At 72.5% G+C, this 56,497-nt stretch carries 55 protein-coding genes and 1 pseudogene (1 of these 56 cut by a window edge); 42 read left to right on the forward strand and 14 right to left on the reverse strand.

The genetic code is table 11. From position 1 onward, the window contains the following. Together ABD340_RS35810 and ABD340_RS35815 are read left to right on the forward strand one after the other, a co-directional pair. Positions 1–227, forward strand: partial view of an SDR family oxidoreductase gene (locus tag ABD340_RS35810; protein WP_344595146.1) — the 3' end only. The gene continues 520 nt to the left of window position 1, outside the view; only the last 227 of its 747 coding nucleotides appear in the window; the start codon falls outside the window, past its left edge; its stop codon occupies positions 225–227. A gap of 27 nt (positions 228–254) precedes the next feature. After that, on the forward strand, positions 255–1,211 hold the full coding sequence (locus tag ABD340_RS35815) for a quinone oxidoreductase family protein (RefSeq protein WP_344595148.1): 957 nt from the start codon (positions 255–257) through the stop codon (positions 1,209–1,211). On the opposite strand, the gene ABD340_RS35820 is transcribed toward ABD340_RS35815, so the two are convergent. Both ABD340_RS35820 and ABD340_RS35825 read right to left on the reverse strand, forming a co-directional pair. Further along, positions 1,208–1,885: a response regulator gene (locus ABD340_RS35820; protein ID WP_344595149.1), complete on the reverse strand. Its 678-nt coding sequence runs from the start codon at positions 1,883–1,885 to the stop codon at positions 1,208–1,210. The genes ABD340_RS35815 and ABD340_RS35820 overlap by 4 nt on opposite strands. Positions 1,886–1,906: 21 nt before the next feature. Beyond that, entirely contained in the window at positions 1,907–3,205 is a 1,299-nt protein-coding gene (locus tag ABD340_RS35825) for a sensor histidine kinase (RefSeq protein ID WP_344595151.1), read from the reverse strand. A gap of 168 nt (positions 3,206–3,373) precedes the next feature. Here ABD340_RS35825 and ABD340_RS35830 point away from each other — a divergent pair, with 168 nt between their 5' ends. The 4 genes from ABD340_RS35830 (at position 3,374) to ABD340_RS35845 (ending at position 8,540) form a co-directional block, all read left to right on the forward strand. Further along, on the forward strand, positions 3,374–4,009 hold the full coding sequence (locus ABD340_RS35830; RefSeq protein ID WP_344595152.1) for a class I SAM-dependent methyltransferase: 636 nt from the start codon (positions 3,374–3,376) through the stop codon (positions 4,007–4,009). 40 nt (positions 4,010–4,049) lie between these two features. Then, complete coding sequence (locus ABD340_RS35835) at positions 4,050–5,513, forward strand: sugar porter family MFS transporter (protein WP_344595154.1); 1,464 nt, start codon at positions 4,050–4,052, stop codon at positions 5,511–5,513. Between the two features lie 343 nt (positions 5,514–5,856). After that, a complete protein-coding gene (gene thrS / locus ABD340_RS35840) occupies positions 5,857–7,833 on the forward strand; it encodes a threonine--tRNA ligase (RefSeq protein WP_344595155.1) in 1,977 nt (658 codons plus the stop codon). A gap of 119 nt (positions 7,834–7,952) precedes the next feature. Then, positions 7,953–8,540 carry a hypothetical protein gene (locus ABD340_RS35845; RefSeq protein ID WP_344595156.1) on the forward strand — a complete coding sequence of 196 codons (588 nt, stop codon included), beginning with the start codon at positions 7,953–7,955 and terminating at the stop codon, positions 8,538–8,540. A gap of 131 nt (positions 8,541–8,671) precedes the next feature. Here the strand turns inward: ABD340_RS35845 and ABD340_RS35850 are convergent, their stop codons facing one another. Beyond that, positions 8,672–9,343 (reverse strand): Asp23/Gls24 family envelope stress response protein, encoded by a 672-nt coding sequence (locus tag ABD340_RS35850; RefSeq protein WP_344595157.1) that lies wholly within the window; start codon positions 9,341–9,343, stop codon positions 8,672–8,674. 229 nt (positions 9,344–9,572) lie between these two features. Between ABD340_RS35850 and ABD340_RS35855 the strand changes: the two genes are divergently transcribed. Together ABD340_RS35855 and ABD340_RS35860 are read left to right on the forward strand one after the other, a co-directional pair. Continuing rightward, a complete protein-coding gene (locus ABD340_RS35855) occupies positions 9,573–10,202 on the forward strand; it encodes an HIT family protein (protein ID WP_344595158.1) in 630 nt (209 codons plus the stop codon). A gap of 99 nt (positions 10,203–10,301) precedes the next feature. Continuing rightward, the gene (locus ABD340_RS35860) at positions 10,302–10,712 is read left to right on the forward strand and encodes a thiol-disulfide oxidoreductase DCC family protein (protein WP_344595159.1); all 411 of its coding nucleotides are present in this window, start codon (positions 10,302–10,304) and stop codon (positions 10,710–10,712) included. Between the two features lie 25 nt (positions 10,713–10,737). On the opposite strand, the gene ABD340_RS35865 is transcribed toward ABD340_RS35860, so the two are convergent. Further along, positions 10,738–12,903 carry an elongation factor G-like protein EF-G2 gene (locus ABD340_RS35865; protein WP_344595161.1) on the reverse strand — a complete coding sequence of 722 codons (2,166 nt, stop codon included), beginning with the start codon at positions 12,901–12,903 and terminating at the stop codon, positions 10,738–10,740. A 372-nt stretch (positions 12,904–13,275) separates the two neighbouring features. Between ABD340_RS35865 and pgsA the strand changes: the two are divergent. The 18 genes and pseudogenes from pgsA to ABD340_RS35955 form a co-directional block, all read left to right on the forward strand. After that, positions 13,276–13,887, forward strand: a pseudogene (pgsA, locus tag ABD340_RS35870) (phosphatidylinositol phosphate synthase); the annotation flags it as partial. 254 nt (positions 13,888–14,141) lie between these two features. Continuing rightward, positions 14,142–15,071 (forward strand): phosphatidylinositol mannoside acyltransferase, encoded by a 930-nt coding sequence (locus ABD340_RS35875; protein ID WP_344595164.1) that lies wholly within the window; start codon positions 14,142–14,144, stop codon positions 15,069–15,071. Next, positions 15,068–16,237: a glycosyltransferase family 4 protein gene (locus ABD340_RS35880; RefSeq protein ID WP_344595166.1), complete on the forward strand. Its 1,170-nt coding sequence runs from the start codon at positions 15,068–15,070 to the stop codon at positions 16,235–16,237. Before ABD340_RS35875 ends, ABD340_RS35880 begins: the two co-directional genes overlap by 4 nt. Before the next feature lie 15 nt (positions 16,238–16,252). Next, complete coding sequence (locus ABD340_RS35885; RefSeq protein ID WP_344595168.1) at positions 16,253–16,798, forward strand: LemA family protein; 546 nt, start codon at positions 16,253–16,255, stop codon at positions 16,796–16,798. 82 nt (positions 16,799–16,880) lie between these two features. After that, positions 16,881–17,909: a DUF3048 domain-containing protein gene (locus ABD340_RS35890; protein WP_344595169.1), complete on the forward strand. Its 1,029-nt coding sequence runs from the start codon at positions 16,881–16,883 to the stop codon at positions 17,907–17,909. Between the two features lie 142 nt (positions 17,910–18,051). Further along, on the forward strand, positions 18,052–18,972 hold the full coding sequence (gene pdxS, locus ABD340_RS35895; protein WP_344595170.1) for a pyridoxal 5'-phosphate synthase lyase subunit PdxS: 921 nt from the start codon (positions 18,052–18,054) through the stop codon (positions 18,970–18,972). Between the two features lie 140 nt (positions 18,973–19,112). After that, positions 19,113–19,733: a DUF6928 family protein gene (locus tag ABD340_RS35900; protein ID WP_344595171.1), complete on the forward strand. Its 621-nt coding sequence runs from the start codon at positions 19,113–19,115 to the stop codon at positions 19,731–19,733. A gap of 111 nt (positions 19,734–19,844) precedes the next feature. Continuing rightward, positions 19,845–20,465, forward strand: coding sequence for a pyridoxal 5'-phosphate synthase glutaminase subunit PdxT (gene pdxT, locus ABD340_RS35905; RefSeq protein ID WP_344595173.1), 621 nt, complete (start codon positions 19,845–19,847; stop codon positions 20,463–20,465). Between the two features lie 4 nt (positions 20,466–20,469). Beyond that, positions 20,470–21,219, forward strand: coding sequence for a YebC/PmpR family DNA-binding transcriptional regulator (locus ABD340_RS35910; protein ID WP_344595175.1), 750 nt, complete (start codon positions 20,470–20,472; stop codon positions 21,217–21,219). 16 nt (positions 21,220–21,235) lie between these two features. Further along, positions 21,236–22,390 carry a GNAT family N-acetyltransferase gene (locus ABD340_RS35915; protein WP_344595177.1) on the forward strand — a complete coding sequence of 385 codons (1,155 nt, stop codon included), beginning with the start codon at positions 21,236–21,238 and terminating at the stop codon, positions 22,388–22,390. A gap of 108 nt (positions 22,391–22,498) precedes the next feature. Next, positions 22,499–23,026 (forward strand): crossover junction endodeoxyribonuclease RuvC, encoded by a 528-nt coding sequence (ruvC, locus tag ABD340_RS35920; RefSeq protein ID WP_344595178.1) that lies wholly within the window; start codon positions 22,499–22,501, stop codon positions 23,024–23,026. Next, on the forward strand, positions 23,023–23,622 hold the full coding sequence (gene ruvA / locus ABD340_RS35925; protein WP_344595179.1) for a Holliday junction branch migration protein RuvA: 600 nt from the start codon (positions 23,023–23,025) through the stop codon (positions 23,620–23,622). Before ruvC ends, ruvA begins: the two co-directional genes overlap by 4 nt. 8 nt (positions 23,623–23,630) lie before the next feature. Further along, positions 23,631–24,698 (forward strand): Holliday junction branch migration DNA helicase RuvB, encoded by a 1,068-nt coding sequence (gene ruvB, locus ABD340_RS35930; protein WP_344595248.1) that lies wholly within the window; start codon positions 23,631–23,633, stop codon positions 24,696–24,698. 202 nt (positions 24,699–24,900) lie between these two features. Beyond that, on the forward strand, positions 24,901–25,431 hold the full coding sequence (gene yajC, locus ABD340_RS35935) for a preprotein translocase subunit YajC (protein WP_344595180.1): 531 nt from the start codon (positions 24,901–24,903) through the stop codon (positions 25,429–25,431). A 100-nt stretch (positions 25,432–25,531) separates the two neighbouring features. After that, positions 25,532–27,403: a protein translocase subunit SecD gene (gene secD / locus ABD340_RS35940; RefSeq protein ID WP_344595182.1), complete on the forward strand. Its 1,872-nt coding sequence runs from the start codon at positions 25,532–25,534 to the stop codon at positions 27,401–27,403. After that, positions 27,403–28,572 carry a protein translocase subunit SecF gene (gene secF, locus ABD340_RS35945; protein ID WP_344595183.1) on the forward strand — a complete coding sequence of 390 codons (1,170 nt, stop codon included), beginning with the start codon at positions 27,403–27,405 and terminating at the stop codon, positions 28,570–28,572. The genes secD and secF overlap by 1 nt, the downstream gene beginning before the upstream one ends. A 118-nt stretch (positions 28,573–28,690) precedes the next feature. Further along, positions 28,691–29,215 (forward strand): adenine phosphoribosyltransferase, encoded by a 525-nt coding sequence (locus tag ABD340_RS35950; RefSeq protein WP_344595185.1) that lies wholly within the window; start codon positions 28,691–28,693, stop codon positions 29,213–29,215. 770 nt (positions 29,216–29,985) lie between these two features. Continuing rightward, positions 29,986–32,160: a RelA/SpoT family protein gene (locus ABD340_RS35955; RefSeq protein WP_344595186.1), complete on the forward strand. Its 2,175-nt coding sequence runs from the start codon at positions 29,986–29,988 to the stop codon at positions 32,158–32,160. 63 nt (positions 32,161–32,223) lie between these two features. On the opposite strand, the gene aspS is transcribed toward ABD340_RS35955, so the two are convergent. The 3 genes from aspS to ABD340_RS35970 are packed head-to-tail and all read right to left on the reverse strand — an operon-like array spanning position 32,224 to position 35,997. Further along, on the reverse strand, positions 32,224–33,981 hold the full coding sequence (gene aspS / locus ABD340_RS35960) for an aspartate--tRNA ligase (RefSeq protein WP_344595187.1): 1,758 nt from the start codon (positions 33,979–33,981) through the stop codon (positions 32,224–32,226). After that, positions 33,981–35,246, reverse strand: a complete 1,266-nt coding sequence (gene hisS, locus ABD340_RS35965; RefSeq protein WP_344595188.1) for a histidine--tRNA ligase — start codon at positions 35,244–35,246, stop codon at positions 33,981–33,983. Before hisS ends, aspS begins: the two co-directional genes overlap by 1 nt. 10 nt (positions 35,247–35,256) lie before the next feature. Then, positions 35,257–35,997 (reverse strand): MBL fold metallo-hydrolase, encoded by a 741-nt coding sequence (locus ABD340_RS35970; protein WP_344595190.1) that lies wholly within the window; start codon positions 35,995–35,997, stop codon positions 35,257–35,259. Between the two features lie 329 nt (positions 35,998–36,326). Between ABD340_RS35970 and ABD340_RS35975 the strand changes: the two genes are divergently transcribed. Then, positions 36,327–37,106: a peptidylprolyl isomerase gene (locus tag ABD340_RS35975; protein ID WP_344595192.1), complete on the forward strand. Its 780-nt coding sequence runs from the start codon at positions 36,327–36,329 to the stop codon at positions 37,104–37,106. A gap of 73 nt (positions 37,107–37,179) precedes the next feature. Further along, entirely contained in the window at positions 37,180–38,415 is a 1,236-nt protein-coding gene (locus ABD340_RS35980; protein ID WP_344595193.1) for a DUF349 domain-containing protein, read from the forward strand. Between the two features lie 54 nt (positions 38,416–38,469). Here ABD340_RS35980 and ABD340_RS35985 read toward each other — a convergent pair whose 3' ends face one another. From ABD340_RS35985 to ABD340_RS36000, 4 genes are all read right to left on the reverse strand, one after another. Next, positions 38,470–39,054: a TIGR03086 family metal-binding protein gene (locus ABD340_RS35985; RefSeq protein WP_344595194.1), complete on the reverse strand. Its 585-nt coding sequence runs from the start codon at positions 39,052–39,054 to the stop codon at positions 38,470–38,472. Positions 39,055–39,110: 56 nt separating this feature from the next. Next, positions 39,111–39,770, reverse strand: a complete 660-nt coding sequence (locus ABD340_RS35990) for a DUF305 domain-containing protein (RefSeq protein WP_344595195.1) — start codon at positions 39,768–39,770, stop codon at positions 39,111–39,113. Continuing rightward, complete coding sequence (locus ABD340_RS35995; protein ID WP_344595197.1) at positions 39,767–40,360, reverse strand: thioredoxin-like domain-containing protein; 594 nt, start codon at positions 40,358–40,360, stop codon at positions 39,767–39,769. Before ABD340_RS35995 ends, ABD340_RS35990 begins: the two co-directional genes overlap by 4 nt. A gap of 80 nt (positions 40,361–40,440) precedes the next feature. Next, positions 40,441–40,869 carry a hypothetical protein gene (locus ABD340_RS36000; RefSeq protein ID WP_344595199.1) on the reverse strand — a complete coding sequence of 143 codons (429 nt, stop codon included), beginning with the start codon at positions 40,867–40,869 and terminating at the stop codon, positions 40,441–40,443. Positions 40,870–41,162: 293 nt separating this feature from the next. Here ABD340_RS36000 and ABD340_RS36005 point away from each other — a divergent pair, with 293 nt between their 5' ends. The 7 genes from ABD340_RS36005 to ABD340_RS36035 all read left to right on the forward strand — a co-directional run bounded on the left by ABD340_RS36005 (position 41,163) and on the right by ABD340_RS36035 (position 48,841). Then, entirely contained in the window at positions 41,163–42,431 is a 1,269-nt protein-coding gene (locus tag ABD340_RS36005) for a replication-associated recombination protein A (RefSeq protein WP_344595250.1), read from the forward strand. Positions 42,432–42,717: 286 nt separating this feature from the next. After that, positions 42,718–43,179, forward strand: coding sequence for a DUF948 domain-containing protein (locus ABD340_RS36010; RefSeq protein ID WP_344595200.1), 462 nt, complete (start codon positions 42,718–42,720; stop codon positions 43,177–43,179). A 22-nt stretch (positions 43,180–43,201) separates the two neighbouring features. Then, positions 43,202–43,525 carry a hypothetical protein gene (locus tag ABD340_RS36015; RefSeq protein ID WP_344595201.1) on the forward strand — a complete coding sequence of 108 codons (324 nt, stop codon included), beginning with the start codon at positions 43,202–43,204 and terminating at the stop codon, positions 43,523–43,525. Positions 43,526–43,527: 2 nt separating this feature from the next. Next, on the forward strand, positions 43,528–46,197 hold the full coding sequence (gene alaS / locus ABD340_RS36020; RefSeq protein ID WP_344595202.1) for an alanine--tRNA ligase: 2,670 nt from the start codon (positions 43,528–43,530) through the stop codon (positions 46,195–46,197). Positions 46,198–46,308: 111 nt separating this feature from the next. Beyond that, entirely contained in the window at positions 46,309–46,767 is a 459-nt protein-coding gene (gene ruvX / locus ABD340_RS36025; RefSeq protein ID WP_344595204.1) for a Holliday junction resolvase RuvX, read from the forward strand. After that, entirely contained in the window at positions 46,764–48,017 is a 1,254-nt protein-coding gene (gene mltG / locus ABD340_RS36030) for an endolytic transglycosylase MltG (RefSeq protein WP_344595205.1), read from the forward strand. Before ruvX ends, mltG begins: the two co-directional genes overlap by 4 nt. After that, positions 48,017–48,841, forward strand: a complete 825-nt coding sequence (locus ABD340_RS36035) for a shikimate dehydrogenase (RefSeq protein ID WP_344595206.1) — start codon at positions 48,017–48,019, stop codon at positions 48,839–48,841. Before mltG ends, ABD340_RS36035 begins: the two co-directional genes overlap by 1 nt. A gap of 33 nt (positions 48,842–48,874) precedes the next feature. On the opposite strand, the gene ABD340_RS36040 is transcribed toward ABD340_RS36035, so the two are convergent. Continuing rightward, complete coding sequence (locus tag ABD340_RS36040) at positions 48,875–50,137, reverse strand: prenyltransferase/squalene oxidase repeat-containing protein (protein WP_344595207.1); 1,263 nt, start codon at positions 50,135–50,137, stop codon at positions 48,875–48,877. A gap of 242 nt (positions 50,138–50,379) precedes the next feature. Here ABD340_RS36040 and ABD340_RS36045 point away from each other — a divergent pair, with 242 nt between their 5' ends. Further along, a complete protein-coding gene (locus tag ABD340_RS36045) occupies positions 50,380–51,132 on the forward strand; it encodes an HIT family protein (protein WP_344595208.1) in 753 nt (250 codons plus the stop codon). Here ABD340_RS36045 and ABD340_RS36050 read toward each other — a convergent pair. Both ABD340_RS36050 and ABD340_RS36055 read right to left on the reverse strand, forming a co-directional pair. Next, positions 51,099–52,061, reverse strand: a complete 963-nt coding sequence (locus tag ABD340_RS36050) for a PfkB family carbohydrate kinase (RefSeq protein ID WP_344595210.1) — start codon at positions 52,059–52,061, stop codon at positions 51,099–51,101. The two genes, ABD340_RS36045 and ABD340_RS36050, sit on opposite strands and share 34 nt — an antisense overlap. Before the next feature lie 18 nt (positions 52,062–52,079). Beyond that, the gene (locus ABD340_RS36055; RefSeq protein WP_344595212.1) at positions 52,080–52,739 is read right to left on the reverse strand and encodes an NUDIX domain-containing protein; all 660 of its coding nucleotides are present in this window, start codon (positions 52,737–52,739) and stop codon (positions 52,080–52,082) included. Positions 52,740–52,830: 91 nt separating this feature from the next. Here ABD340_RS36055 and ABD340_RS36060 point away from each other — a divergent pair, with 91 nt between their 5' ends. The 6 genes from ABD340_RS36060 to ABD340_RS36085 all read left to right on the forward strand — a co-directional run bounded on the left by ABD340_RS36060 (position 52,831) and on the right by ABD340_RS36085 (position 56,259). Next, complete coding sequence (locus ABD340_RS36060; protein WP_344595213.1) at positions 52,831–52,971, forward strand: hypothetical protein; 141 nt, start codon at positions 52,831–52,833, stop codon at positions 52,969–52,971. A 298-nt stretch (positions 52,972–53,269) separates the two neighbouring features. After that, positions 53,270–53,827, forward strand: a complete 558-nt coding sequence (gene infC, locus ABD340_RS36065) for a translation initiation factor IF-3 (RefSeq protein WP_344595252.1) — start codon at positions 53,270–53,272, stop codon at positions 53,825–53,827. A gap of 212 nt (positions 53,828–54,039) precedes the next feature. Continuing rightward, positions 54,040–54,234: a 50S ribosomal protein L35 gene (rpmI, locus tag ABD340_RS36070; protein WP_197012720.1), complete on the forward strand. Its 195-nt coding sequence runs from the start codon at positions 54,040–54,042 to the stop codon at positions 54,232–54,234. Positions 54,235–54,303: 69 nt separating this feature from the next. After that, on the forward strand, positions 54,304–54,681 hold the full coding sequence (gene rplT / locus ABD340_RS36075; RefSeq protein ID WP_344595215.1) for a 50S ribosomal protein L20: 378 nt from the start codon (positions 54,304–54,306) through the stop codon (positions 54,679–54,681). A 22-nt stretch (positions 54,682–54,703) separates the two neighbouring features. Further along, positions 54,704–55,516: a TrmH family RNA methyltransferase gene (locus tag ABD340_RS36080; protein WP_344595216.1), complete on the forward strand. Its 813-nt coding sequence runs from the start codon at positions 54,704–54,706 to the stop codon at positions 55,514–55,516. 236 nt (positions 55,517–55,752) lie between these two features. Next, positions 55,753–56,259: an STAS domain-containing protein gene (locus tag ABD340_RS36085; protein WP_344595217.1), complete on the forward strand. Its 507-nt coding sequence runs from the start codon at positions 55,753–55,755 to the stop codon at positions 56,257–56,259. Positions 56,260–56,497 lie beyond the last annotated feature (238 nt).

Below are 56,497 nucleotides of genomic sequence, written 5' to 3' on the forward strand. Positions count from 1 at the left end.
AGGGCATCCGCGTCAACGCGCTGTGCCCCTCGTTCGCCGACACCGCCATCCTCGGCGACATGAAGGGCGACCTGGAGCGCACCGGCTTCCCGATCCTGGAGGTCGACGACGTGGTCCAGGCGTTCGGCGCGATCCTGGACGGGGAGGACACCGGTGAGGCCTGGTTCGTCGTCCCCGGGCGCGAGCCCGGCCCGTTCAAGTTCCGCGGCGTCCCAGGCCCGCGCTGACCGGACCGTCCAACCGAGGGAGAGACAGTGCGCGCGATCCAGATCACCGAGTTCGGCGGCCCCGAGGTGCTGAACGTCGCCGAGGTACCAGAGCCGGTCGCCGGGCCCGGGCAGTTGCTCATCGAGGTGTCCCGGGCAGGCGTCAACTACGCCGACACCCACCAGGCCGAGGACAGCTACCTGTCCAGCCCGGAGTTGCCGCTGGTGCCGGGCGGCGAGGCCGTCGGCCGCACCTCGGACGGCCGCCGCGTCGTCGCCCTCCTCGGGTCCGGCGGCTACGCGGAGAAGGCCGTGGCCGCCGAGGCCATGGCCTGGGACGTGCCCGACGGCATCGACGACGTCACCGCCCTCGGCATGATCCTCCAGGGCGCGACGGCGTGGGTGCTGCTGCGCCGCAGCACCCACCTGGAGCCGGGCGAATCGGTCGTCGTGCACGCCGCGGCCGGCGGGGTCGGCTCGCTGGCCGTCCAGCTCGCCAAGGCGTGGGGCGCCGGCCGGGTCATCGCCACCGCCTCCACCAAGGAGAAGCGCGACCTGGCCCTGGAACTGGGCGCCGACGCGGCCGTCGACACGGCCGAGCCCGACCTGAAGTCCGCGCTGATCGAGGCCAACCGCGGCCGCCGCGTCGACGTCGTCCTGGAGATGACCGGCGGCACCGTCACCGACCAGAGCCTGCGGGCGCTCGCGCCGTTCGGCCGGCTGGCCTTCTACGGGATGGCCTCCCGGCAGGCGCCCTCGCCCGTCCAGCCGGCCGGCCTCATGGCCCACTCCACCACCATCGCCGGGATGTGGCTGGCCCAGGTCTTCCAGCTGCCCGGCGACGTCATGGGCACCGCGCTGCGCGAGCTGTTCGGGCTGGCGGCCGACGGCAGGCTGCGCGTCGTCGCCGGCGGCGAGTACGGCCTCACCGAGGCCCGCCGCGCCCACGAGGACCTGCGCGCCCGCCGCACCACCGGCAAACTCGTCCTCGACCCGTCCCGCTAGCCGACGAGTCCGTTCTCGTAGGCGTACACGACGGCCTGGGTGCGGTCGCGCAGCGCCAGCTTGGTCAGCACGTGGCCGACGTGGGTCTTGACCGTCTGCTCGGCCAGCACCAGCTCGGCCGCGATCTCGGCGTTCGACAGGCCGCGCGCGATGAGCCGCAGCACGTCCAGCTCGCGCGGGGTCAGCGAGGAGGTCGCGCCCGGGCTGGGCCGCTGGTGCCGGCGGCGGCGCGCGAAGTCGCCGATCAGCCGCCGGGTGATGGACGGGGCCAGCAGCGCGTCGCCCGCCGCGACCACCCGCACCCCGTTGACCAGGTCGGCCGCCGAGGCGTCCTTGAGCAGGAACCCGCTGGCCCCGGCGCCCAGCGCCTCGTACACGTACTCGTCCAGGTCGAAGGTGGTCAGCACCAGCACCTTGGGCCTGATCGCGGCGGGGTCGACGTCGTCGGCGGGCGGCTCGCCGACCAGCTCGGCGGTCGCGGCCAGCCCGTCCATCTCCGGCATCCGGATGTCCATCACGATCACGTCCGGGTCCAGCGCGCGGGCCGTCTCCACCGCCTCCCGGCCGTTGCCCGCCTGGCCGATCACCTCGATCTCCGGATCGGAGGACAGCAGCGCGGCCAGCCCGTCGCGGATCATTACCTGGTCGTCGGCGATCAGCACCCGAATCGTCACGAGATGAACCCTAGCCGGGTGCTATGGCTCAGAGTCCCCGTACGGCAGTTCCGCCACCACCGACCAGCCGCCCTCGGCTCGGGGGCCGGCCTCCAGGGTGCCGCCCAGCATCACGACCCGCTCGTGCATGCCCACCAGTCCGTGGCCGCCGCCGTGCGACTCGGCGGGCGGCTCGCGCGGCCCGTCGTCGGTGACGGTGACGCGCAGCAGCTCCGGGCCGTACCGGATCTTGATCAGCACCCGGGAGCCGGGCGCGTACCGGGCGGCGTTGCTCAGCGACTCCTGGACGATCCGGAACGCCGACAGGTCCACCCCCGCGGCCAGCGGCCGGGGGACTCCGACCACGGTCACGCCGGCCGCGAGCCCGGACCGGCGGGCGACGGCGAGCAGGTCGTCCAGCCGGTCCAGGCCGGGCTGCGGGGCGCGCTCGGCGGACTCGTCGTCCGAGCGCAGCAGCCCCACCACCCGGCGGGTCTCGGTGAGCGCCTCGCGGGCGGCGTCGCGGACCAGGCCGAAGGTCTGCCGGGCCGCGTCCGGCAGTTCGGGGATCTTGTACGGGGCGGCCTCCGCCTGCATCGCGATCACCGACATGTGGTGGGCGACCACGTCGTGCAGCTCGCGCGCGATCCGGGCCCGCTCCTCCAGCACCGCCTGCCGGGCCAGGTCCTGGCGGCGCAGTTCCTCCTGTTCGCGCAGGATCGCCTCGGCGGTGCGGCGGCCGCCCACCGCGTCGCCGAAGGCCAGCACGATGAGCACGATCCCGGCCAGGATCGCGCCGAACCAGCCCGGCATCCCGAACAGCACCGCGGGCCCGATGAGCCCGGCGATGACGACCGCCCCGACGCCGACCAGGGTCTCCCGGTCGCAGGAGATCGCCACGAAGAACAGGATCACCAGGTGCGCCAGGAAGGCGGTGACCGGCCAGGGCCAGAAGACCGTGCCGTGCACCATCAGGGCCCCGGCCAGCAGGCCGGTGGCGGCGATCCGCCAGGCGGCCAGCGGCCGCCGGACCGCGAACAGCAGCGGCGCGGCCTGGAGCACGCCCAGCAGGGCGCTCACGCCCGGGGGACGGTCGTCGACCTCGATCGGGATGGCGATGGAGCCCGCCGTGAACCCGATCGTCATGGCCAGCATGAGCAGCAGGACCGGCACCCGCAGCCAGAGCCGCGGCGGCAGCATGATCTCGCGCGGGTCGTGCGGGCCGGGGATCAGGGCGGCCCATACGCCCTGCAGCAGCCGCGCGTGGTCGTGGCGCGGGTCGGGCCTGCCGGGGTCGTGCCACATGGGCTCGTCACGCGGGGGTTGGGGAACATCGCTCATCGCACCAGCGAGCCTACGGCGCGGCGCGGGTCACCCGCGTGCCCCGGCGGAGGGAGATCTTGACCGGGCCCTGGGTAGCACCCGGGCACAGTGGCCCACTTAACCGGTATCGGCTCAATAGGAAATAGCAGCCTCGACGATCCAGGCGGGGTGCCGGAGACTGCGGGAATGACCGATGATCTCAGGCACCCCGTCTTCGCCCGCTTCTACCCGCGGCTGGACGCGGCCACCGCACGGCTCGGCGGCGACGCGCACCGCGACGAGCTCCTGGCCGGCGCGTCCGGGCGCGTGCTGGAGCTCGGCGCGGGCCACGGCGCCAACTTCCCGCACTATCCGGGCGGCGTGAGCGAGGTGGTCGCGGTCGAGCCGGAGCCCGCGTTGCGCGCCCGCGCCGTCGCCGCCGCCGCGCAGGCCCCGGTCCCGGTGGCGGTGCGGGCGGGCGTGGCCGAGCGGCTCGACCTGCCGGACGGCTCCTTCGACGCCGCCGTGGTCTCGCTGGTGCTGTGCTCGGTCCGCAACCCGGTGCGGGCGCTGGCCGAGCTGCGCCGCGTGCTGCGCCCCGGCGGGGAGCTGCGCTACTACGAGCACGTGCGGGGCGTCACGCACGGCATGGTGAGGTACCAGAAGTACGCCGACGTGGTCTGGCCGTATCTGGCGGCGGGCTGCCACGTCTGCCGGCCCACCGACGAGTGGATCGCGAGCTGCGGCTTCACCGTGCGGCGGGAGCGCCGCTTCGACTTCCCGCCCTCGCGCGTCCCCAATCCCGCCGCCCCGCATGTGATCGGACTCGCGGTGCGCGACTGAGTCGTGGCATAACGTCTTATTTGTCGGGAAAGCCTGGTGCATGTCTGATGATGGGGCGTCCGGCAGAGACCCGAAAGGACCCGCCCACCCGCAGGCCCCGTCGCATTCGGCGGCGACGGCGGTGCTGCTGGCCGGCGCCGCCGCGCTCGGCGGCTTCCTGTTCGGCTACGACTCGTCGGTCATCAACGGGACGGTCGACGCGCTGAAGGGCCAGTTCCAGCTCAACTCGGTGGCGGTCGGTTTCGTGGTCTCGGCGGCGCTGCTGGGCTGCGCGGCCGGCGCCTGGCTCGCCGGGCCGCTGGCCGACCGCATCGGCCGGGTCCGGGTGATGCTGGTGGCCGCGGCCCTCTTCGTGGCCAGCTCGCTGGGCTCGGCGCTGGCCTTCTCCGCCCTGGACCTGACGTTCTGGCGGGTGGTGGGCGGGCTGGCGATCGGCGCGGCCTCGGTGATCGCGCCCGCCTACATCGCCGAGATCGCGCCCGCCGAGCTGCGCGGCCGGCTCGGCTCGCTCCAGCAGATGGCGATCGTGCTGGGCATCTTCTCCGCGCTGGTGGCCGACTACGTCATCGCGCGCGCCTCGGAGGGGGGAGCGTCCGGGGAGTTCCCCTGGGGCGGCTCGGCCTGGCGCTGGATGTTCGCCAGCGCCGTGGTGCCCGCCGTGATGTACGGGGTGATCGCCACGACCATCCCCGAGTCGCCGCGCTACCTGGTGAAGAAGCACGAGCTGGCGCGGGCCCGCGAGGTGCTGACCCGGGTCATGGGACGAGGCGACGTCGACGACAAGATCCGCGACATCGTCCGGTCGCTGGCCGTCGACCGGCCGGTGCACCTGCGCGACCTGCGCGGCCACCGGTTCGGGCTGCTGCCGATCGTGTGGGTGGGCATCCTGCTGTCGGTCTTCCAGCAGTTCGTCGGCATCAACGTGATCTTCTACTACTCGTCCTCGCTGTGGCAGGCGGTCGGGTTCAGCGAAGCCGACGCCATGCTCACCTCCGTGATCAACTCGGTGGTGAACGTGCTGTCCACGCTGGTGGCGATCGCGCTGGTCGACAAGATCGGCCGGCGTCCGCTGCTGCTGGCCGGGGCGGCCGGCATGGCCGTCACGCTCGGGATCATGACGGTCTGCTTCGCCACCGCCCCGATCGTGAACGGCGAGCCGGCGCTCGGCGACGTGGCCGGGCCGGTCGCGCTCGTCGCCGCCAACGCCTACGTGCTGTCCTTCGCCGCCACCTGGGGCCCGGTGGTCTGGGTGATGCTCGGCGAGATGTTCAACAACTTCATCCGGGCCTCGGCGCTGGCCGTCGCCGCCGCCGCGCAGTGGGTCGCCAACTGGGTGATCACCACCACCTTCCCCGGGATCTCCTCGCTGTCGCTGGGGCTGGCGTACGGGCTGTACACCGCCTTCTCCCTGCTGGCCTTCGTGTTCGTGCTGCGGGCCGTCCCGGAGACCAAGGGCCGCGAGCTGGAGGACATGGACAAGCTGGCCGCGCCGTCTCACCGCTGACCCCCGGCCGTGTGGGCTACAATGACGGCATGGCAGGCATGTGCGCGCATTATGCGCAGGGGACGACGACGCCGGGAACTCCCGGCGCGACCGCCGCCTGACCAGACGGACCAGCGGCAGGGCCCCGGGAGCGATCCCGGGGCCTTTCGCCTCCTCCAGGGCGGTTCCCGGGGCGCTCCCGACGACACGACGACAGGAGCGAACCATGGGACAGGAAGCGTCCGGCGACCGGCCGGACTCGGTAGCATCGGACCCCGGTCCGGTGTCGGACCCGCGCTACATCCCATCAGCACCGCACAATCCTTCAGCACCGCACATCCCTTCAGCATCGCGAGGAGAACCCGTGTCCACCGTGCCCGAGCTGCGCATCATCCGCGACGGAAGCGAGCGGGTGGTGGCCGCCGGCTCGACCGCGGGGGAGGTGCTGGAGGCCGACGGCCGCACCGTGATCGCCGCCCGGGTGGACGGCGAGCTGCGCGACCTGGCCTACCCGGTGCGCGAGGGCGAGCGCGTGGAGCCGGTCGCGATCGGCTCCGACGACGGCCGGGCGATCATGCGGCACTCCGCCGCGCACGTGCTGGCGCAGGCGGTGCAGGAGCTGTTCCCGGACGCCAGGCTGGGCATCGGCCCGCCGGTGGAGAACGGCTTCTACTACGACTTCGACGTGGCCGAGCCGTTCACCCCCGACGACCTCAAGCGCATCGAGAAGCGGATGCGCGAGATCGTCAAGCAGGGGCAGCGGTTCTCCCGCCGGGCGGTCTCCGACGAGGAGGCCCGGGAGGAACTGGCCCGCGAGCCCTACAAGCTGGAGCTGATCGGCCTGAAGGGCGGCGCCGGCTCCGACGACGGCGCCGACGTCGAGGTGGGCGCCGGCGAGCTGACCATCTACGACAACCTTGACGCCAAGTCCGGCGAACTGCGCTGGAAGGACCTGTGCCGGGGCCCGCACCTGCCCACCACCCGGGTCATCCCGGCGTTCAAGCTGATGCGCTCGGGCGGCGCGTACTGGCGGGGCAGCGAGAAGAACCCGCAGCTCCAGCGGATCTACGGCACCGCCTGGGAGTCGCGGGAGCGGCAGGAGGAGCACCTCAAGCTGCTGGAGGAGGCGGAGAAGCGCGACCACCGCAGGCTGGGCGCCGAGCTCGACCTGTTCTCCTTCCCGCCCGAGATCGGCAGCGGCCTGGCCGTCTTCCACCCCAAGGGCGGCGTCGTCCGCAGGGTGATGGAGGACTACTCGCGGCGGCGGCACGAGGCGGCGGGCTACGAGTTCGTCAACACCCCGCACATCACCAAGCAGAGCCTCTTCGAGGTCTCCGGGCACCTGGGCTGGTACAAGGACGACATGTTCCCGCCCATGGAGGTGGACGGCGGCGACTACTACCTCAAGCCGATGAACTGCCCGATGCACAACCTGATCTTCCGGGCGCGCGGGCGGTCGTACCGTGAGCTGCCGCTGCGGCTGTTCGAGTTCGGCAGCGTCTACCGGTTCGAGAAGTCCGGCGTGGTGCACGGCCTCACCCGGGTGCGCGGGATGACCCAGGACGACGCGCACATCTACTGCACCCGCGAGCAGATGGTCGGCGAGATCAAGAACCTGCTCGGGTTCGTGCTCGACCTGCTGCGCGACTACGGCCTCGACGAGTTCTACCTCGAGCTGTCCACCCGGGACGACTCAGAGAAGTTCATCGGCGTCGCCGAGGACTGGGCGGAGGCCACCGCCGCGCTCAAGGAGGCCGCCGACGACTCCGGCCTCGACCTGGTGGACGACCCGGGCGGCGCCGCCTTCTACGGCCCCAAGATCTCGGTGCAGGCCAAGGACGCGATCGGCCGCACCTGGCAGCTGTCGACCATCCAGGTGGACTTCAACCAGCCCAAGCGGTTCGAGCTGGAGTACCAGGCGGCCGACGGGTCGCGGCAGCAGCCGGTGATGATCCACCGGGCGCTGTTCGGGTCGATCGAGCGGTTCTTCGGGGTGCTGCTGGAGCACTACGCGGGCGCGATGCCGCCGTGGCTGGCGCCGGTCCAGGCGGTCGGCATCCCGATCGGGGACGCGCACGTCCCGCACCTGGAGAAGGTCGCGGCCCGGCTGCGCGAGCGCGGCATCCGGGTGGAGGTCGACGCCTCCGCCGACCGGATGCAGAAGAAGATCCGCAACGCGCAGAAGCAGAAGGTCCCGTACATGCTGCTGGCCGGGGACGACGACGTGGCCAAGGACGCGGTGTCGTTCCGCTACCGCGACGGCTCGCAGCGGAACGGGGTCCCCATCGAGGAGGCGGTCGAGGAGATCGTCCGGGCGGTGGAGAGCCGGATCCAGGTCTGAGGCCCGTTCCGGACGTTGTTACCGTCCGGTAGTGCCGGGCTTGGTAGCCTCGACGCTCATTTGCGGACCGGGCGCGCCGGGCCCGATCCCGGCGGCGCGAGGAGCGGACGGACGGCGGTATGAGGTCCAGGAGGAGGGCGGCGCGCGGCCCGTCGCCCTGGAGCCGGGTCGCCGGGTACGGCGGCGCGCTGGCGCTGGTGGCGGCGGCCGTCGCCGTCCTGCTGATGCCGCTGCTCGGCGGGGACCGGGACGAGCCGTCCGGCGGTGGCCCGGCCGCGGCGGGCACCCCGGGCCCCCCGGCGGCCACCCGGCCCGTCCCGCCCCTGCCCGGCGGCACCGGCGCCGTCGACCCCGAGCCCCGGCAGGGCCGGGGGAACACGCCGGGCCGGGGCGGTGGGCAGGGCGGCCCGCCGATGCCGGGGCAGGGCGGCGGCGGCCTCACCTGGTGCCCGTCCGGGAGCGCGTTCTACCGGGCGGCGGCGGGCGGGCTGGAGGTCACCGTCAACGTGGCCGCCAGCGGGCTGGTCCGCGCCGAGGTGTCGCTGCGCGGGCGGGCGCCGGCGTCCAAGCAGGGCACCGCGACCGGCGGCCGGCCGCACTCGTTCCGGTTCGCGGGCGTGCCGGCGGCGATGGTGGAGCGGGTGAAGGTGACCACGGTGTCGGTGGGCGTCGCGATGCAGACCTGTTACGCGCGTCCCGGGCGGTAACCCGCGAAACCGCTTGGTGCGGATCTTCGCGCTGTCTAGAGTGCGTCTCCTGGTCCGCGGCGGCGGCCTGCCGATCGTCGGGGTCGTTCCCGTGGGCGGGAGGGGGAACGACCCCGATGCGCCGGGCGCGCTCAGTCGCGGGCGCCGGCCGGGGGAGCGCCGGGGCGTCCCGGCGCGGCGGCCGGGGCGACGTCGGCGACGGAGATGTTGACCGCGACCACCCGCATCCCCAGCATCTGGCTGACCACGCGGGCCACGTTGGTCTTGACCTCCTTGGCCACGTCCATGACCACCCGGCCGTACTCGATGGTGAGGGTGAGGTCGAGGGAGATCTCGTTGTCGTGCGGATGGCTCCGTGCCACCGGACGTCCCGCGTCCTCCGGCGGTGGCGCTCCGCCGGGGGGCGCGGGTGCGGTGCCGGGGGAAGCGGTGCGGACGGACGAGCCGGCCACGCCCTCGACCTCCAGCGCGGCCAGCGTCGCGATCTTCTCGATCACCTGATCCTCGATGGTGATGCGGCCCTTGACGACCGCGGCGGAGGTCGCGGTCGGGATGGCGGGCGCCTGGCGTTCCTGGGCGGCGGGAGCGGGCGGCGCCGCCGGCGCGGGGGGCGCCGGCGCGGGGGGCGGCGGCTGCGCGGGCGGCGCGGCCAGCGGAACCCCGCCGGTCGACGAGGGCCCCGACGCCGGTCCCTGGGCCGGCGGCCCCGGGAAGAACGGCATGGGCCTCGACTCGGGGCGGGGCGACTCGGGACGCGGGGACTCCTCGCCGCCGCCCGGGACTTCCTTGTCGAGATCGGTCATCGTTCGGCTCCCCACGGTCGCTTGCCCGTCCCGTTCGTCCCCCTATGGTGTCGAAGTGACGGCCATGGCGCAGGGGACCCGGGTGAACTCTGGTGACGCGAGGTGAAGTCTGCACCTACCGGCCGGTACGACGCGAACCGGGCGGCGCGCCGGGGGATCCCGGCTTCAGACCGTCCCGCCCGGCTCTCTATGCTGCTGGTCAGGCCGTGGACAAAAGGAGACCGCCGTCTTGAGCGTAGAGCCGGATGAGCCTGTGATGCCGGAGGTGCGCGACGATGCGCCCGAGCCGGGTGCGCAGGCCGCTCACCAGCCCCATTTCGAGGAGGAGCGGGGCGGTGCCGGCGTACCCGATGACTTCCAGCGGCTGTGGACGCCGCACCGGATGGCCTACATCAAGGGCGAGGGCAAGCCCAGCGGCGCCGGCTCCGGCGACGGCTGCCCGTTCTGCGAGATCCCCGAGATGACCGACGAGGACGGCCTGATCGTGGCCCGCGGCGAGCGGGTCTATGCGGTGCTCAACCTCTACCCGTACAACTCGGGGCACCTGATGATCGTCCCGTTCCGGCACGTCGCGGACTACGCCGACCTGGACCCGGCCGAGTACGAGGAGCTGGCGAAGCTGACCCGGCGCTCCCTCACGGCGCTGCGCAAGGCCAGCGGCGCGCAGGGGTTCAACGTCGGCATGAACCTCGGCCACGTGGCCGGCGCCGGGATCGCCGCGCACCTGCACCAGCACGTGGTGCCGCGCTGGGGCGGCGACACCAACTTCATGCCGGTCGTCGGGCGTACCAAGGTGCTGCCGCAACTGCTGCGCGACACCCGCCAGATCCTCGCCGACGCCTGGCCCGAGCACGACTAGGGCGTGTCTTATGGGTCTTGTTCGTCGCGCGACAGAACGTGGATCCGCAAGACACGCCCTGGCGGACAGCGGGCCGTCCGCTGTCAGGGAGGCGGAGCGATGACGGGATTCGACCGGCCGGTGCTGCTGTACGACGGCGACTGCGGTTTCTGCACCGCCTCGGTCCGGTTCGCCGAACGCCGGATCCCGTCCTCGGCGGAACCGCTGGCCTACCAGTTCGCCGATCTGGAGGCGCTCGGGACGACCGCCGAGCGCGCCTCCTACGAGGTCGTCTGGGTGGCGCGGGACGGCCGCGTCCACGGCGGGGCGCAGGCCATCGCGATGCTGCTGATCGACGCCGGGGGAGTGTGGCGGCCGCTGGGCCTGCTCGGGCGGGTGTCGCCGTTCCGGTGGGCGGCGCACGGCCTGTACCGCCTGGTCGCCGCCAACCGCGGCCGCCTGCCGGGCGGCACGCCCGCCTGCGCGCTGCCCGCCGACCGCAGGCCGGGCGCGGGACCCGCGTCCCGCTGACCCGGCCCGCCGGGCGGCGGACGCCTCAGCCCGCCGTCGCCTCCGCGGACACCTTGTCGGCCAGGTGGGAGGGCAGCGGCTCGTACCGCAGGAACACGCGGTTGAACGTGCCGGTGCCCTGCGACAGCGACCGCAGGTCGATCGCGTACCGGATGATCTCCAGCTGCGGGACCTCGGCCTTGATCAGGGTGCGGCCGCCCGGGACCGACTCGGTGCCGAGCACCCGTCCGCGCCGCGCGGTGAGGTCGGACATGACCTGGCCGACGTAGTCGTCGCCGATCAGCACCGAGACCTCGTCGACCGGCTCCAGCAGCAGGATCGGGACCTTGGCGGCGGCGTCCTTGATGCCCTGCGCGCCGGCCGCCTGGAAGGCCATGTCGGAGGAGTCGACCGAGTGCGCCTTGCCGTCGTGCAGGGTGACCTTGATGTCGACCAGGGGGTAGCCGGCCGAGACGCCGCGCGCCATCTGCTGCTTGACGCCCTTCTCCACCGACGGGATGAACTGGCGCGGCACGACCCCGCCGACGATCTTGTCGACGAACTCGAAGCCCGCGCCGGAGGGCAGCGGCTCCACGTCGATGTGGCAGATGCCGTACTGGCCGTGCCCGCCGCTCTGCTTGACGTGCCGTCCCAGGCCCTTGGCGGCGGCGCCGAAGGTCTCGCGCAGCGGCACCCGCAGGTCGATCCGCTCCACCTCGACGCCGTAGCGGGTGCGCAGCCGCTCGATCAGCACGTCGGCGTGCGCCTCGCCCATGCACCACAGCACCAGCTGGCGGGTCTCGGAGTTGTTCTCCAGGCGCAGTGTCGGGTCCTCGGCGACCAGGCGGCTCAGCGCCTGGCTCAGCTTGTCCTCGTCGGCCTTGGACTTGGCCTCGATGGCGACCGGGAGCAGCGGGTCGGGCATCGACCAGGGCGCCATCAGCAGCGGGCCGTCCGGATCGGACAGGGTGTCGCCGGTCTCGGCCCGGCTCAGCTTGGCGACCGCGCAGATGTCGCCCGCGGCGCAGGACGAGATGATCCGCTGGGCCTTGCCCAGCGGGGAGGTGAGCGCGCCGACCCGCTCGTCGACGTCGTGGTCCTCGTGGCCGCGGTCCTCGAGGCCGTGCCCGGAGACGTGCACCGTGCTGTCGGGGCGCAGCGTGCCGGAGAACACCCGCACGAGCGAGATCCGTCCGACGTAGGGGTCGGAGGTGGTCTTGACGACCTCGGCGACCAGCGGGCCCTCGGGGTCGCACGCGATGCTCTTGGGCGGGCCGCCGGTCACGCCGGTGACGGGCGGGATGCCGTGCTCGGGCGGGGACGGGAAGGCCTGAGTGACGACCTCCAGCAGCTCCTGCATCCCGATCACCGGGCCGGGATGGTCGCCGTGCGGCACGGAGGTGGCCAGCACGGGGTAGAAGGTGCCGCGCGCCACCGCGGTCTCCAGATCCTCGATGAGCGCCTTGACCGGGATCTCCTCGCCGGCCAGGTACCGGTCCATGAGGGTCTCGTCCTCGCTCTCCTGGATGATCCCCTCGATCAGCGCGGCGCGCTGCTCGGCGATCTGGTCCAGGAACTCCGGTTCCGGCTCGCACTCGACGCGGGCCCCGGTGGAGTAGTCGAGGCAGCGCTGGGTGAGCAGCCCGATCAGCCCCTTGAGGCCGTCGCCCGACCCGACCGGGAAGTAGCAGGGGAGCACGCCCTCGCCGAAGACGTCCTGGCAGCTCAGCACCACGTCGTCGAAGTCGCCGCGCTGCTGGTCGATCTTGGTGATCACGACCGCGCGGGGCATGCCGACCGCCGCGCACTCCTCCCACAGCAGCCGGGTGAGGCCGTCGATGCCGTCCACCGCCGAGATGACGAACAGGGCGGCGTCGGCGGCGCGCAGCCCGGCCCGCAGATCGCCGACGAAGTCGGCGTAGCCGGGGGTGTCGATGAGATTGACCTTGATGTCGCCGTGCACCAGCGGCGCCAGCGCGAGGTTGACCGAGCGCTGCTGGCGCACCTCCACCTCGTCGAAGTCGCTGATCGTGGTGCCGTCCTCGACCCGGCCCCGCCGCTGGACCGTGCCGGTCGCGGCCAGCAGCGCCTCCACCAGCGTGGTCTTGCCCGCACCCGAATGGCCGACCAGCGCGACGTTGCGCACCCTGTCGGGCCGGCCGGCCTCCGGTGCCCTGCCGGGCGTTCCCGGATGTCCTCCCTTGTCCGCCATGACTACCTCCTCGGACGGGCCCCGCGGGGCCGTGTGCGGCTGAGGACCCGGCCCCTGGCGGCGATCCAGGTCCTGTCGTCCGAGTGCGGCGCCAGGCCACCTCCCGACGTGCGTGACCGACGTCACACCCGTGTCAACACCTTTTCCCGTGACGGCGAGGATCACAAGAGGTGAACGGCAAACGTCCGCCATCACTTCTCAGGTGAACATGCCCCCGGCGCGCCGCCTTGACCCCTCTGTGGTGGCGCTCGCACTACGATGGGCGCGCGCTGCGCGGCCCGGGGGCGGACTCCGCCGCGGGCCCGGGGCGGCTGGAGCGGTCCCGGCGGGGACCACGATTTCGACGTCACTCGACCTCACAGGATCGGACGAATGCTCAACAAACTGCGGCCCGCGCTGGGACGCGTTCTGACCCCGATCGGCCAGACCGTCGCGCGGACCGGGGTCTCGCCCAACGCCATCACCGTGATCGGCACGGCCGGTGTGCTCGCCGGGGCGCTGGGGTTCTTCCCGCGCGGGGAGTTCTTCTGGGGCACGATGGTCATCACCGCGTTCGTGCTGTTCGACATGCTGGACGGGGCGGTGGCCCGGGTCACCGGCAAGATCTCCAAGTGGGGCGCGTTCCTGGACTCCACGATGGACCGGGTGGCGGACGCGGCGATCTTCTCCGGGCTGATGATCGGGCTGTACCGGGACGGGCAGGAGAGCCTGGCCGCGGTGGCGCTCTACTGCCTGGTCGCCGGGGCCGTGGTGTCGTACGCCAAGGCCCGCGCCGAAGGGCTCGGCTACACCTGCAACGTGGGCATCGCCGAGCGCGCCGAACGGCTGATCGTGGTGCTGGTGGCGGCCGGGTTCGACGGGATCGGGGTGCCGTTCGTCCTGGCGCTGGCGCTGTGGGTGCTGGCCGCGCTCAGCACGATCACGGTCGGGCAGCGGTTCGCGACCGTGCGGGCCCAGGCCCTGGCCGACCCGGCGCCTTCGCCCCCGTCGGCCGCCGAACCCTCCGGATCGGCGGCCTCGAAATCGGCGCCCGGCTCGGCGCCCGGCTCGGCGCCCGGCTCGGCGCCCGGCTCGGCGTCCGACTCGGCGTCCGAATCGGCGTCCGACTCGGCGTCCGACTCGGCCCCCGCCCCCGCCCCCCGGGCTGAGCCGAAGACCGTTCCCCCGGCCGGCCGCAACGGCACCGGCCGCAAGGGCGGCCGCAGCGGCGGCGCCAAGCGGCGGGCGGAGCGCGGCGCGTGACCGAGGACGCGCGATCGTCGCTGCTCGCGTCCGTCCGCGAGGAGGCGATGGGCACCGCCTACGCGCTCGGCTGGACGGTCGTCCGGAAGATGCCCGAGCGGACCGCCCGGCGGATCTTCACCGGGCTGGCCGACCGCACCTGGCGGGGCCACGGCGCGGGCGTCCGCCAGCTGGAGCGCAACCTGTGCCGGGTGCTGGGCAAGGACGCCGTCGACGACGAGGTCAGGATCCTCAGCAGGAAGGTGCTGCGCTCCTACTTCCGCTACTGGTTCGAGGTCTTCCGGCTGCCGGAGTACGACCGCGACCGCATCGTCGGCCGGTTCCGGGTCACCGGCGAAGAGAAGATCTTTTCCACCCTCGAGTCCGGCCGCGGCGTCGTCCTGGCCCTGCCGCACATGGGCAACTACGAGCAGGCGGGCGCCTGGCTGGCGTACCAGGGGCAGCGGTTCACCACGGTGGCCGAGCGGCTCAAGCCCGAGTCCCTGTTCGACCGCTTCGTCGCATTCCGTGAGAGTCTGGGGATGGAGGTCCTGGCGCACAAGGGCGCCTCGGCGTACGGCCGGCTCGCGCATCGGCTGCGCGCAGGCGGCCTGGTGTGCCTGGTGGTCGACCGAGACCTCACCGAGAACGGGATCGAGGTGGAGTTCTTCGGCGCCACCGCCCGGATGCCCGCGGTGTCGGGCGCGCTGGCGCTCCAGACGGGCGCGGCGCTGATCCCGGTCACCCTGTGGTACGAAGGCGAGTACTGGGCGGCGCGAGTCCACGACGAGGTCCCGGCCCCGGCCGGGGGCGTCAGACAGGAGAAGATCCAGGCCATGACGCAGGAGCTCGCGCGCGTGTTCGAGGAGGGCATCGCCGCGCACCCGGAAGACTGGCACATGCTCCAGAAGGTGTGGGTCGAGGACCTGGAGAGGGCGGGCCGGTGAAAATCGGCATCGTCTGCCCGTACGAGTGGGACGTTCCGGGCGGCGTCCAGCAGCACATCCGCGACCTGGCGGAGGCGTTGATCGGCCTCGGCCACGATGTGTCGGTGATGGCGCCGGTCGACGACGACGCGCCGCTGCCGCCGTTCGTGGTGTCGGCCGGCCGCGCCGTCCCGGTGCCCTACAACGGCTCGGTGGGACGGGTGGCGTTCGGCTTCCTGTCGGCGAGCCGGGTGCGGCGGTGGATCAACGAGGGCGGTTTCGACGTCCTGCACGTGCACGAGCCGGCCGCGCCGTCGCTGGGCATCCTGGCCTGCTGGGCGGCCGACGGGCCGATCGTCGGCACCTTCCACGCCTCGTACCAGAAGTCGCGGCTGGTGTCGGTGACCGCGCCGATCCTGCAGAGCGCGCTGGAGAAGATCACCGGTCGGATCGCGGTGTCGGAGGCGGCCCGCAAGACGCTGGTGGAGCATCTGGGCGGCGACGCGGTGCTGATCCCCAACGGGGTCGCCACCGAGCGGTACGCGATGGCCGAGCCGCTGCCCGGCTGGACGGGCCGGGTCGACGGCGGCGACGGCGACCAGGGCGGCTCCGGTGGCGCGCTGGGCTTTCTGGGCCGCATGGACGAGCAGCGCAAGGGCCTGCCGGTGCTGCTGCGCGCCTTCGAGATCCTCGGCCGCCGCAGGCCCGGGCTGCGGCTGCTGCTGGCCGGTCCCGGCGACACCGGGGACGTGCTCGCCAAGGTCTCCCGCGAGCTGCGCGAGCGGGTGGTGGTGCTGGGCATGGTCAGCGAGGAGGACAAGGTCCGCGCCTACCACTCGGTGGACGTCTTCGTGGCGCCCAACCTGGGCGGGGAGAGCTTCGGGATCGTGCTGGCCGAGGCGATGTCGGCGGGCGCCCCCATCCTGGCCAGCGACATCGAGGCCTTCGACCGGGTGCTGCTGGGCGGCCGCGCCGGTGCGCTGTTCCCCGTCGGCGACCACGAGGCGCTGGCCGCGGCGGCGGGCGAGCTGCTGGACGACCCCGCCCGGCGCAAGCAGCTGTCGGCCGAGGCCCGCGCCGCCGTCCGCCGGTACGACTGGTCGGCGGTGGCCCGCGACGTGCTGCGGGTGTACGAGACGGTGGCCCTGGACGGCGCCGGGGTCGTCGAGTCCGGCCTCGGGGCCTGAGAGGCGTAACGGCACATGTTCCCCGACTGGATCATCGACGTCCTGTTCTGGATCGCGGTCGTCTTCCTCGTCGGCGTGTACGTCTCGTGGCGCGCGACCCGGCTGGACCGGCTGCACGTCCGGGTGGAGACGGCCCGGGCGGCGCTGGACGCGGCGCTGGTGCGGCGCGCGGCGGTGGCGCTTGAGCTGGCGGCCTCGCGGCTGCTGGACCCGGCGACCAGCCTGGTGCTGGCGACCGCGGCGCACGAGGCGCGTACCGCCGACGCCGAGTCCCGCGAGTTCGCCGAGAGCGACCTGTCCCGCGCGCTGCGGGCGGTGGTCGACCAGCCCGACTTCGCCGACACTTTGGAGGCCGAGGGCGACGGCCGGCCGGTGCTGGACGAGTTGGGCGGCGCCGCGGCCAAGGTCGTCTACGCGCGCCGCTTCTACAACGACGCGGTCTCGCAGGCCCGGATCGCCCGCCGCAAGATGCTGATCCGGGTGCTGCCGCTGGCGGGCCGGGCGCCGCTGCCGGGCTTCTTCGAGATCGACGACGATCCGCCGGAGGCGCTGCGCGGCTGACCTTCGCACCCCGGATTGAACCGGACAAAGCGGCCCTACGTATTCGCTACCCTCGGGCAAGTCGCCTTTGGGAGGGTAAATCGTGCGAATCGCATGGGCCGGAGGAGGGCGTGGCCGGGCCGCCGCCGGGATCGGCGCCGTCATGCTCGGCGGAGCCCTGACCGCGTGCTCCGGATCGGACGGGGCCGGGTCCGCCGCCCCGCCCAGCGCGGCCGGCGGCGCGGAGAAGCCGAGCACGCCCGCCTCCCACCCGTTCACCGGCGGCCGCGCCGGGCTGGACAACCCGGTGCTGGCGGTGAAGATCGAGAACACCCGCGCGGCGCTGCCGCAGACCGGCGTGCGCTCGGCCGACATCGTGTACGTGGAGCAGGTCGAGGGCGGCGAGACCCGACTGATGGCGGTCTACTCCTCCCGGCTGCCCGCCCGGGTCGGGCCGGTCCGCAGCGCCCGCATCTCCGACCTGCACATCCTCTCGCAGCTCGGACGGCCGGCGTTCGCGTTCTCCGGGGTCCAGAGCAAGATGAAGAAGTACATCAAGCAGGCGCCGCTGTACGACATCTCGCAGGACAACGGCGGCCGCGCCTACTTCCGTGCCGGGCCCAAGCCCATCCCGTACAACCTCTACGCCAACCCGAAGACGCTGCTGAAGGAGGCCCCCAAGGCCGAGGGGCCGCGCGACATCGGGTTCCGTTTCGGGCCGGCTCCCGAGGGCGGCAAGCCCACCTCGACCTTCACGGCCCGGTGGCCGTCCACGCGGATGTCGTTCACCTGGTCGGCCAAGCAGAAGCGCTGGCTGTCGGCCCACAACGGCCGGACCAACACCGCGGCCGAGGGCGGCGTGCTGGGCGGGCAGACGGTGGTGATCCAGTACGCCGAGACGACCCGCTCGGAGTTCCACGACTTCCTCGGCAACTACACCCCGCTGATCAAGACGACCGGCACCGGGCGCGCCGTGGTGCTGCGCGACGGCAAGGCCTACGACACCACGTGGTCGCGACCGTCGGAGGACAAGGGGACGACCTTCACCACCGCCGACGGCAAGCCGATGACGTTCGCCCAGGGGCAGGTGTGGGTGGTGCTCCTCAACAACGGCAAGCCCCGCATCCCGTAGGGATCCCGGCTACCGGCCCGGCCACTGGCCGACCTGTAAGGGAGGCCCGCGCGATCTTGACACCATGGCGGGTCCTTCGCCCCATCGAGCAGGCAATATCATGGATAGAGATCTGCCGTCCGCTTTCATGTGAGGAATACCCGTGTCGACTGCGAATCCCGCCCCCGAGCCGATCAACGCTCCCGCCACCGGGACCGCCCGGGTCAAGCGCGGCATGGCGGAGATGCTCAAGGGCGGTGTGATCATGGACGTGGTCACGCCCGAGCAGGCGAAGATCGCCGAAGACGCCGGCGCGGTCGCCGTGATGGCGCTGGAGCGGGTGCCCGCCGACATCCGCGCCGAGGGCGGCATCTCCCGGATGAGCGACCCCGACATGATCGAGGGCATCATCGGCACCGTGTCGATCCCGGTCATGGCCAAGGCCCGGATCGGGCACTTCGTCGAGGCCCGGGTGCTGCAGGCGCTCGGCGTCGACTACGTCGACGAGTCCGAGGTCCTCACCCCGGCCGACTACGAGAACCACATCGACAAGTGGGCCTTCACCGTCCCGTTCGTGTGCGGCGCCACCAACCTCGGCGAGGCGCTGCGGCGCATCACCGAGGGCGCGGCGATGATCCGCTCCAAGGGCGAGGCCGGCACCGGCGACGTCTCCAACGCCACCACGCACATGCGGCAGATCCGCGCCGAGATCCGCCGGCTGCAGGGGCTGCCCGCGGACGAGCTGTACGTCGCCGCCAAGGAGCTGCAGGCCCCCTACGAGCTGGTCAAGGAGGTCGCCGAGGCGGGCAGGCTGCCGGTCGTGCTGTTCACCGCCGGCGGCATCGCCACCCCGGCCGACGCGGCCATGATGATGCAGCTGGGCGCCGAGGGCGTGTTCGTCGGCTCGGGCATCTTCAAGTCCGGCGACCCGGCCAAGCGCGCCAAGGCCATCGTCGAGGCCACCACCTTCCACGACGACCCGGACGTGATCGCCAAGGTGTCGCGCGGCCTGGGCGACGCCATGGTCGGCATCAACGTCGCCTCCCTCGGCGAGGACCAGAAGTTCGCCGGCCGCGGCTGGTGAACCCCGGCCCTGGCGGGTAATCGACCGGTTACTTGCGGCGCCCCCTCCCCAACCCGCGCCGCAGGGTTTACGCTGGCCGCGCGGTCGTTGGGGGAGGAACGGGGCCCCCGGGCGGCAGGCGGCCGCGGGGAGGGACGATCATGGGGTGGTCGGTCGCGCTGGCCTGTGCGAGCGCCGGTGATCCCGCCGAGGTGTTCCGGCCGGGGCTGGTCCCCGATCCCGATCCGGAGGCCGCCGCGACGCTGGCCCGCGGGCTCTATCCCGCCGCGACCCTCGCCGCGACCGGCGACACGGTCCTGGACTTCGCGCTGTGGCCGTTCGAGGACGAGCTGTTCGTCGGGGTCTTCGACCGGGCGCTGCTGCTGTGCGACCGGCGGCTGTTCGGCCTCGACGAGGACGCCCGCCGGATCGCCGACAGCATCGCGGCGGCGCTGCCCGGCGCGCACTGCGGCGTCCTCGTCCTGCACAGCGTGATCTCCGGCTGCTGGTTCCGCTGGTACGAGGCGGCCGAGCTGCGCCGCGACGTGTTCGTCACCGCCGAGGACGGCGTGGTGGTCGACCAGGGCGACCGGCTGCCGGTCGAGGCCCCGTTCTGGAAGGCCATCGACGACGGCGCACCGGACGTGCCGCTGCCGTTCGACCCCGAGGAGTTCGGGCTGGCGCTGGCGGGTGCCCACATGTTCGGCCGCGGCATCGCCGACCGCGGCGACGACGGCTTCCTGCCCCTGGAGCTCCCACTGCGCCGTTTCAAGCTCTCCTGACCCCCGCGCTCCCGCGAGGCGCGGGGGCGGGAGGGGGAAGACACGCCCATTCCGGGAACGTTGTAACCAACGTCTAGGGTTGTCCGAGACTGATCTCCCGGAAGGTTCCACGTGACTGCTGCTGTGCCCACCATCGGGGTTCTCGCCTTGCAAGGCGACGTACGCGAACACTCCAGGGCCCTGGAGGGCGCCGGGGCGCGGACGGTGCCCGTGCGCCGCGCCGAGGAGCTGGAGAGCGTGGACGCGCTGGTCGTCCCCGGCGGCGAGTCCACCACGATGTGGCGGCTGGCGCGGACGTTCGAGCTGCTGGAACCGCTGCGCAAGCGGATCGAGGCGGGGATGCCCGCCTACGGCTCCTGCGCCGGCATGATCATGCTGGCCGACCGGATCCGGGACGGCGCGGACGGGCAGGAGACGATCGGCGGCATCGACATGACGGTGCGCCGCAACGCCTTCGGCCGCCAGGTCGACTCGTTCGAGGCCGAGGTGCCGCTGACCGGCGTCGACGGCGCGCCCTTCCACGCGGTCTTCATCCGGGCGCCCTGGGTGGAGTCGGTGGGCGCGGGCGTGGAGATCCTCGGTCGCGCCGAGAGCGGCCCGAACATCGGTAGGATCGTCGCCGTCCGCCAAGGCCGCCTCATGGCGACCGCGTTCCACCCCGAACTGACGGGCGACCACCGCGTGCACCACTACTTCGCCGATCTGGTGCGCCGGGCGATGGAGGAGGAGTAAGAGGATGTCCGGCCATTCCAAATGGGCGACGACCAAGCACAAGAAGGCGGCTCTCGACGCCAAGCGGGGCAAGCTCTTCGCCAAGCTGATCAAGAACGTCGAGGTCGCCGCGCGGACCGGCGGCGGTGACCCCGACGCCAACCCGACGCTGTACGACGCCATCTTCAAGGCGAAGAAGAACTCCGTCCCCAACGACAACATCGAGCGCGCGCGCAAGCGCGGCGCCGGCGAGGAGGCCGGGGGCGCCGACTGGCAGAACATCACCTACGAGGGCTACGCCCCCGGCGGGGTGGCGCTGCTGGTCGAATGTCTGACCGACAACCGCAACCGCGCCGCCTCCGAGGTGCGCGTCGCGCTCACCCGCAACGGCGGCTCGCTGGCCGACCCGGGCTCGGTGTCCTACCTGTTCAACCGGAAGGGCGTGGTGATCGTCCCGAAGGCGGGCACCAGCGAGGACGACATCATGCTGGCCGTCCTGGACGCCGGTGCCGAGGAGGTCAACGACCTCGGCGACAACTTCGAGGTCGTCTCCGAGGCGGGCGACCTGACCGCCGTCCGCACCGCGCTGCAGGAGGCCGGCATCGACTACGAGTCGGCCGACTCCAGCTGGCTGCCCAGCGTGTCGGTGCCGCTGGACGAGGAGAACGCCAAGAAGGTCTTCCGCCTGATCGAGGCGCTGGAGGACTCCGACGACGTCCAGGACGTCTACGCCAACTTCGACGTCAGCGACGAGGTCATGGCCGCCCTCGACTAGCCGTAGGGTCGGGATCATGGAAATCCGGGTGCTGGACGCCGCGGGGCTCGACGCCACCCGCGACCTGCGTTCCCAAGGGTTCGGGGCGCTTCCGGACGGCCAGTGGGCTCAGATCATCCGGCTCGCGGGCCACACGCTGCGCGGGGGCCGCCAGTTCGCCGGCTACGAGGACGGCCGCCCGGTGGCGACCGCGCGGATCCACGACCTGCCGCAGTGGTGGCATGGCCGTCCCGTCTCCATGGGCGGCGTCGGCGGGGTCGTCGTGGCCCCCGAGGCCCGCGGCCGGGGGGTCGGCCGCCGCCTGATGACCGAGGTGCTGGAGCGCTGCACCGCGTTCGGGCACGCCCTGTCGGTCCTCTATCCGGCGACCACGCCGCTTTACCGTTCGCTGGGCTGGGAGCACGCGGGCTCCCTGCACCGGGCCGGGCTCCCGGCCGAGGCGCTGCGCGAGGTCCGGGCGGACGCCTCCGTCGGAGTGCGCCGCGCGGGCCCCGACGACGCCGCCGAGGTGGCCGAGGTCATCCGCCGGGTGCACCGCGACGCGGGCCACTGCGGGCCGATCGACTGGGGCGAGAAGGCCTGGCGGATCTACCTCGCCGACCGGGACGTCTACCACTACCTGGCCGAGGACGGCTTCCTCGCCTACCACTGGGGCGAGGGAAACCGCTCCCTGGAGGTCGAACTGCTGGTCGCGGCCTCGGAGGCGACGCTGCGGGCGCTGTGGGCGCTCGTCGGGACCGGCTCGTCGATCGTGCCAACCGTGTACGCGAACGTGGCGCCGCACGACCCGGTCTTCTGGCTGACCAGGGAACGGACCTCCGAGGAGGTCCAGCGGACCCGCTGGATGCTGCGCGTGCTCGACGCCCCGGCCGCGGTCGAGGCGCGCGGCTTCCCGCCCGGCGTGTCGGCCGAGGCGGCCCTGGAGATCGACGATCCGCAGCTCCCGGCCAACACCGGTTCCTGGCGGCTCGTCGTGAAGGACGGCACGGGGCGCCTGGAACGCGGCGACGCGGCGGGCCGCCCGGCCGTGCGGGTCGGGGCGCGCGGCCTCGCCGCCCTGTACGGCGGGGTGCCGACGTCCACGCTCCGCGCCACCGGGCTCCTGGAGGGCGACGCGCCCGTCCTGGACGCGGTCTTCGCCGCCGCACCGTTCGCGCTCGACCACTTCTGACCCCGCTGCTGAGACGGCGGGGCCGACACAGCCGCCGCGATGCGCGACGATTGTCCGGCGGGTTCGGTAGCGTGGCGCCCGCCGAACAGATGATCGAAGGAGCGGGCGTTGCGGGTGATGGGCGTGGACCCCGGGCTCACCAGATGCGGCGTCGGCGTGGTCGACGGCGCTCCCGGCACCCCCTTGCGGCTGGTGCGCGTGGAGGTCGTCCGCACCGGCGCCGACGAGGAGATAGCCGCCCGCCTGCTGGGCATCGAGACCGGCATCGCGGCCCTGATGGACGAGCTGCGGCCCGACGCCGTCGCGGTCGAGCGGGTGTTCTCCCAGCACAACGTGCGCACCGTCATGGGCACCGCGCAGGCGGCCGGGGTCGCGATGCTGCTCGCGGCGCGGCGCGGGCTGCCGGTGGCGATGCACACGCCCAGCGAGGCCAAGGCCGCGGTCACCGGCAACGGCCGTGCCGACAAGGCGCAGGTCACCAAGATGGTGACGCGGCTGCTGCGGCTGGAGACCGCGCCCAAGCCCGCCGACGCGGCCGACGCGCTGGCGCTGGCGATCTGCCATGTGTGGCGGGGCGGCGCCCAGGCGCGGCTGCAGGCCGCCCGTTCCAGGACCAGAGGGGGAATGAGGCCGTGATCGCCTTCGTCAGCGGCCGGGTGGCCGCCGCCGGGCCCGACGCCGCCGTCATCGACGTGCACGGTGTCGGGCTGTCGGTGCAGTGCACCCCGGCCACGCTCGCCGGGCTGCGGGTGGGCGAGGAGGCCCGGGTACCGACGTCCATGGTCGTCCGGGAGGACTCGCTGACCCTCTTCGGGTTCGCCGACGACGACGAGCGGTCGGTGTTCGAGCTGCTCCAGACGGCCAGCGGCGTCGGCCCCCGGCTGGCGCTGGCGATGCTGGCCGTGCACTCGCCCGACGCGCTGCGCCGCGCGGTCGCGGCCGAGGACGTCGCGTCCCTCACCAAGGTGCCGGGGATCGGCAAGAAGGGTGCGCAGCGGATCGTGCTGGAGCTGAAGGACCGGCTCGGCGGCCCGGTGGGCGCCGCCGGCGACGCGCCCGCCCAGGTCCGCGCCGAGCCCTGGCGCGAGCAGGTCCAGAACGGCCTGATCAACCTGGGCTGGTCGGCCCGGGACGCCGACGCCGCCGTGGACGCGGTCGCCGCCGACCTCGACGGCGAGACGCCGCCGGTGGCCGTCCTGCTGAAGGCCGCGCTGAAGAGGCTCAGCAAGTGACCGAGCCGATGGACGGGCACGACAGGATCGTCTCGGCGGACGCCGACGGCCCGGAGGAGGAGGTCATCGAGGCCGCGCTGCGGCCCAAGAAGCTCGACGACTTCATCGGCCAGGAGCGGGTGCGCGAGCAGCTGTCCCTGGTGCTGCACAGCGCGCTGCGGCGCGGCCGCACGCCCGACCACGTGCTGCTGTCGGGCGGCCCCGGGCTGGGCAAGACGACCCTCGCGATGATCATCGCGGCGGAGCTGGGGCGGCCGCTGCGGATCTCCTCGGGCCCGGCGATCGAGCGGGCCGGCGACCTGGCGGCCGTGCTGTCCACCCTCTCGGAGGGGGAGGTGCTGTTCCTGGACGAGATCCACCGGATGGCGCGTCCCGCCGAGGAGATGCTCTACATGGCGATGGAGGACTTCCGGGTCGACGTCGTCGTGGGCAAGGGCCCGGGGGCGACCGCGATCCCGCTCGACATCGCCCCGTTCACGCTCGTGGGGGCCACCACCCGGGCGGGCATGCTGCCGGGGCCGCTGCGCGACCGGTTCGGCTTCGTCGCGCACATGGACTTCTACGAGCCCGCCGAGCTGGAGGTGATCGTCCAGCGGTCCGCGCGGCTGCTGGACGTCGAGATCAGCGACGCGGGCGCGGCCGAGGTCGCCGGCCGGTCCCGCGGCACGCCCCGGATCGCCAACCGGCTGCTGCGCCGCGTCCGCGACTACGCGGAGGTGCGGGCCGACGGCGCGGTCGACCTCGAGCTGGCCCGCGCCGCGCTGAAGCTGTACGAGGTCGACGAGCGCGGCCTCGACCGCCTCGACCGGGCCGTGCTGGCGTCGCTGATGCGCAAGTTCGGCGGCGGGCCGGTGGGCTTGTCGACGCTGGCGGTGTCGGTCGGCGAGGAGCCGGAGACGGTCGAGGTCGTGGCCGAGCCCTTCCTGGTCAGGCAGGGACTGCTGGCCCGCACGCCGCGCGGCCGGGTGGCCACCCCGGCGGCGTGGGCGCACCTGGGGCTCACACCGCCCCCCTCGGCCCCGATGGCGGGTACGCTGTTCGCATTGGACGACGATGCCGACCGGCCAGAGCAGTGATCGTCAATGGTGATCACAGAGTGGCGTTCAGCCCGTAACGGCTTGGGAACTTCACGCCGTTCCCGATCGTCACGTCGTTGCCGGTGTCTGGCGTACTCTCTAGACTCCGGGACTTGGTCACCCGTGCCCGGCCCACCGCACCGTCGGCGCCGCCGAAACCGGCGGCAGGCTGGGCGAACCACTTCGGAAGGATGCCCCAGTGATGGGCAGCGACATGATTATTGCGGCGAATCAGAGCAGTAGCGGGGCGTTCAACCTCCTGCTGCTCCTGGCCGTGCCCCTGGTCTTCTATTTCCTGCTGATCCGGCCGCAGAGCAAGCGGCGCAAGGAGCAGCTGCAGATGCAGAACGCCCTGCACCCCGGAGCCCGGGTGATGACGACCAACGGGATGTACGCCGACGTGGTGTCGGTGGACGACGACGGCCTCGTGCTGGAGATCGCCCCCGGCGTCGAGGCCCGGTTCGTCAAGCAGGCCGTGATGCAGGTGGTCACGGAGGGCGACAAGCCCGCCGAGGAGGTCGACCTCACCGAGGACGACGACGAGGACCTGTCCGACGACACCGCCGCCAAGACCGACCTGAAGAAGGACGGCAAGGGCGGGGCGGACGCGGAGGAGCCCGAGGAGTCCAAGCCCTCAGGGGACGCCGACGCCGAGGCCGAGGCCGACGAGGACGGCAAGCCCGCCGCGCAGGGAGCCGGCGCGGGCAAGGGCCTGAAGAAGTCCTCCGGCTGATCCCGGCGGCGCGCCGGCACCGACCGGCGCGCCGACAGCGACCGGGGCGCGGGCCGCACCGGTCTTGGACCGACGACGACTACGGGAAGTTAGACGACCAGTGGCTCCGCCTCGCAGCAACATTCCCAATCCAGGGCGCACGCTCCTCGCGCTGTTCGTGGTCATGGCGGCCCTCACCGGCGTGATGTTCCTGCAGGGCCAGCCCACCCCCAAGCTGGGGCTGGACCTGGCCGGCGGGACCACCGTCACGCTGACCGCCGCGACCGCCGACGGGCGCACCCCGCCCGCCACCCAGATGGACCAGGCCGTCAAGATCATGACCCAGCGGGTCAACGGTCTCGGCGTGTCGGACGCCGAGGTGGCCAAGCAGGGCTCCCGCAACATCGTGGTCAACGTGCCGGGTGAGGGGCAGGACCGCGTCGTCCAGCTGATCGGCACCACCGCCAAGCTGCAGTTCCGCCAGGTGTACGCGGTGGCCGACGGCAAGCCGATGGGGGCCGCCCCGCCCGCCCCCTCGCCGACGCCGTCCGCCAAGGACAAGAACTCGGGCAAGCCGAGCCCGTCGTCCAGCCCGTCGCCGTCGGGGTCGCCGAGCGCCTCGCCGACCGCGCGGGGCCGGGCGCTGTCGGAGGCCATGGCGGCGCCGACGCCCACGCCGTCGGGCAGCGCGTCGGCCAAGCCCTCGAGCCCGGCGTCGCCGAACCCGTCGCAGCTGCCGTCGCAGCTGGTCCCGCCGGGCGCCGCGGGCGGCGCGCCGGACTACACCGGCATCGGCGACAAGGCCGTGATCAAGCAGTTCGAGCAGCTCAACTGCTACGTGCCCGACAAGCGGGTGCCGGGGTCCAACGACCCCAACCGCAAGTGGGTGGCCGCCTGCGACCAGAAGGAGGAGCGGGGCCAGGTCGCCAAGTACATCATGGGCCCGGTCCGGGTGCTGGGCGAGCAGGTCTCCGACGCCTCCGCGATGCCCCCGGACTCCACCCAGGGGCAGAGCAGCTGGTGGGTCAGCCTGAAGTTCAAGTCCCAGGGCGCCCGCCAGTTCGGGCAGGCCACCACCGAGGCCTACCAGGCCTACCAGATGGACCAGTCCTCCCCGCGCTCGCAGATCGCGATCGTGCTGGACGGCCAGGTGGTGTCGGCGCCCAGCATCAGCAAGGGCGCGATCACCGGCGGCACCGCGCAGATCGACGGGCCGCCGGAGAGCTTCACCCAGACCTACGCCACCGACCTGGCCAACGTGCTCAAGTACGGCGCGCTGCCGCTGGAGTTCAAGCAGAGCTCGATCGACGAGGTGTCCTCCACGCTGGGCTCCGACCAGCTGCGCGGCGGCATGATCGCCGGCGCGATCGGGCTGGTCCTGGTGGTGCTGTACTGCCTGATGTACTACCGGGGCCTGGGGCTGGTGGCGGTCTCCAGCCTGATGGTGGCCACCGGGATCACCTACGTGTCGGTGGTGATCCTGGGCGAGAACATGGGGTTCCGGCTGTCGCTGCCGCACATCATCGGCCTCATCGTCTCCATCGGCATCACCGCCGACTCGTTCATCGTCTACTTCGAGCGATTGCGCGACGAACTGCGCGCGGGCCGTACGCTGCGGCCCTCGGTCGAGGTGGCGTGGAAGCGGGCGCGGCGCACCATCCTGGTCGCCGACGCGGTGACCTTCCTGGCCGCGCTGGTGCTGTACTTCCTGGCGGTCGGCGGGGTCCGGGGCTTCGCGTTCGCGATGGGCCTGACCACGCTGATCGACGTGATCGTGGTGTTCTTCTTCACCAAGCCGCTGGTGGGCCTGCTGTCGCGGACCAGGTTCTTCGGCCGCGGCCATCCGCTGTCGGGGCTGGACGCCTCGCGGCTGCGCAAGGCGACGACCCGTAACACGACCGGGTCGGCGAGGCCCGCGGCGCCCGGCCGGGCCACCGCGACCGCCGGCGCCGGTTCCGCCCGCTCGAAGAGCCCGAAGAGCCAGGAGGCCTGATGCTGGGGCTGCGCGCAGTCATCTCCCGGATCTACCGGGGCGAGATCAGCGCCGACATCGTCGGCAAGCCCAAGATCTGGTACTCCATCTCGGGGCTGCTGCTGGTGGTGTCCATCGCGGGCCTGCTCATCCAGGGCCTGAACTTCGGCGTGGAGTTCAAGGGCGGCTCGGTGTTCACCTTCAGCGCGCCCAGTTCCTCCATCGAGCAGGTGCGCGGCGCGGTGACCGGCGGCGGGGCGCACCAGGCGATCGTGCAGAAGGCCGGCGGCGACTGGCGGGTCACCACCGAGAGCCTCAGCTCCACCAAGGTGACCGACGTCAAGAAGAACGTCGCCGAGGAACTGAACGTCCCGGAGCAGAAGGTCAGCACCCAGGTGGTGGGGGCATCCTGGGGTGGCGAGATCTCGGAGAAGGCCTGGCAGGCGCTGCTGGTCTTCATGATCTTGATCATCGGCTATCTGTCCGTGGCGTTCGAGTGGCGGATGGCGCTGGCCGCCGTGGTCGCCCTGGTGCACGACCTGGTCATCACCGCGGGCGTGTACGCCTGGTCCGGGTTCGAGGTCACGCCCGCCACGCTGCTGGGCTTCCTGACCATCCTGGGCTATTCGCTGTACGACGCCGTGGTGGTGTTCGACATGATCAAGGAGGTCACCAAGCCGCTCGGCCCGACCTCCAAGATCACCTACAGTGAGGCGGCCAACCAGGCGCTCAGCAGCACCCTGGTGCGCTCGCTGAACACCTCGCTGGTGGCGATCCTGCCGGTCGCGGCGATCCTGTTCATCGGCACCACGCTGTTCGGCGCGGGCACGCTGAAGGACCTGTCGCTGTCGCTGTTCGTCGGCATGATCGTGGGCACCTACTCCTCGATCTGCGTGGCCACCCCGCTGCTGGTCCAGCTCAAGGAGCGCGAGCCCAAGTACCGCGAGCTGCGGGCCAACATCGCGCGCCGGGAGAGCAGCGCCAAGCGGCAGGCCAAGGCGGCCAAGGCCGAGGCCGCGGTCACCGTCGGCCGGGGCGGCGGCGCCAAGGACGAAGACGACGACCCCGAGCCGGTCGACGACGCCCCGGACGAGGACGTCCGGGCCTCGGTGACCGTGCGCAAGGTCGTCCAGCAGGGGCCGCGGCAGCAGCCCAAGCGCGGCAGCCGGCAGCAGCGCCGGGGCAAGTAGCGTTCGAGTAGGCGGCGCCGCGGCGTCGGCGCGGCAGGCAGCGTATCGGCCGTGCCCACCGTCCCTCAGGGGGGCGGGGGCACGGCCGACGCATGACAGAAGTGAACAGGGAGCGCCAGTGGACCTCGACAAGCTGATCCGGGACCGGATCCGGGACGTGCCCGACTACCCCAAGCCGGGTGTGCTCTTCAAGGACATCACCCCGCTGCTGGCCGACCACGTCGCCTTCGCGGGCGTCGTGGACGCCATCGTCAACCACCACGGCCGCGGCACCGTCGACAAGATCGTCGGGATCGAGGCGCGCGGCTTCATCCTGGCCGCCCCGGTCGCCTACCACTTCGGTGCGGGTTTCGTACCGGTGCGGAAAAAGGGAAAGCTGCCCGCGAGGTCGTACGAGGAGACCTATGATCTCGAGTACGGGACCGAGACGATCGAGATGCACGCCGACGCGTTCGGTCCCGGTGACCGGGTACTGATCGTCGACGATGTCCTGGCCACCGGCGGTACCGCCCGCGCGGCCGCGGAGTTGGTCCGCCGGGCAGGCGGCGAAGTCGCCGGAATCTCGGTCCTGCTGGAGCTGTCGTTCTTGCATGGACGGGACAAGCTCGGGAATCTGGACGTTCATGCATTGGTTACGGTCTAGTACGAAATGGGTGGCGGATACACTGACGCCATCCGGTCCGGCGGGGGACGGGCGCATCCCGCGGGGCCAGGAGGGTCGTGCGTCCCGAGGTCCGAGGAGGCTGGGTGCCCGGTGAGGTGGTATCGACCGAAGCGGTGACCGAAACGGTGGCCGAAAGTAAGGCGGGCCCGGCGACGGAGCCGGGGACCAGGCGGGACGCGCGCGCGACCCGGGCCAGGGCCGCCGGTGGGGCCGCCACGCCGTCCGCCGCCGAGTCCGAGCCGGGCGAGGCGGACGAGTCCGACCGGCCCGCACAGGACGCCTCGGCCGCCGAAACCCAGGCCGCCACCAGCGGCTCCGGCCCTTCCGCCTCGGACGCCGCCGGGACGAAAGGGCCGACCGAAACCCCTCCCACCCCCTCCGCTCCGAAGACCCGGCCCGATGCCCAGTCCGAGTCCGAGTCCGAGTCCGAATCCGGGCCCACCGGAGGCTCCGCTTCCACGGGGAGCCCGCGAAGCAAGAGTCCGGGCGGTGAAGGTGCAAAGCCCGCCAAAGGGGCCAGAACGGCCGGAGAAGCCCGGCCGGCCGCGCGTGCGGGTACGGTGGCCAAAGGAACATCCGAACCCGGGCAGCGGGGGTCCGGAGGCACGTCCGGCGGCACCTCCGGTGGCCCGTCCGACGGCACGTCCAGGGCAGGCAGACCCGCAAGCCCCGCACAGCCCACGATTCCGCCGTCCGCCGCGCGGGTGCGCCGCAGGCTCGCCCGCCTTGGCTCGCAGCGCGGTCCCGCTATGAACCCGGTACTCGAACCACTGATCAAGACGGTCCGCAACACCCATCCGAAGGCGGACCTGCGGCTGATCGAGCGCGCCTACGACTGCGCCGCCCACTACCACCGCGACCAGAAGCGCAAGAGCGGCGACCCCTACATCACCCATCCGCTCGCGGTGTCCGCCATCCTCGCCGAACTCGGCATGAACACCGAGACGATCTGCGCCGCGCTGCTGCACGACACCGTCGAGGACACCCCCTACACGCTGGACGGGCTGAGCTCCGACTTCGGCGACGAGATCGCCGCGCTGGTCGACGGGGTGACCAAGCTCGACAAGGTCAAGTACGGCGAGGCGGCCGAGGCGGAGACCGTCCGCAAGATGGTCGTGGCGATGTCCCGCGACATCCGGGTGCTGGTGATCAAGCTCGCCGACCGGCTGCACAACATGCGGACGCTGCGCTACATGCCGCGGCACAAGCAGGAGAAGAAGGCCCGCGAGACGCTGGAGGTCTTCGCGCCGCTGGCCCACCGGCTGGGCATGAACACGCTGAAGTGGGAGCTGGAGGACCTCTCGTTCGCCACGCTGTACCCCAAGCGGTTCGACGAGATCGCCCGGCTGGTCGCCGAGCGCGCCCCGCGCCGCGACGACTTCCTGCAGGACGTGATCGAGAACGTGTCGACCGATCTGCGCGAGGCCAAGATCAAGGCCAGCGTGACCGGCCGGCCCAAGCACTACTACTCGATCTACCAGAAGATGATCGCCCGGGATGTCAGCTTCGACGACATCTACGACCTGGTCGGCATCCGGGTGCTGGTCGACAGCGTCCGCGACTGCTACGCCGCCCTCGGCTCGATCCACGCGCGATGGAACCCGGTCCCCGGCCGGTTCAAGGACTACATCGCGATGCCGAAGTTCAACATGTACCAGTCGCTGCACACGACCGTGATAGGGCCCGAGGGCAAGCCGGTCGAGCTGCAGATCCGCACCTGGGGCATGCACCGGCGGGCCGAGTACGGCGTCGCGGCGCACTGGAAGTACAAGGAGGAGACGGTCGGCGGCCGCAAGGCCGGTGACATGCAGTGGCTGCGGCAGCTGCTGGACTGGCAGAAGGAGACCGCCGACCCGGCCGAGTTCCTGGAGTCGCTGCGGTTCGACCTGTCGGTCTCGGAGGTCTTCGTCTTCACCCCCAAGGGCGATGTGATGGCCCTTCCGCAGGGGGCCACGCCGGTCGACTTCGCCTACGCCATCCACACCGAGGTCGGGCACCGATGTATCGGCGCCCGGGTCAACGGACGCCTCGTGCCGCTGGAGTCCACCCTCGACAACGGCGACACCGTGGAGGTCTTCACCTCCAAGTCCCAGGACGCCGGGCCCAGCCGCGACTGGCTCAACTTCGTCAAGAGCGCCCGCGCCCGCAACAAGATCAAGCACTGGTTCTCCAAGGAGCGGCGGGACACCGCGATCGAGTCCGGCAAGGACTCCATCGCCCGCGCGATGCGCAAGCAGAACATGCCGCTGCAGCGGATGATGTCGGGGGAGGCGCTGCTGGCCCTGGCCCGCGACATGCGCTACCCGGACGTCTCCTCGCTGTACGCCGCCGTCGGCGAGGGCCACATCTCCGCGCAGAACGTCGTCCAGCGGCTGGTGGAGGCCCTGGGCGGGGTGGAGAGCGCAGACGAGGACCTGGCCGAGATCGCGCTGCCCACCAAGCGCAAGCGGACCCGCACCACCGGCGACCCGGGCGTCGTCGTCGCGGGCGACCGCGACGTGTGGGTGCGGCTGTCGCGGTGCTGCACACCGGTGCCCGGCGACGACATCGTCGGCTTCGTGACCCGCGGCCACGGGGTGTCGGTGCACCGCGCCGACTGCGCCAACGTGGCCAGCCTGAAGACCCAGCCCGACCGGCTGATCGACGTCAAGTGGTCGCCCGGGGAGGACTCGGTCTTCCTGGTCGCCATCCAGGTGGAGGCGCTCGACCGCCCCCGGCTGCTGTCGGACGTGACGCGGGTGCTGTCCGACCAGCACGTCAACATCCTGTCCGCCTCGGTCACCACCACGCGCGACCGGGTCGCCGTCAGCCGCTTCACCTTCGAGATGGGCGACCCGAAGCATCTGGGGCACGTCCTGAAGGCGGTCCGGTCGATCGACGGCGTGTACGACGTCTACCGCGTCACCAGCGGCACCCACCGCTGACCCTCCGGGCCGACGGAGAAGGGCCGGCCCCGGCGGGACCGGCCCTTTCTCAGGCGCTCGTGATCATTCCTCGGCGCCGTCCTCGGGAAGCACGTCGACGCCGGCCTCCTTGCGCTGCTCCGCGCTGATGGACGTGGGCGCGCCGGTCAGCGGGTCGTGGCCGGAGGCGGCCTTCGGGAAGGCGATCACATCGCGGATGGTGTCCACCCCGGCCAGCAGCATGACCAGGCGGTCCCAGCCGAACGCGATGCCGCCGTGCGGGGGCGGGCCGTACTTGAACGCCTCCAGCAGGAACCCGAACTTGGACTCGGCCTCCTCCTTCGACAGCCCCAGCGCGTCGAACACCCGCTGCTGCATCTCGGCGCGGTGGATACGGATGGACCCGCCGCCGATCTCGTTGCCGTTGCAGACGATGTCGTAGGCGTCCGCCAGGGCCTCGCCGGGCCGGTCCTGGAAGTCGTCGGCGTACTCGGGCTTGGGCGCGGTGAACGGGTGGTGCACCGGCGTCCAGCCGATCTGCTCGCCGTCGGCGTCCTCGGCGGGCTCGAACACCGGGGCGTCCACCACCCAGCAGAACTCCCACGCCGACTCGTCGATCAGCCCGCGGCGGCGGCCGATCTCGAGCCGGGCGGCGCCCAGCAGCTCGCGCATCGCGTGCGGCTTGCCGGCCGCGAAGAAGATCGCGTCACCGGGGGCGGCGCCGACCTTCGCGGCCAGCCCGGCCTTCTCCTCCTCGGAGAGGTTCTTGGCGACCGGGCCGCCCAGCGAGCCGTCCTCCTGGACGAGCACGTAGGCCAGGCCGCGGGCGCCGCGCGCCTTGGCCCAGTCCTGCCAGCCGTCCAGCTCCTTGCGGGTCTGGGACGCCCCGCCCGGCATGACCACGGCGCCGACGTAGGGGGCCTGGAAGACGCGGAACGAGGTGCCGGAGAAGTAGCCGGTCAGCTCGGTCAGCTCATTGCCGAAGCGCAGGTCGGGCTTGTCGGAGCCGAACCGGGACATGGCCTCGGCGTAGGTCATGCGGGGGATCGGCCGGGGGATCTCGTAGCCGACGATCTCCTTCCACAGCCGGGCCACCAGGTCCTCGGCGACCCGGAGCACGTCCTCCTGCTCCGCGAACGACATCTCGATGTCGATCTGGGTGAACTCCGGCTGCCGGTCGGCGCGGGAGTCCTCGTCCCGGTAGCAGCGGGCGATCTGGTAGTAGCGCTCCAGGCCGGAGACCATCAGCAGCTGCTTGAACAGCTGGGGGGACTGCGGGAGGGCGTACCAGTGGCCGGGCTTGAGCCGCACCGGGACCAGGAAGTCGCGGGCGCCCTCGGGCGTGGAGCGGGTCAGCGTCGGGGTCTCGACGTTGACGAAGCCGTGCTCGCGCATGACCTCGTGCACCAGGAAGGACCCCTCGGAGCGCACCCGCATCGCCCTGGCGACGGCGTCGCGGCGGATGTCGAGGTAGCGGTACTTGAGCCGGACCTCCTCGTTGACGTTGACGTCGCCCTCGATCGGGAACGGCAGCGGCGCCGCCTCCGAGAGCACCTCGATGTCGGCGGCGGCGACCTCGATGCCGCCGGTGGGCAGCTCGGGGTTCTCGTTGCCGGCGGGCCGCACCCGCACCTCGCCGGTGATCTTGACGCAGAACTCCGACCGCAGGTCGTGCGCGGTGTCCTCCTCCCTGAACACCACCTGGGCGGTGCCGGAGGCGTCGCGCAGGTCGATGAACGTGACGCCGCCGTGGTCGCGGCGGCGGGCCACCCAGCCGGCCAGCGTGACCTGCTGCCCGGCATGCTCCTTGCGGAGCGTCCCCGCCTCGTGCGAGCGGATCATTAAGAAAGCCTTTCCTTCAACGTGGAGACGATCTGGGGGAGCGGCACGGCGGCCTGGTCGCCGCCTTCCAGGTCCTTCACCTGCGCGGACCCGGCGGTGATATCTCGCTCGCCCAGGATGATCGCGTAGCGGGCCCCGGACCGGTCGGCGTCCTTCATGGCGCCCTTGAGCTTCTTGCCGCCGTAGGCCATGTCGGCGGCGATCCCGGCCCCGCGCAGCTCGTTCACCAGCGTGAAGACCGTCCGCTGGGCCTCCTCGCCGAGTGCGACGCCGAACACCTGGCAGCGCGGCGGGGCGGTGAAGGCGGCGCCCTCGGCCTCCAGTGCCAGGACGGTGCGGTCGAGGCCGAGCCCGAACCCGATCCCGGGCAGCGGCGGGCCGCCGATGTCCTCCGACAGCCCGTCGTAGCGGCCGCCGCCGCCGATGCCCGACTGGGAGCCCAGCAGCGGGTGGTCGAACTCGTAGGTGGTACGGGTGTAGTAGTCCAGCCCGCGCACCAGGGTCGGGGTGTCCTCCCAGGGGATGTCCAGGTCGGCGAGCAGCTCGCGGACCCGGTCGTGGTGGGCCTTGCACTCCCCGCACAGGTGGTCGGCCATCAGCGGGGCCCCCTCGACCTGGGCGCGCACCCCGGGGCGCTTGTCGTCCAGCACCCGCAGCGGGTTGATCTCGATCCGCTCCCGGGTGGGCTCGTCCAGGTCGAGGCCGCGCAGGAACTCCTGCAGCCGGGTGCGGTAGGCGGGACGGCACTCCTTGCAGCCCAGCGAGTTCAGCAGCAGCCGGACCCGGGTGAGGCCGAGGGAGCGGTACCAGTTCCAGGCGAGCGCGATGGTCTCGGCGTCGACCTGCGGGTCCTCGCTGCCGATCGCCTCCAGGTCGAGCTGGTAGAACTGCCGGTAGCGGCCCTGCTGCGGGCGTTCGGCGCGGAACGCCGGGCCGGTCGTCCAGATCTTGACCGGTAGCGCGCCCTGCTTGTGCAGGCCGTGCTCCAGCACCGACCGCAGCACCCCGGCGGTGAACTCCGGACGCAGCGTCAGCGACCGGCCGCCGCGGTCCTCGAAGGTGTACATCTCCTTGCTGACCACGTCGGTGGACTCCCCGACGCCCCGCTTGAAGAGATTGGTGTCCTCGAAGACCGCGAGCTCCAGGTAGCCGTATCCGGCCAGCCTGGCCTGCTCGGCGAACGCCTGGCGGATGGCCGAGAACAGGTCCGCGCGCGGCGGGACGTATTCGCTGACCCCCTTGGGGGCCTGAAAAGTCGAACTCATGATCGTTAGGTCAGAATCCCTGTCGAGGACCGTCTGCCGGCACCGTTCCGCCGTCGTGGGGGGAGGACCCCCCTGAATCCCCTCGCGACAGATCTGCGAGGAACGGATTGGTGGCGCGCTCGCGGCCGATGGTGGTCTGCTGGCCGTGCCCGGGCAGGACGACGGTCTGGTCGGGCAGCGTCAGGCACACCCGGGACAGGCTGCCGAGGATCTCCTCGTAGGACCCGCCCGGCAGGTCGGTGCGCCCGATCGACCCCGCGAACAGCAGGTCCCCGGAGAACATCACGTCGGGGATCTCGCCGGCGGGCGGCGTCCGGAACGTCACCGACCCGGGCGTGTGCCCCGGCGCGTGATCGACGGTGATGGTCAGCCCGGCCAGCCGCAGCGCGGCTCCGTCGGACAGCTCGCGCACCTCGTCCGGCTCCGCCAGCTCGAGCCCGCCGAACAGCTGCTGGCCCGCGTTCAGCGACAGGCCCTTGGCCGGATCGGTGAGCAGGTCCCGGTCGTCCGGATGGATGTAGGCGGGGACGTCCCTGGCGCCGCAGACCGGCGCGACCGACCAGACATGGTCGAGATGGCCGTGGGTGAGCAGCACCGCGACCGGCTTGAGCCGGTGCTCGCGCAGCAGCTCCTCGATCCCGGCCTCGGCGTCCTGGCCCGGATCGATGATGACGCACTCCTCCCCCGCGGCGGGGGCCACGACGTAGCAGTTCGCGGCGAACGATCCGGCGGGGAACCCGGCGACGAGCACGGTCGTCCTTCCTTCAGGCCATGGTGCGGCGACGTACTTCCTCAACGCGTCCCGGAAGCCTTTCCTGGAACTTCGCTGGAAGAAGCCGTATGGGTGCGATGCGCCGTGGCCGGGCCACACCCGGCCAATCGCGCGGTGCCTTCGAGGGTACCGGCGGGGCCGTGGCCACCGCGAACGAGATCCGCCCATCGCCGTGTCGGGTCGGCGGCGGGGACCCGGGGCGCGGCGCCGGGCCGGTGCGGACCGGCGGCGGCGGACCCGCGGGTAGCCGGGGACCGCTACTATGCGCTGCACGTTCACCTGATCTGATCACACCGGAGGCTAGGCACGTGGCGGGGAAGGACCGCAAGAAGGAGCTCGCTCGGCAGCGGTACGAGCGGCAGCAGGCGCGCAGGCGGGCACAGGAGGCCCGCGCCCGCCGCATCCGGATCATCGGATCGGTGACCCTGGTCGCGATCGTCGCGGGCAGCGGTGCCGGCGTGGTGGCCCTGATGAGCAAGGACGACGCGTCCAACGCCGAGGAGCCGCAGCCCAAGGCCGGCGACTGCTCTTACACGCCGGCGGCGCAGGAGGCCAAGGCGCCCAAGGACGTGGGCCGGCCTGACGCCAAGCCCCAGTACAAGGGACCGGTCAACGCGACGATCAAGACCAGCCAGGGCGACGTGGGGATCGAGCTGGACGGCGCCAAGGCCCCGTGCACCACGAACTCCTTCGTCTTCCTGGCGGCGAAGAAGTTCTTCGAGAAGACCTCGTGCCACCGGCTCTCCACCGGCGAGGGGCTGAAGATGCTGCAGTGCGGCGACCCGACCGGCACCGGCACCGGCGGCCCGGGCTACCAGTTCGCCGACGAGAACCTCGCGGGCGCCAAGTACACCAAGGGAACCCTCGCCATGGCCAACTCCGGCCCCGGTACCAACGGCAGCCAGTTCTTCCTCGTGTACGGAGACTCGCAGCTGCAGCCGAACTACACGGTGTTCGGCAAGATCACGTCGGGTCTGGACAAGCTGGAGAAGGTCGCCAAGGGCGGCATCAGCAAGCCCGGCGACGACGGCACGGGGGAGCCGAAGAAGAAGGTGACGATCCAGAGCGTCGCGATCGCCGGGAATTAGGCGAACGGGATACTAAGGTGTGGAGGGTCCGGTGGTTGTGAACCTGATCGGGCCCGTGATTCAGGAGGCAAGGGTGTCCAGCGCGACCGATCCCTGGGGCCGGGTGGACGAGGACGGCACCGTCTACGTCAAGACGTCCGACGGCGAGCGCGTAGTGGGTTCCTGGCAGGCCGGTGCACCGGAGGAGGCCCTGGCCTACTTCAAGCGCAAGTACGACGCGCTGGCCACCGAGATCGGCCTCCTGGAACAGCGCCTGCGCACCACCGACCTGCAGCCCTCCCAGGCCCAGCAGAGCATCTCCCGGCTGCGCGAGGCGGTCGCCGACGCGCACGCCGTCGGCGACCTCGACAGCCTGCTCCGGCGGCTGGACGGCCTCACCGAGCAGGTCGGCCGCCGCCGCGAGGAGGTCAAGGCCCAGCGCGAGCACGCCCGGCACGAGGCCCGCGAGATCAAGGAGCGGATCGTCGCCGAGGCGGAGCGGATCGCCGCCGAGGAGACGCACTGGAAGAACGGCGGCGAGCGGCTGCGCCGGCTGGTGGAGGAGTGGAAGTCCGCCGACCGGATCGACCGTCCCACCGAGACCGCGCTGTGGAAGCGCCTGTCGGCCGCCCGCAACGCCTTCACCAAGCGCCGCAAGGTCTACTTCGCGACCCTGGACGACCAGCGCGAGGAGGCCCGGCGGGAGAAGGAGCGGCTGGTCGCCGAGGCCGAGGCGATGAGCGGCTCCACCGACTGGGGCGAGACCGCCGCGGCCTACCGCGACCTGATGCGCCGCTGGAAGATGGCCGGGCGCGCCTCCCGTGACACCGAGGAGGACCTGTGGGCCCGGTTCAAGGGCGCCCAGGACATCTTCTTCGCCGCCCGTTCCGCCGCGTTCGCCGAGCGGGACGCCGAGCTGCGGGTGCACGCCGAGGAGAAGGAGAAGATCCTCGCCGAGGCGGAGCGGCTGCTGCCGGTGCGGGACCTCCGGCAGGCGCGGCAGGCGCTGCGCGCGATCCAGGAGCGGTGGGAGGCCGCCGGACCGGTGCCGCGCGACCAGCGCGACCGGCTGGAGGGCCGGCTCCGCAAGATCGAGGAGACGGTGCGCGGGGCCGAGGACAAGGAGTGGCGGCGCACCAACCCCGAGGCGCGGGCCCGCGCCGAGGCGACGGTGGTGCAGCTGCGCGGCTTGATCGAGAAGCTCGAGAGGGACCTGGAGAAGGCCCGCGACTCGGGCCGCGACAAGGCCGTCAAGGACGCCGAGGAGGCGCTGACGGCCCGCCGCGCCTGGCTGGAGGAGGCCGAGCGCACGCTCGCCGAGTTCTCCTGATCCTCGCCCCGCCGGTTCCCTCGCCCTGCCGGACCCCCGCTCCCGGTGGTGGTGCTATCTTCCCGCCGCGGACGGCTCGGAGGCACGGCCCAGGAAGGCCAGCAGGCGGGTCTGCTCGTCGGCGCCGCGCGGCGGCGGCAGCGCCGGTCCAAGCCGTCCGTCCCTGCGCAGGTCGGCGGCCACCACCTGGGCCGTCGCGAACGCGTGATGCACCAGGTCGGCGTCCAGCCGGGTCGGCTGCCCGGTGGCTCGGGCCAGGTCCCAGGAGTGCACCAGCGGCTCCAGCACGCTGGCGCCCAGGAAGTCGATCAGCGGCAGCTCGCCCAGCGTCCCGAACGGGATCGGCCGGCGCAGCGCCTCCGGCGTGAGCGCGGCGTCGCACTCCTTGCGCGCCGTCCGCCAGGACAGCAGCGCGTCCCCGGAGGCGAACCGGGCGGGCTCGCCGGTCGTGTCCGGCGCCGGCCGGCCGGTGGCCAGCGCCAGGATCGCGTACTGGCCCGCGATGACGTGCCCGGTCACATCCCGGGCGGTCCACCCCGAGCAGGGCGAGGGCGCGGACCACCGGTCGCCGGGCACGCCGCCGATCATGCTCTCGAAGAGATCCAGTGCCCGGTGGTACCCGCTGAGGTTCTGAGCCATGGTGGCCAGTGACCCGCGAACGGCGTTCGGTGTCAAGCGGTATCGGAAGGTTGCCCTCAGACGGGGGCGGAGCCGCGCTGCCGGAGCATGTCGGTCATGAGCGTGATCTCTGACTCCTGGCCGTTCACCATGGTCCGGGCCAGCGCCCGCACGCGCGCGTGGTCGGTGCGCTCCAGGACGGCCCGGGCCATCGCCACCCCGGCTCGATGATGGGTGATCATCAGCTGCAGGAACCGCACCTCCGCGTCCCGTCCGGACGCCTTCTCCAGCCGGTCCAGCTGCTCGCGGGTCGCCATCCCCGGCATGGCCGCCGTGCCGCCGGGCGGGGCCGCCCCGGACCCGCCGTGGCCGCCGTGGCCCTTCATCCAGCGCATGGGCCCCGCCGGGTCGGTCTTGGGCAGCTCCCACTCGTCCAGCCACGCGGTCATCATGCCGATCTGGGCGGACTGGGTGTTGATGATGTCGTAGGCCAGCAACCGGACCCGCTCGTCCTCCGTGCGGTCCCGGACGATGAACGACATCCGCACCGCCTGGGCGTGGTGGACGCTCATGTCCCGCGCGAACCCCGCCTCCGGCCCGTCGTCGCCCGGCCGCCCCGACCGCAGGGCCGAGATCGCGACCAGGACCGCGGCGACGATCAGGACCAGCACCGCGAGGACGACGGTGACCCGCCGCCCCCGCGGTGCCCGTCCGGCCGGCGTGTCGCCGCCTGTCACGGGGTGTTCTTCGCGCCGTTGCAGGCGGCGCCGGGCTCGGGCGTCTGCTTCCCCTTGACATAGGTGCGCAGGAAGGTGTCCACCCGGGCGTCGGAGGCGTTCTGGAGCTTGAGCTGCTTGCCCCAGGCGGTCAGGACGACCGGAGAGTCCTGGCCGGAGTGGGGGCTCATGAGCGTGTAGTCGGTGTTCTCCACCTTGCCGCTCAGCTTCTCGATCTGGTCGGGGGGCAGGCCGGGCTTGTAGGTGATCCAGACGGCGCCGTGCTCCAGGGAGTGGACGGCGTTCTCGGCGCGGAGCTCGCGGTCGTAGACCCGGCCGTCGCAGTTCTGCCACATCGGGTCGTGGTCACCGCCCATGGGCGGTGTCGTGTCGTACTGGACGGGGTTGGTGGTGTGCCCCTGCTTGAGGCCGTCCTTCTCGACGAGGCCCTCGATCGAGGCGGCCGACGACGGGCGGCTCTGTACGAAGGCGAAGCCGATCGCGACGACCGCGACCAGGCCGACAACGGTGAAGAACGCGATGCTCCCCCAGGGCACCTGGCGCTGGTTGAGGACGCTGCGCTGCGCGCGGTTGCGTGCGCTCTTGGACATTCGGAACTCTCTCTCGGACTGCTGGGCTCGGAAACGGGCGGGTTCAGGACGCCGCGAGGCGTGGCCTCACGGCCGGTCCGTCACAGCCGGAGCACCTGCAGGGAGGAACGGGACAGAGCGAGGGGAGCCGGTAGGACCGGGGGAGCGAGGGCCCAGCCCGCACGCGGTGGGCGCCGCACACCCACCCGGCGCGGTTTCGCCGCCAGGGTCAGGGCCAGCAGACCCAGCAGCACCGCCAGGCACAGGCATTCCTCGGATGAGCGAAGCGGCGGCAGGTGGACCGGCTCGTCGAAGGACACGAGGTCCGGCGCGGCCGCCAGGCCTTGAGGATGGGCCGCCATCGCGTCGGCGGCTTCGGCCGGGACGCTCGTCTCGTGGGCGGTGCAGACCCGCAGCGGCGGCGTGTGCCCCAGCCCGTAGCTGAAGACGAGACCGGCCACCAGGAACAGCGCCATGAGCAGGCCTGCGGGCCCATGGCGCGGTCGCGGGGTCGTCCGGCCCACCGTCACGCTCCGATTCCACCTCCGGGCCAACCAACGCCGTGGACGGGCCGCAGAGTTCCCGTGAAGCCCGCAAACCGGGATACTAGCGGCGCCGGTGGACCGCCGGGGATGTCCGTCCGGCGAGATAGTGTCGGAGCGTGACCAGCAGGGGTGAACCGGGCCAGCCGGAGGGGCTTTTCGAACACCCGGGGGCGCCCGCGCCTCCGGCCGGCACGTCAAGCCCGGCCACCGCACCGGGCCCGGCCGCCGCATCGGCCCGGCCCGCGAGCACCGGGGCGCAGCAGCCCCTGGCCGTGCGGATGCGGCCGCGCGCGCTGGACGAGGTCGTCGGCCAGCAGCACCTCCTCGGCCCGGGCACGCCCATCCGCCAGCTCGTCGACCGCGACGTGCCCATGTCGCTGGTGCTGTGGGGCCCGCCCGGCACCGGCAAGACCACCCTGGCCACGGTCGTCAGCCATGTCACCGCCCGCCGCTTCGTGGAGGTCTCCGCGGTCAGCGACGGGGTCAAGCGGGTCCGCGCCGAGATCGACCTGGCCCGCCGCGAACTGGGCATGACCGGCCGGCAGACCGTGCTGTTCGTCGACGAGGTGCACCGCTTCAACAAGGCCCAGCAGGACGCGCTGCTGCCCGCCGTGGAGAACCGCTGGGTCTCCTTCATCGGCGCCACCACGGAGAACCCGTTCTTCTCGGTGATCAGCCCGCTGCTGTCCCGCTCGCTGCTGCTCACCCTGGAGCCGCTCGGCGAGGACGATCTGCGCGAGGTCGTCCGGCGCGCGCTGGCCGACGAGCGCGGGCTCGGCGGCCGGACCGGGCTGGAACCGGCCGCCGAGGACCACCTGATCAGGCTGGCGGGCGGCGACGCCCGCCGCACCCTCACCTACCTCGAGGCGGCCGCGCTGGTCGCCGACGACGGCGCGGCGATCGACGTGGACGTGCTGGAGAAGGCGGTCGACCGGGCCGCCGTCCGCTACGACCGCGAGGGCGACCAGCACTACGACGTCATCAGCGCGTTCATCAAGAGCATCCGCGGCAGCGACGTCGACGCCGCGCTGCACTACCTGGCCCGGATGATCGAGGCGGGCGAGGACCCCCGGTTCATCGCCCGCCGGCTGATCGTGCACGCCAGCGAGGACATCGGGATGGCCGACCCCACCGCGCTGCAGGCCGCGACGGCCGCGGCGCAGGCGGTGGAGTTCGTCGGGCTGCCCGAGGCGCGGATCAACCTGGCGCAGGCGGTGATCCACCTGTCCCTGGCGCCCAAGTCCAACGCGGTGATCATGGCGGTGGACGCGGCGATCGCGGACGTGAAGAAGGGCGATGCCGGGGCCGTCCCCGGGCACCTGCGGGACGCGCACTACAAGGGCGCGGCCAAGATCGGGCACGGCCAGGGCTACGAGTACGCCCACGATCATCCGGGCGGGGTCGTCCGGCAGCAGTACGCGCCCGACGCCGTGCACGGCCGCGAGTACTACCGGCCCACCCGGCACGGCGCGGAGGCCCGCTTCTCGGAGGTGCTGTCGCGCATCCGTTCCGTCCTGCGGGGCGGGAGCGGGCCGAAGGACACCTGAGCCGGGGCGGGGCGGGGCGGGGCGGGGCGGCGCCGGCGACGGATTCGATCTTTGCGACCGTTGCTCCCGCCCTCGGCCGCGCTCGCCCGATAATCTGCCTGGGGACACCCCGGGGCCGGGTCCACCGCCCGGTGGTCCGTCACCCGGCACGGCCGGGTTGGCCGCCCAGGGTAAGGTCTCTCTCCAGACCGCGCCCGGCGGCGCGACCCGGTCGTACGCCCGGCACGGCGATCAAGACTCAGCGAACCGACACACCGACCGAAGACGCAGCGGAACGGAAGCCCTGATGCTCACTGGTGGACAGCTGGCAGGCCTCATCGTGGCCGTGTTCTGGGCGGTGCTGGTCTCGTTCCTGGCCCTCACCCTGCTCAAGCTGGCCCGCGTCCTCAACGAGGCCGGCAAGGTCCTCTCCGAGATCGGCGACCAGGCGGTGCCGCTGATGGAGGACATGACCCGCACGGTGCGGCGCGCCAACGAGCAGCTCGGCCGCACCGACGTGATCACCAAGCAGGTCGCGGGCGTCACCCAGAACGTCTCCGCGGTCACCACCGTGATGACCTCGGTGGTGGGCGGGCCGCTGGTGAAGGCCGCGGCGTTCTCCTACGGGGTCCGCAAGGCCCTGGGCAGCCGCGCCGACGAGGCCCGCGAGAGCCGCGAGTCCGGCGAGACCCGCGAGCGGCGGTCCGGCGGCGGCTCGTCCCGGCCGCAGCTGCAGGCCCGTTCCGGAGGCAGGGGGCGCGGACGGTGAGACCCGCTCGAAGCGAGGCACAATGAGAAGACTGTTCTGGCTCTCGGTCGGCGCCGGCGCGGGGATCTACGCCACGCACCGGGTCAAGCGGCGGGTGGAGCGCCTCACGCGCACCTGGTCGCCCGAGGGCGTGGCGGCCCGCGCGGTGACCGCCGGGCAGGGCGCGGGCGACCGGTTGAGGAATTTCGCGCACGACGTGCGTACCGAGATGCAGGCACGTGAAGCCGAGCTCCGGGAGGCCGTCGAGATGGACCAGGCGCCGCCGGAGGCCGACGGCCTCGCGCGCCGCCGGGTCCTGCGCGCGCCGCGATACACGATCATCGACGACGACAAGGATGGGCACTGATCATGGAGTCGGCAGAGGTTGCACGCCGCTTCCTCGGGTTCTTCGAAGAGCACGGGCACACCGTGGTGCCCTCGGCCAGCCTGATCGCCGAGGACCCGACCCTGCTGCTGGTGAACGCCGGGATGGTCCCGTTCAAGCCGTACTTCCTCGGCCAGCGAACCCCGCCCTCGGTCCGGATGACCAGCGCGCAGAAGTGCGTGCGGACGCCCGACATCGAAGAGGTCGGCAAGACCACGCGGCACGCCACGTTCTTCCAGATGCTCGGCAACTTCTCCATCGGCGACTACTTCAAGGAAGGCGCCGTCCCCTTCGCCTGGGAGCTGCTGACCCGCCCCCAGTCCGACGGCGGGTTCGGCTTCCCGGAGGAGAAGCTGTGGGTGACCGTCTACACCGATGACGACGAGGCCGCCGGGATCTGGCACGACAAGGTCGGCGTCCCGCAGGAGCGCATCCAGCGGCGCGGCCTGGCCGACAACTACTGGCACATGGGCGTGCCCGGCCCCGGCGGCCCCTGCTCGGAGATCTACTACGACCGGGGCCCCGAGTACGGCCGCGAGGGCGGCCCGGTCGTCGACGAGGACCGCTACCTGGAGGTGTGGAACCTCGTCTTCATGCAGTCGCAGCTGGGCGAGGTCCGTTCCAAGGTCGACTTCGATATCGCGGGCGACCTGCCGGCCAAGAACATCGACACCGGCATGGGCCTGGAGCGGATGGCGGCGATCCTGCAGGGCGTCGACAACATCTACGAGACCGACACGCTGTGGAAGGTGCTGGCCCGGGCCGCCGAGCTGACCGGCGCCCGGTACGGCCGCGACCACGGCTCGGACGTGTCGCTGCGGGTGATCGCCGACCATGTCCGCAGCGGCACGATGATGGTCGCCGACGGCATCCGTCCCGGCAACGAGGGCCGCGGCTACGTGCTGCGCCGCATCCTGCGCCGCTCGATCCGCAACCTGCGGCTGCTGGGCGGCGCGGACGCCGGGCTCATGCACGAGCTGACCGAGGTCGCCATCGGCGCGATGGGGCAGCAGTACCCGGAGCTGATCCGTACCGCCGCCAACATCCACACGGTGATCGACGCGGAGGAGGAGTCCTTCCTCCAGACGCTGCGCACCGGCAACACGATCTTCGACCAGGCGGTCGCCGAGGCGCGCCGGGCCGGCACCCCGCTGCTGGCCGGCGACCAGGCGTTCAAGCTGCACGACACCTACGGCTTCCCGATCGACCTGACCCTGGAGATGGCCACCGAGCAGGGCCTGCGGGTCGACGAGGAGGGCTTCCGCCGGCTGATGGCCGAGCAGCGCGACCGGGCCAAGGCGGACGCGCGCGAGAAGAAGACCGGCAACCTGGACGTGTCGGTCCTGGACGAGCTGCTCAACGGCGCCGGCGGTGCGGTCGACTTCATCGGCTACGGCGAGGTGCTGGGCGAGGCGCGGCTGGCCGGGCTGCTGGTCAACGGCGCGAACGTCCCGGCGGCCGGCGAGGGCGCCGAGGTCGAGGTGGTGCTGGACCGCACCCCCTTCTACGCCGAGGGCGGCGGCCAGCTGGCCGACCACGGCGTGATCCGGCTGGGCGGCGGCGCGGTCATCGAGATCGACGACGTGCAGTCGCCGCTGGCCGGGCTGATCGTGCACCGCGGGCGGGTCCGTTCCGGGGAGGCGCGGGTCGGCGACACCGCCTACGCCGAGATCGACGTGGAGCGGCGGCGGGCGATCTCCCGTTCGCACACCGCGACCCACATGGTGCACGCCGGGTTCCGGCGGGCGCTGGGCGAGTCGGCGGCGCAGGCCGGTTCGGAGAACTCCCCGGGCCGGTTCCGGTTCGACTTCACCGCCTCCGGCGCCGTCCCGGCGAGCGTGCTGCGCGACGTCGAGGACGAGGTCAACGAGGTCCTGGTGAACGACCTGGACGTGCGGGCCTTCCACACCTCCATCGACGAGGCCCGGGCGATGGGCGCGCTGGCGCTGTTCGGCGAGAAGTACGGCGACGAGGTCCGGGTCGTGGAGGTCGGCGACTTCTCCCGGGAGCTGTGCGGCGGCACCCATGTGGCCCGTTCCGGCCAGCTCGGCCTGGTCAAGGTGCTGGGCGAGCAGTCCATCGGCGCCGGGGTGCGCCGGGTCGAGGCCCTGGTCGGCATCGACGCCTTCCGCTTCCTGGCCAAGGAGAGCGTGCTGGTCGCGCAGTTGTCGGAGCAGATGAAGGCGCGCAAGGAAGAGCTGCCCGAGCGGATCTCCGGCGTGCTGGGCCGGCTGCGCGACGCCGAGAAGGAGCTGGAGCGGCTGCGGTCCCAGCAGGTGCTGGCGATCGCCGGGTCGCTGGCCGAGGGCGCCCGCGAGCTGGGCGGCGTGGCGTTCGCCGCGCACCGGGCGCCGGACGGCACCGGCGCCGACGACCTGCGCAGGCTGGCGGTGGACGTGCGCGGCCGGCTCGCCGCGCGGGCCGCCGTGGTCATGGTCGTCGGTGTGCCGAAGGACCGTCCGGTCGTGGTGATCGCGGTCACCGAGGGCGCCCGCGAGCGCGGCCTCAAGGCCGGGAGGCTGGTCGGTGTCGCGGCCAAGGCGCTCGGCGGCGGCGGGGGCGGCAAGGACGACCTCGCCCAGGGCGGCGGGTCCGACGCCGGCGCCGTGGCCGACGCGCTGGCCGCCGTCGAACGCGCGGTCGGGGCGTCATGACCGGAGTCCTGGCGACCCGGCCGGCCCGGAAGGAGACCGCGTGAGGCCGCTCGCAGACCGGTCCGCGCGCGGGACGGGCCGATACGGGACTTGTGGGCACGGAGCGGCCATATGAGGAACGGCGTCCGGCTCGGGATCGACGTGGGGACGGTGCGGATCGGTGTCGCGCGCAGCGACCCCGGCGGCATCCTCGCCTCCCCGTTGGAGACCGTCCGGCGGGGCAAGGGCGATCTCGACCGGCTCGCCGCGCTCGCCGGTGAGCACGAGGCGCTGGAGGTGGTCGTGGGGTTGCCGACGTCGCTGTCGGGACGCGAAGGGCCGGCCGCGGCGGGCGCGCGCGAGTTCGCCGCCCGGCTCGCGGCACGGCTGCCCGCCGAGGCCGTCCGGTTGTACGACGAGCGCCTCACCACCGTCACGGCCGAGAGCGGCCTGCGCGCGGGCGGGGTGCACGGCCGGGACCGCCGCAAGGTCGTCGACCAGGCGGCGGCCGCCGTGCTGCTCCAGGCGGCGCTGGACGGCGAGAGGTTGACGGGACGCCCCCCAGGCGAGATCGTCCGGGGGAGCTCATGAGCAATTTGGACCTTTTCCCCGATTCCGATCCGTACGGCTCCGACCCGTACGGAGCCGAGCCGTACGCTGACCAGCACGCCGACCCGTACGCCGACCCGTACGACGAGCGGGAGGCCCGTCCACCGCGCGCCGGCGGACGGGGCGGGCGCGCCGGGCGCCGGCAGCAGCGGCAGCGCCAGCGGCGGCGGCGCCGAAACAGCAGGGCCGCGTTCCTGTTCGCGATGGCGTTCCTGGTCGCGGTGGTCGGCAGCGGCGGGGTGCTGGGGGCCGCGTGGCTCGACCAGCGGATGAATCCGCCGGACTACACCGGCCAGGGGACGGGCACTGTCACGGTCCAGATCAAGGACGGTGACAGCGGCTCGACGATCGCGGCGACGCTGCTGAGCCACCAGGTGGTCAAGAGCACCAAGGCGTTCGTGTCGGTGTACGGCGATAACCCCAAGGCGGCCGGCATCCAGCCGGGCTTCTACCAGATGCGCAAGCAGATGTCCTCGGCGGCGGCGATGGCGCTGCTGCTGAACCCCAAGTCCCGGGCGGGCAACCAGATCACGATCCCGGAGGGGCTGCGGGCGGTCCAGGTGGCCCAGCAGCTGGCCGGAAAGACCGGGATCCCGCTGCGCGACTTCCAGCGGGTGCTCTCCAGGCCGACCGGGCTCGGGCTGCCCTCGTCCGCCAAGGGCAAGGTGGAGGGCTACCTGTTCCCCGGGCAGTACAACCTGAACCCGAACGCCTCGGCCCGCGAGATCCTCAAGGCGATGGTCGACCGGTTCAACCAGTTCACCCAGCGGTCGGACCTGGTCGTGCGGGCGCAGCGGGCGAACCGGCCGGTGGCCGATGTGATCACCATGGCGAGCCTGATCCAGGCCGAGAGCGGCCGGCCCGAGGACATGCCGAAGATCTCCCGCGTGATCTACAACCGGCTGAAGAAGAAGCCGATCCCGATGTTCCTGAAGTTCGACAGCACCACGCTGTACGGGCTGGGCAAGTTCGGAATCGTCGCCAGCAACCAGGACATCAGGTCCAAGAACCCCTACAACACCTACAACTACGCGGGGCTGCCGCCGGGTCCCATCTCCAACCCGGGCGAGACGGCGATCGACGCGGTGTTCGAGCCCGAGGCGGGCAACTGGCTGTGGTTCGTCGCCACCGACCCGAAGAACCGGGTCACCGAGTACGCCGAGGACGAGGCGGAGTTCAACAGGCTCAAGCAGAAGCTGAACAAGTACCTCGCCGAGAACGGAGGCAACTAGTGGCGCGCGCCGCGGTGCTCGGCAAGCCGATCGAGCACTCGCTGTCGCCGGTGCTGCACCGCGCGGCGTACGCGGCGATGGGCCTGGACGACTGGGTCTACGAGGCGTACGAGTGCGACGAGACCGGCCTGTGGGGCTTCCTGGAGGGGCTCGACGAGGAGTGGGCCGGCCTCTCGCTGACGATGCCGCTGAAGCGGACCGCGCTGAAGCTGGTCGACACCGTGTCCGAGCTGGCGGTGGCGGTGGGCGGCGCCAACACGATCGTGGTCCGGGACGGCCGCCGGCACGGCGACAACACCGACGTGCACGGGATCGTGGCGGCGCTGACCGAGGCGGGGCTGGGCGCCCCGGGGACGGCGCTGGTGCTCGGCGGCGGCGCCACGGCCGCCTCGGCGCTGGCGGCGCTGGCCGATCTGGGGCTGACCAAGGCCGCGCTGGCCGTCCGCAACCCCGACCGGGCGGGCGAGTCGATGGCGGCGGGGGCGCGGTTCGGGTTGACGCTGCGGGTGGGCGCGCTGGACCGGCTGCCCGACCTGCTGGGCGTCGACCTGGTGATCTCGACGCTGCCGGGCATCGCGGCCGACTCGTACGCGCCGCAGCTGGCCGCGTCCGGCGCGGCGCTGTTCGACGTGGTGTACGCGCCGTGGCCGACGGCCTGCGCGGAGGCGGTCGAGGCGGCCGGCGGCAGGGTCGTCGGCGGTTTCGACATGCTGCTGCATCAGGCCGCGCGCCAGGTCGTCCTGATGACGGGCCGCGAGGACGTCCCCGTGGAGGCGATGCGGGCCGCCGGCGAGGCCGAGCTGGCCCGCCGCACCCCGTACTGACCCGCTCAGCCCGACCCGTCCGGCGAGGACGGGTCAGCGGGAGGAGCGGCGGCGCTTCATGGCCTCGTGGGTGAAGGTCAGGACGATCGGCAGGATCACGCTGAGCCAGAAGTCCTTCCACCCCCACAGTCCCGCGGCCACCCCGCCGAGGCTGCCGGCCCCGACCAGGGCGAGCACGAGCGCCGTCCAATGCCGCCTGAACAGCCTCCTGAGGTCCACACGCGGCCTGGCGGGCAGCAGGGCGGGCAGGGGGCGGTCGCGTGCGTGCGCGCGCTGGACGACCGACGCGTCCGGCATCCAGTGCAGCAGATCGTTGGGCTGGAGCAGCGGCAGCCGGGACAGCTCGATCAGGGCCTCCAGGCGCCACCACAGCGTCCACAGGGACGTGCGGCCGCTGCCCGGGTAGCCGTTCCAGCGCGGATTGGTCACATTGCCCTGTACGAGCGTCTGAAAGGTCCGCGCCACGGTGGCGCCGGACGGACCGCGGGGATCGTGCAGCAGGGCCATGAGGGCGATGGGCAGCCCGTAGTGCCAGAGGGCCAGGCGCCAGACGGGCTTGGAGCCGGTGCCATTCGGCGAGACGTCGTAGGTCTCGATCCAGGTGTGGTCGTCGTCGGGGTCCAGGTGCTCGCGCAGCCAGTCATGCGCGGCCAGGATCCGCTCGTCGCGGTGGCCGGGGCGTGCCTCGTCCAGCGTCACCAGTGCGAACGCGGTGTGCGTGACCGTCGGCGACGCCGCCGGCGTCGGCCCCCAGCCGGGACGCTGCCCGGTGCGGTCGGCGGTGAGCCACTCCACGCCCCTTTCGATGGCGGGTGCGTACGGGTTGAGCTGGGTGAGGGCGCGCAGAGCCAGGCATGTCAGCCAGACACGGGACGGGCAGCCCCGCAGTGATCCCCACCCGCCGTCGAGGTTCTGGTTGCGCAGCAGCCACCGGTAGGCGCGCCGCACGTCGGGCGCGTCCGGGCGCAGGTCGCAGCGGGACCGGGCGAGAAACCGGGCGATCCACGCGGTCGCCTCGACGACGGGAATGCCCAGGCTCGTCTTGGTCGACCAGCCGCCGTCGCGGAGCACGTCGCCGGAGGCCGCCTGCCGCGAGGTGAGGAAGGCCAGGCCCTCGTCGAAGTGCTCGAAGGGCCGTCCCGCCTCCGTGAACGCCAGCAGCCCCAGCGCGGTCGCGGTCGCCCCCGGCTCCGGGCGGGGCAGGTCGTGGTACCAGCCGCCGCCGCCGTCAGTGACGGCGTAGGAGCCGCGAAGCACGTCGAGCGACTCGTCCAGGCGCGCGGCGAGCGCGGCCATGTCAAGAGCCGAAGTCGGGGGCGCCGGCGGCGCCGCTCTACGAGAGTGGGGGGAGTGATGCACAGTAACCGCCTTCTACTGGTTATGTGCCCGTTCAGACAGCTTCTCTACCCCACTGGTCTGGCAGCTGTATCCACGGTCGCCTCAATGGACGGCCGTGCGCGGGCACGCTTCAGTTAGGCCCATGGTTAAGAAAAAGAGTTAGGAAGTTCAGTCAAGACGCGAAACAGGGGGAGCCTGTGATGGCGACGCGACCAGCGGGGGACGGGCCACGGGAGGACGTGGGGCAGGACTGCGCGTTCTGCCCGCCATGGCGGTTCCGGTTCAACGCGATGGCGGACCTGCCGGGTGAGCCCGCGGTGCTCGCGGCAGACGAGGACTTCTTCCTCATGCCAGACCTGGCCCCACTGGTGGAAGGGCATGTGCTGCTGGTGACGTCGAGGCATGTCCAGTGCGCCGGAGCGTTCGGAAAGGGGATGTGGGCCAGGGCGTGGCAATGGCGGCACCGCGTCGCCCGTCTTCACAGGCTCGCGTACGGCAGCGATGACGTGCTGATGTTCGAACACGGCCCTGGAAGTCCGCAGGGTGGCGGCGCCTGCATCGACCACGCGCACTGGCACCTGATGCCGCGCGGAGACGGCCAGGGCGTACGTGGCGTACTGGAGGAAGACGGCCGGGCCGGCGAGGCCGCGACGCGTGACGCCGTGCACCGCCACTTCCTCGCGGGACGGTCCTATCTGCTGGTGGACGAGCTAGGGAAGGCGACCGTCCACCCAGGCGAGGGCGTGCAGAGCCAATACATGCGCTGGGCGGCGAAGCTGACCCTCGAACCCGAGGCCGACGGGCTTCCCTGGCGCTGGCAGGAGTCGTTCGGATTGCCCGACAGCCGGACACGCTTCCTGCGCACCCTCGGCGGCCTGCGCGCGGCCGTCGCGGTGGACGATCTCCGCCGCCCGGCCCGTCAGCGGGCCGAGCGCCTCGCCAGCCACCAGTAGAGCTCTCCGGCCGCCAGCCGGTCGCCGAACCCCGCGCGCTCGACGTCCGCGCCGTATCCGGTCGGGTACTCCAGCAGCAGCCCGTCCCGCTGGTGGGCGAGCACGTGCTCCAGCGAGGTCGCGCCGAAGCGCAGCAGCCACAGCGGCCGGCCCTCGACGATGCGGTCCAGGGCGGGGACCAGCGCCCGCACCTCGGCGGAGCCGGTCATCGTGGCGGGCCGCTGGAACAGCCGGGCCAGGGTGGGCGCCTCGCTGATCACCACGTCGGCCAGGCGCAGCAGCGGCAGCACCTCCGCGGCGGGCAGCCGGGCGTCGATGTCATGCGGGACGAGGTCGAAGGCGATCAGCGTGCCCCGTTCCCGCGCGATCAGCGCGGCGCGGCGCAGCGCGGACCGCGACACCGGCGACAGCAGCGCGTACCCGTCGAGGAACAGCACGTCCGCGCGGCCGATCTCGGCCGCGGCGCGCCGCACGTCGTGCTCCGACAGCCGGCGGTCGGGCGCCTGCTCCTCGGCGACCAGCAGCCGCACGCCGCGCCGCCCGTCGTGCGGTGCGTCGCGCAGCATCACCGTGACCCCGTTGGGCGCGCCGCGCTCGACCTGGAGCAGGTCGCGCAGCCCGAGCCGGCGCAGCTCGCCGCGGATGACCGGGGTGTAGTCGTCGTCGCCGACCCGGGCCAGCACGCCGACCCGGCGGAAGTAGCCGGCCGCGCGCCGCGCCAGGTTGACCGCGGTGCCGGCGACGATGGCCTGCGCCGGGGCGTAGGCCAGCCGGTCCCGGGTGACCTCGGTGAAGCGCAGGCGGGGGAGCGTGGCACGTACTTCGATCCGGACGTCCCCGATCGCCAGCAGGCGGTGGCGGCGGTCGGGGACGCCGTCGAGGCCGGGCCAGTCCACGGGCGATCGGGCGGGAGTCTCGATGATGTCCATGGCGGGGTGGGGGCGCGCTCAGCCTGGCGCCGGGAGGTCTGGCAGGTCGCGCGGGAACCACGAGAAGGGCGGGCGGGCGCGCGGGACGGCGGGTCGGGCGGTGGACGCCGCGGAGGGCGTAGCGGGTACGGAGGGCGTGGAGGGCGCGGGCGCGGCCGGCGGCGACGGGCTGGGGCACATGAGCAGGAACGCCCGCATCACCGGCCGCAGGCTGGGGATCAGGTCGTATCCGTCGATCTCGGGCAGCGGCACCCAGGTCAGATCGGCCAGATGATCGGTGGCGGTCTGGTTCGCCAGGCTCACCTCGCGGGTCGTCGGATGGCACAGCCGCGCCACCGCCACCACCCGGATCGGGCGGGGCCGGCCGCCGGGGCGGGCGCGGCGGCGGCCCGGCATGTACCACTGCCACAGATGGAACGGCGGCCCCGGGGCGATCTTGAGACCGGCCTCCTCCCAGACCTCGCGCCGGATGTGGTCGTCGAGATCGGCGTCGCCGGCCACCTCCAGCCGGCCGCCCGGCACCTCCCAGAGCCCCGGGTGGTACGGGTCGGACGCGGCCTTGCGGACCATGAGCAGGCGGTCCCGGTCGAGGATGAACGCCTTCTGCGCGAACTCCAGGTGCGGGCGGGTGTCGCCGAAGGAGGCGGGTGGCGGGGCATCGGTCCTGAATGCGGGCATCGCAAGTCTTTCCGTGCAGAGTCTTCCCGTGCTGCCGGCCCCGGGATCCGTGCGCTCGGCACCAAGGTAACAACCGGTGGCGGAGCGGGGAATGAACGCCGACGGCGGGATGTTGAGACGTTTCGGCTACTCCAGAACCATCGATCCCGATGCGGCCGCGGGGGCGCCGGTCACCGCCGGGAATGCGCGAGAGCGCGCCGGTCACGGCGCGGGCACGCAGGTGATAAGCTGAGTATTCGACCGGCCCTGGGCGGATGCCCGCGCGGCAGAACGCACAGGGCTCACAAGCGGAGGCCACCTCCCACCTGACCGGCCGCACGGCCGGTGGGTATCGGTCCGGCGAACGGGCGTCGCGACGTCCGTACCGTCGTCGTCCTCGGCGTTTCGGCGTCCGAGGCGACCGAAGGTGGCCCCGCATGCGAGTCGTGCGGGGCTTTTCGCGTTGAAAGGCCTGGGGTACGACCGGTCCACAGACGTTGGCAGTGACGTGAGAACGGCCCCAAGGAGGTCCCATCAGCGCCGAACCGCGTATCAACGACCGCATTCGCGTGCCCGAGGTCCGGCTCGTCGGCCCGAACGGCGAACAGGTGGGCATCGTGCCCATCGCCAAGGCCCTTGAACTCGCGCGTGAGTCGGACCTCGACCTGGTCGAGGTGGCGCCCACCGCGCGTCCGCCCGTCGCCAAGCTCATGGACTACGGCAAGTTCAAGTACGAGTCCGCGATGAAGGCGCGCGAGGCGCGGAAGAACCAGGCGCACACGGTCATCAAGGAGATCAAGCTCCGGCCCAAGATCGACCCGCATGACTACGAGACCAAGAAGGGTCACGTGGTGCGGTTCCTCAAGGCCGGGGACAAGGTCAAGGTCACGATCATGTTCCGTGGTCGTGAGCAGTCCCGGCCCGAACTGGGCCGCCGGCTGCTGCAGCGGCTGGCCGACGATGTCGAGGAACTCGGTTTCGTCGAGTCCCGGCCCAAGCAGGACGGCCGGAATATGATCATGGTGATCGGCCCGCACAAGAAGAAGGCGGAGGCCAAGGCCGAGCGCGCCGCGCGCGCCCAGCAGGACTCCGGTCCGGCTTCGGTCTAGGGCCCGGCCCGTCCGGGCCGAAACGGGGCGGCCGTACGCGACCGCCCCGGCCAGGCCCTGCGCGCGCCGTGCTTGCGTTCGCAGGGTCGTGCCGCACGTACATTGAGCCTGACCAGGCGCCTCCCCGGCCCGTCCGGGATGCGTCCGATCAGGCACGCCTCCGTGCCCGCAGCGGAGGCATCGGGATCAGAGTGAGGGAGACGACGGCGACCATGCCGAAGACCAAGACCCACAGCGGTGCCAAGAAGCGCTTCAAGCTGACCGGCTCCGGCAAGGTGATGCGCCGCCGCGCCAACCGCAACCACCTGCTCGAGCACAAGCCGACCAAGCGCACCCGCCGGCTGGACGGCCCGGCTGTGGTGACCCCGGCCGACGCGAAGAACATCAAGAAGCTGCTGCGCAAGTAGCCGGCGTCCCAGACCCCGTACGACCGGCCGAGGCCCGGAGGCCCCGGCCCCCACGAAGGAGTTCAACACGTGGCACGCGTGAAGCGGGCGGTCAACGCCGCCAAGAAGCGTCGGGTCGTCCTGGAGCGGTCGAGCGGCTACCGCGGCCAGCGCTCGCGGCTGTACCGCAAGGCCAAGGAGCAGCAGCTCCACTCGATGACCTACGCGTTCCGGGACCGCAAGGACCGCAAGGGCCAGTTCCGCCGGCTGTGGATCCAGCGGATCAACGCCGCGGCCCGCGCCAACGGGATGACCTACAACCGGTTCATCCAGGGCCTCAAGGCCGCCGAGGTCGAGGTCGACCGGCGGATGCTGGCCGAGCTGGCCGTCAACGACGCCCCGGCCTTCACCGCGCTGGTGAAGGTGGCCAAGGCCGCGCTGCCCGCCGAGGGCAGCGAGGCCGCCTGACCGGCGGACGGGCGAACACCGCATGGCGGGCCGCGAGCTGACCTCTGTCCGATCACCCAGGGTGAAGGCGGCTCGGCGGCTCGCCAAACGCGCCTTCCGGCGCCGCGAGCGCCGCTTCCTCGCCGAGGGCCCGCAGGCCGTCCGCGAGGCCCTGGGGATCCCCGGCGGGCTGGCCGAGCTGTTCACCACGGCCGAGGCCGAGGCGCGGCACGCCGAACTGGTCCAGGCCGCCGAGCGGGCCGGGGTCCCGGTGCTGCGGGTCAGCGGCGAGATCATGGCCGAACTGGCCCAGACCGTCACCCCGCAGGGGCTGCTGGCGGTCTGCGAGTTCGTCGACGTGCCGCTGGAGGCCGCGCTGGGCGCCGCGCCCCGGCTGGTGACCGTCCTGGCGCACGTCCGCGACCCGGGCAACGCGGGCACCGTCCTGCGCACCGCCGACGCCGCCGGGTCCGAATCGGTGGTGTTCACCGACGCCTCGGTCGACCCGTACAACGGCAAGTGCGTGCGGGCATCGGCCGGAAGCCTGTTCCATCTGCCCGTGGTCGTCGGCCCCCGGTTCGACGCGCTGATGGGTGATCTGAAGCGGGCCGGGCTGACCGTCCTGGCGGCCGACGGCGCCGGCAAGCGCACCCTCGACGAGGCGATCGACGACGGCCTGCTCGCCCGTCCCACGGCCTGGGTCTTCGGCAACGAGGCCTGGGGCCTGCCGGAGGAGATCCTCGGCCACGCCGACGAGGTCATCCGGGTCCCGATCTACGGCCGTGCCGAGAGCCTCAACCTCGCCACCGCGGCCGCCGTCTGCCTTTACGCCTCGGCCCGGGCCCAGCGCGCCTGACGGTCGCCCGGCGGTTGTCGGAGGCGGCCGGTATTGTTCCCTCGCGACTGGCCGCAAACGGCCGCCTTCCGCCCGGTATCTCCGTCTCTGACCTGCAAAGATGAACGCGCACCCGGCGAGGCGGGATCCTTCTTGAGGAGGAGCGCGGTATCGACTCGCGAGGGATCCGCGAGGGCCGGTCGGATCCCTACGGTGTTCACCAGGACGGCGATGGGGCCGTGCGATTTGGGGGCGACATGATGACCGACGATGGCAGGACCACCGGCAGGGGCGCCGGCCGGGCCGCGCCGCGGCACCTCCGGCGTTCGCCGGATCTGCGCTGCCGCGCCGGCTGGCCGCGGACGCTCCGCGACTGCGGGGGTCCGGGCGGCGAGCCGCCGCTCGAGGTCGAGGCCGTGCGGACGGCCGGCGACACCGTGCTGGCCGAGGTCCGCGGCGAGATCGACCTGCAGACCGCCGACCTGCTGCGCGCCCGGCTGATCGAACTGCATTCCGCGGGCCACCGCCACCTCGTGGTCGACTTCGGCGCGGTCCCGTTCTGCGACGCCGCGGGCCTGGGCGCGCTGGTCGCCGTCCACAACCGGGTCGCCGAGAGCGGCGGCGAGGTCCGGCTGACGCGGGTACGGCCCGCCCAGCGCAGGCTGCTGCGGCTGACCGGCCTGCACCGCGTCTTCGGCATGTACGACGACCCCGCCGTCGCGATGGCCGCCGGAGCCACCCCCACAGCCGCGCCGAGCACCTGACGACCGTCCAAGGCCAACGCCTCGCCCAGGAGCCCACCGGTTCCGAATCCGGGGGTGCGCCCGAGCCACGCCCAGGGCCACGCCCGGGCCGGGGCCGGGTCGTATTCGGTTGGTGCTCGGGGTTCGTTCGGGGGGTGGTGGGCCCAGATTTGTCTCTGTCTTGTTCTGGGGGAGTCCGGCTCGCCCGGGGACGGTGCGTCCCGGGTCTCCCCGCCGCCGTCGCTGCGGGTCCGGCGGG

It is taken from the genome of Actinomadura vinacea, assembly GCF_039532545.1.
Lineage (GTDB): Bacteria > Actinomycetota > Actinomycetes > Streptosporangiales > Streptosporangiaceae > Spirillospora > Spirillospora vinacea.

Coding starts and splice junctions, on each gene's coding strand:
- ABD340_RS35825 (WP_344595151.1), bottom strand. CDS start 3,205: ATGAGCGATGTTCCCCAACCCCCGCGTGACGAGCCCATGTGGCACGAC.
- ABD340_RS35830 (WP_344595152.1), top strand. CDS start 3,374: ATGACCGATGATCTCAGGCACCCCGTCTTCGCCCGCTTCTACCCGCGG.
- ABD340_RS35835 (WP_344595154.1), top strand. CDS start 4,050: ATGTCTGATGATGGGGCGTCCGGCAGAGACCCGAAAGGACCCGCCCAC.
- ABD340_RS35845 (WP_344595156.1), top strand. CDS start 7,953: ATGAGGTCCAGGAGGAGGGCGGCGCGCGGCCCGTCGCCCTGGAGCCGG.
- ABD340_RS35850 (WP_344595157.1), bottom strand. CDS start 9,343: ATGACCGATCTCGACAAGGAAGTCCCGGGCGGCGGCGAGGAGTCCCCG.
- ABD340_RS35860 (WP_344595159.1), top strand. CDS start 10,302: ATGACGGGATTCGACCGGCCGGTGCTGCTGTACGACGGCGACTGCGGT.
- ABD340_RS35865 (WP_344595161.1), bottom strand. CDS start 12,903: ATGGCGGACAAGGGAGGACATCCGGGAACGCCCGGCAGGGCACCGGAG.
- ABD340_RS35885 (WP_344595168.1), top strand. CDS start 16,253: ATGTTCCCCGACTGGATCATCGACGTCCTGTTCTGGATCGCGGTCGTC.
- ABD340_RS35900 (WP_344595171.1), top strand. CDS start 19,113: ATGGGGTGGTCGGTCGCGCTGGCCTGTGCGAGCGCCGGTGATCCCGCC.
- ABD340_RS35910 (WP_344595175.1), top strand. CDS start 20,470: ATGTCCGGCCATTCCAAATGGGCGACGACCAAGCACAAGAAGGCGGCT.
- ABD340_RS35915 (WP_344595177.1), top strand. CDS start 21,236: ATGGAAATCCGGGTGCTGGACGCCGCGGGGCTCGACGCCACCCGCGAC.
- ruvB (WP_344595248.1), top strand. CDS start 23,631: ATGGACGGGCACGACAGGATCGTCTCGGCGGACGCCGACGGCCCGGAG.
- yajC (WP_344595180.1), top strand. CDS start 24,901: ATGGGCAGCGACATGATTATTGCGGCGAATCAGAGCAGTAGCGGGGCG.
- secF (WP_344595183.1), top strand. CDS start 27,403: ATGCTGGGGCTGCGCGCAGTCATCTCCCGGATCTACCGGGGCGAGATC.
- ABD340_RS35955 (WP_344595186.1), top strand. CDS start 29,986: ATGAACCCGGTACTCGAACCACTGATCAAGACGGTCCGCAACACCCAT.
- aspS (WP_344595187.1), bottom strand. CDS start 33,981: ATGATCCGCTCGCACGAGGCGGGGACGCTCCGCAAGGAGCATGCCGGG.
- hisS (WP_344595188.1), bottom strand. CDS start 35,246: ATGAGTTCGACTTTTCAGGCCCCCAAGGGGGTCAGCGAATACGTCCCG.
- ABD340_RS35985 (WP_344595194.1), bottom strand. CDS start 39,054: ATGGCTCAGAACCTCAGCGGGTACCACCGGGCACTGGATCTCTTCGAG.
- ABD340_RS35995 (WP_344595197.1), bottom strand. CDS start 40,360: ATGTCCAAGAGCGCACGCAACCGCGCGCAGCGCAGCGTCCTCAACCAG.
- ABD340_RS36005 (WP_344595250.1), top strand. CDS start 41,163: ATGCGGCCGCGCGCGCTGGACGAGGTCGTCGGCCAGCAGCACCTCCTC.
- ABD340_RS36010 (WP_344595200.1), top strand. CDS start 42,718: ATGCTCACTGGTGGACAGCTGGCAGGCCTCATCGTGGCCGTGTTCTGG.
- ABD340_RS36015 (WP_344595201.1), top strand. CDS start 43,202: ATGAGAAGACTGTTCTGGCTCTCGGTCGGCGCCGGCGCGGGGATCTAC.
- alaS (WP_344595202.1), top strand. CDS start 43,528: ATGGAGTCGGCAGAGGTTGCACGCCGCTTCCTCGGGTTCTTCGAAGAG.
- ruvX (WP_344595204.1), top strand. CDS start 46,309: ATGAGGAACGGCGTCCGGCTCGGGATCGACGTGGGGACGGTGCGGATC.
- mltG (WP_344595205.1), top strand. CDS start 46,764: ATGAGCAATTTGGACCTTTTCCCCGATTCCGATCCGTACGGCTCCGAC.
- ABD340_RS36040 (WP_344595207.1), bottom strand. CDS start 50,137: ATGGCCGCGCTCGCCGCGCGCCTGGACGAGTCGCTCGACGTGCTTCGC.
- ABD340_RS36045 (WP_344595208.1), top strand. CDS start 50,380: ATGGCGACGCGACCAGCGGGGGACGGGCCACGGGAGGACGTGGGGCAG.
- ABD340_RS36050 (WP_344595210.1), bottom strand. CDS start 52,061: ATGGACATCATCGAGACTCCCGCCCGATCGCCCGTGGACTGGCCCGGC.
- ABD340_RS36055 (WP_344595212.1), bottom strand. CDS start 52,739: ATGCCCGCATTCAGGACCGATGCCCCGCCACCCGCCTCCTTCGGCGAC.
- ABD340_RS36060 (WP_344595213.1), top strand. CDS start 52,831: ATGAACGCCGACGGCGGGATGTTGAGACGTTTCGGCTACTCCAGAACC.
- rpmI (WP_197012720.1), top strand. CDS start 54,040: ATGCCGAAGACCAAGACCCACAGCGGTGCCAAGAAGCGCTTCAAGCTG.
- ABD340_RS36080 (WP_344595216.1), top strand. CDS start 54,704: ATGGCGGGCCGCGAGCTGACCTCTGTCCGATCACCCAGGGTGAAGGCG.
- ABD340_RS36085 (WP_344595217.1), top strand. CDS start 55,753: ATGATGACCGACGATGGCAGGACCACCGGCAGGGGCGCCGGCCGGGCC.